Genomic DNA, 57,671 nt, shown 5'->3' with positions numbered 1-57,671 from the left:
TCACCGACGATGCCGACCAGGGCGAAGACAAGCTTGAAAAACAGGCGGCTATCGAAAAGCTGGAACCCATGGAAATTGCCGAAAAGTATACCTATAACTATTTCCGGGATATGGATGCTTTAGGGGTACAGCGTCCCGATATTTCTCCCCGGGCAACAGGGCATATTATCGAACAGATAGAGATGGTCAAAAAGCTGCTCGAAAATGGGCATGCCTATGAAACCGACGGCAATGTCTATTTTGATGTCTCTTCTGATGAAGACTATGGTAAGCTCAGCGGCCGTGATATTGATGAGCAGGAAAGCGGCAGCCGTATTGAAACGGCCAGTGATAAACGTTCACCCGAAGATTTTGCCCTCTGGAAAAAGGCCGATGACGGACACATTATGAAATGGCCCTCACCATGGGGCATGGGATATCCCGGATGGCACGTAGAGTGCTCGGCTATGTCGACGAAGTATCTGGGCGAGCATTTTGATATTCACGGCGGTGGCATGGATAACCAGTTTCCACACCATGAGTGCGAGATCGCCCAAAGCAAAGGGGCCCATAATAAACCTTTTGCCAACTATTGGATGCATAACAATATGGTAACGCTAGAAGGACAAAAGATGGGGAAATCGCTGGGGAATGCAATTTCACTCCACCAGTTTTTCTCAGGCGACCATGAGCTTCTTTCTCGTGCCTGGGATCCGCAAATTATTCGTTTCTTTTTGCTCCAAAGTCATTATCGCAGTACTACGGACTTTTCTGAAGATGCACTCTCCGGGGCTGAAAATGGCCTCCGAAGCCTACAAGAGATGGTACAAACAATTGACCAGGCAGATCCTGAAAATGCCGGAGATACTTCCTACGATCTTGAGTCATTACGCTCTTCCCTGGAAAGCAAGTTAAATGACGACTTCAATACTGCACAGGCTATTGCTGTGCTTTTTGAGGAACTCAAGGCAATCCGAAAAGATATCAACAGTGGCAAGATCCCGGCTAATATCGAAGAGATCAGCCTATTTTTGCATGATTTCGTAGATGGAGTATTAGGATTATGGCCACAAGAAGAACAATCTTTGGGTGCGGATGATAAAACGGAACAGCTTATTGAACTGCTGATTGATTTCCGTAATAAAGCACGTCATGAGAAAAACTTTGAGCTCTCTGATGCAATTCGTGACCGCCTTGAAGAGATGGGCATAAAACTGATGGACGGCCCGGAAGGCACAGACTTCAAAATTGAGAACTAAAGCAGTAAAAGCATTCTCTTATCGCTATAACCTGCCAACGAAAGTGCAGGAAGGGAATAATCAGGGACGGCATACATTATCAATGCCCTACCAATAGCGCGAGCGTCCCGCTCGTGCTTTGCTGACCAACACCTGCTATCAATTTTCCATTTGGGGAAATTGATAATGACAAGCAACAAATACACCAAAGGGCATCCCTCATGCATCAGCCCATTGCTTCTGGAGATTGCCGCGTCGTCCCGCCAACCCACGGCACTCCTCGCAATGACAGCCGTTGGTTTAAAAATTAAAAGCAGTGTCACTGCGAGGGATTCCGGCGATTATTCGGAAGACCGCGGTAGTCTCCCTTTCTTAGCTTACGTAATATCTAAAGAGATCTGTCAGATAACTGAATTGATAGCAGATCGAGATGACATCTCGAACAACATCTGTTTTTTAATATTCCCAAGCTTTCGCCCCGAAGCCTAAGGCGTAGGTGTGCGTAGATCCTAAAGAATTCCACCGACTGTATTAAATAAACTATATTACAAAGGTCGGCATGCTATTTGTTACTCCCCGTCATAGTAACAAACTCTCCAGATATCCCTAAAATGACCAAATCATTAGCTGTTTTTAAAAAGAAAGGAAATTTGTTTACCAATCTATTCAGAAGCTATATATTTCTGCCTCTTTAGATAGAACTTCAAAGGATTATTAACTTTAATAAATGGAGCGAACAACTAGTATTGTTCACTCCTCATTATTTATTTAGCCAATGCAAAATTCTGATTACTTGGTTTGGAATGCTGATCCTGTAGCTATTGACTTAGGCACATTTCATCTCCCCTTTCCTATTTATTTATATGGAATTTTCGCTGCACTCGTATTCATTTATTTCGGCTATCAATGGCTCGCTCCTGATGAAAAAGGATCGCAGGAAAAATCAGAAATGCCTCCCCTTAAATTCACTGGGCTCGTTGCCGGATCTTTTGTACTGGGCCAATTGCTGTTTCTGATATTACCATCACCCGCGATCAGTGAAATCGGCCCCATACAACTACGTTGGTACAGCATGCTCTTTGCAGGTTCATTTATTGTAGGCATATGGCTCACGCGAAAGATGTTTCTCCATGCCGATCGTGATCCCCTGGAAGTAGATCAGCTGTTTATGTATGTGATTATTGCTACGGTAGTAGGAGCCAGACTTGGGCACGTTCTCTTTTATGACCCCTCATTTTACTTTCGATATCCCTTCCAGATTCTGGCGGTATGGAATGGCGGATTAGCCAGCCACGGTGCTGCCATTGGTATTCTGCTTGCCCTGTACCTCTTCGCCAACAAAAAACGGGATATGAGTTTCCTTTGGCTTGCTGATCGCGTAGTCGTTGTGGTAGCTATTGCAGGTGCTTTTATTCGAACAGGAAACTTTATGAATTCCGAAATTATTGGAGAACCAACAGAAATGGCCTGGGGTATTGTCTTCCAAAGACTTGATATGCTACCCCGCCACCCCACTATGCTCTATGAAGCGCTGTTGTGTATTGTAGTCTTTGCTATACTGTGGAAAGTCTACAAGAACTACAGTAACAATCCCCCTGAAGGATCTTTGTTTGGTCTATTTTTAACCATCCTGTTTAGTGGACGTTTTCTGCTCGAATTCACAAAGATGGAGCAAGCTGCTTTTGCCGCCGACTGGATATTCAATATGGGACAATGGTTGAGCGTTCCCCTTATTATTGGTGGAATTTGGCTCATTGTTAAAAAAGTTGACTGGAAAGAAACTCCACAAGTAAACGCATAATTTTTAGAATCATATCAGTATCACATGCAAGCATTAGACTCTGACATCAAAAAAAAGATTGACCAGTGGTTAAACGGAAATTATGATGAAGCCACAAAAGAACAAATCCGCAAGCAACTGGATCAAGAGAACTATGAAGAGCTAACCGATGCCTTCTATAAAGATCTTGAGTTCGGTACCGGCGGCCTGCGCGGCATCATGGGGGTAGGATCCAACAGAGTCAACAAATATACTTTTGGGATGGCAACCCAGGGACTCAGTAACTACCTAAAAAAGCAATATTCTAACACTGATATTAAAGTCGCCATTGCTTACGACTGCCGTAATAATTCAGAATCTCTGGCCAAAGTTGTTGCTGATATTTTCTCTGCCAATGGCATCTATGTATATCTTTTTGATGGCTTACGGCCAACGCCCGAACTCTCTTTTGCCATCCGTGAGCTAAACTGCCAGGCTGGAGTAGTGTTAACGGCCTCTCACAATCCCAAAGAATATAATGGGTACAAGGCCTATAATTCGGAAGGATGCCAGTTGGTTTCCCCCGAAGACAAAGCCGTGATGAAAGAAGTCCAAAAGATTGATACCGTTGATAAAATCAACTTTGGGGGCAATGATGAGCTCATTGAGATGATAGGTGCAGATATTGACAAAAAATATCTTGAAACCATTACGGAACTTTCTATTTCACGAGATGCTATTGCCCGACAGAAAGATCTAAGCATTGTTTTTTCTCCTATTCACGGAACTTCCGGTGTGATGGTACCCCCAGCCCTTAAGCGGTATGGGTTCGAAAACGTTACGCTCGTTGAAGAACAGATGAGTTTCGACGGAGATTTTCCAACGGTAGAATATCCTAACCCAGAGGAAGAAGAAGCCCTTTCAATGGCCCTGGACAAAGCCAAACAGATTGATGCTGATCTGGTAATGGGGACCGACCCTGATGCCGACCGCGTAGGTATTGCCGTAAAAGACAATCACGAAGAATGGGTGCTTCTAAATGGAAACCAGACGGGTACACTCATTATAAACTATATGCTTAACGCCTGGAAAGAGGCAGGCAAACTCTCCGGTAATGAATATGTAGTTAAAACTATTGTAACCTCATACCTGATCGATAGCATTGCAGAACAATACGGTGTTGATTGCTACAACACCTTAACAGGATTCAAGTATATCGGTGAACTTATTACCGAGCTCGAAGATGAAAAGCAATTTATCGCCGGGGGCGAAGAAAGTTATGGATACCTCATCGGCGAACACGTACGCGATAAAGATGCTGTAGTCTCGGCCGCTATCATTGCCGAAATGACTGCTTATTATAAAGATCAGGGCAGCAGCTTGTTTGAAGCGTTAATCGACATGTATATCCAACACGGCTACTATCGTGAGCGACTGGTTTCGATTTATAAACGAGGCCGTAAAGGAGCCGAAGAGATCCAGCAGATGTTAAAAAACTATCGTGAAAATCCTCCAAACACTCTTGATGAATCAGAAGTTGTAACCATTAAGGACTATAAGACACAGCAAGCGACTGACCTTAGATCAGGTGAAACCAGTGCAATAGACCTCCCAACCTCAAATGTTCTTCAATTTATAACTGAAGACGAAACCATAGTGTCGGTCCGACCTTCGGGTACAGAACCCAAGATTAAATTTTACTGCAGTGTTAACTCAGATCTAAAAAACAGGTCAGAGTTTGACCAAATTACCCAGGCGCTTGAAGATAAAATGGATCGGGTTATTGCTCATTTAACGGAGTAACTTTTTAGCACTACTCATCTTCTTGTAATCATTCTAAATATTTCTGAGAAGCTGGATATACCATTTCCACTCATTATATTCACCCTCTCAAACAGAGGATGATGATGAGTGAACTCCTACAACAACCGGCAACAGACGTATTTCTATATGCCCTTATCACTGCGGTGGCAACCGGGTTAGGGGCTATTCCCTTTTTCTTCTTCAAGAAGCTGACACGCAGCTGGCTGGGCATCTCTAATGCTATCGCATCGGGATTAATGCTGGCAGCAAGCTTTGGGCTTATCTATGAGGGGCTCAATTACGATCTCTGGTTTACCTTTTACGGCATACTCATTGGACTGGCCTTTATTGTTATCAGTCAAAAAATCCTGAACGGTTATGAGGATCAGTTTGGAATCAAAAATATAAGCCAGGCCGACAGCACCAAAATGCTGCTCATTGTCGGCATCATGACCCTTCATTCTTTCACAGAAGGCGTTAGCGTGGGTGTTTCTTTCAGTGGGGGCCTCGACCTTGGCTTATTTATTACCACTGCTATTGCCGTTCATAACATTCCTGAGGGATTAGCCATATGCCTGGTGCTGATACCACGGAGTACCACTCCCCTAAAAGCGATGTGGTGGAGCATCTTTTCGAGCCTCCCCCAACCCTTGATGGCTGTACCGGCCTTCTTATTTGTTGAGATTTTTCGTACCTACCTACCCATGGGACTGGGATTTGCCGGAGGGGCTATGATCTGGATGGTCTTTGCCGAACTTATCCCCGATGCGCTCGAAGATACCGATAGCTCAACCGTAGCAACAACTATTACCATTTCAGTAGCCCTGATGATCGTATTTCAAGTACTTATCGGTTAAAAATAATTTGCCCCCCCGTCTATAATTTGATTACTTCAACCTTTCTAAAGAATTACCTTCAACAGATATTTATAATATATGAAGACATTTAAATCGATATACAAACTTTTGATCCTTGGTCTGGTAATTGGTGGATTTTTCCAGCAGCAGGCTATTGCTCAAGAGAAGAATGAGTATTCCAGTGTTAAAGAAGCTCTATCAAAGAGTAGAAAACTTAGCGGCTCTAACGGACCCCGTAATGTCAATTGGATTGATAACGGCAACCGGTACTCCTATATGCAGTACAACCAGGATACCGAGAACATGGAGATTCGGGCTTACGATCCGGCTGCTAAAGAAGATGAACTGATTTTTAATAATGCAGAGCATACCTTTCCCGATTCTGAAGAGACCTTTGAGTATTCGTCATTTCAATGGTCAAAAGATTCCAAGTATCTTGTTTTTAAATCCAATTTTCGACCGGTTTACCGCCACTCCGGTATTTCAGATTTTTACCTGTATTCTATTGAAGATGGGTCGCTGAAGCTATTGGTTGAGGATGCACGTACGGCCGAGCTATCTCCCGACGGACAAAAAATCGGATATGAACGAGAGGGAGATCTGTTTGTTTATGATTTAAACTCACAAAAAGAGACCCAGCTTACCGATAGCGCCGAAGAGTATTTTTACAATGGACGTTTCGGATGGGTCTATGAAGAAGAGTTTGGCCTGGCCCAAGCCTGGGAATGGTCTCCCGACAGTAAACATATTGCTTACTGGCAAACCGATGAACGGCATGTTAACATTTTCCAGATGACCAACTATTCGGGACAACATCCGGAATATGAAAAAATCCCATACCCTAAAGTGGGCGATGAAAATCCCAAAGTAAAAATCGGTGTTGTAAATGTTGAAACAGCCGATCAACAGTGGATGGATACCCCTGAAGGCGGATACATTCCACGGATATATTGGACCGCTAAAGATGATAAATTAGCTATTGTGCATCTTAATAGGGCACAAACAAATCTAAAATTATCATTCAATGACATTAACTCAGGTAATAGCCGTTTGGTTATGGAAGAGACTTCTGACACCTGGATTGATGTTTTTGATTTCTTTGCAGGCATCAACCATCTGTTTTTCTTCCCAAAAGACAGCGAAGAGTTTTTCTGGATATCTGACCGGGACGGGTGGAGCCACATCTATCGGTATGGCTACGACGGCAAAGTCAAAAATCAAGTTACGAAAGGTGATTGGGAGGTGACCTATGTACACACCGTAGATTACCGAAATAACCGAATCTACTATAACTCAACAGAAGAATCACCCCTGCAGCGCCATCTCTACTCTGTGAACTTTAGTGGACGCAATAAGATGAAGCACACAGAAGCCGAAGGACGCCACAACATAAGCATGGGATCTAATGGCAAATATTTTATTAATCGCTACTCCAATACGTCTACACCTACGCAGGTAGAACTATGGGATACGATGAACGGTAAAATTGAAGTGCTGGAAAACAATGCTTCTGTAGAAGAGTTTATTACATCGCATGCCTATTCACCGCGAGAACTGTTCTCTTTTACCACCTCTGACGGACAACAGCTTGATGGTTATATGATTAAACCATTTAACTTTGATCCTTCTAAGAGTTACCCACTGTTGGTTAATATTTATGGCGGCCCCGGCGCACAGGGAGTTTATAACGCGTGGGAATCAAGCGGATGGAACCAATATCTTGCTCAAAAAGGCTTCGTGGTTGTTAATGTAAACAATCGCGGCAGCGGCGGCTATGGTTCTGACTTTGAAAAAATTGTCTACAAACAACTTGGCAAATGGGAAGCCAATGATTTTGCGGAAACAGCACAGTATATGGCCCAAAAAGAGTGGGTTGATGGCGACCGAATGGCCATTCGAGGTCACAGCTACGGAGGATATATGACTACGTATACCCTGTTCACGCATCCTGATGTGTTTGCTGCCGGTATTTCTACAGCACCCGTAACCGATTGGCGACTGTATGACAGCATCTATACGGAGCGCTATATGGGACTCTTGGAAAACAACAAGGAAGGCTATAAAAAGAGTGCTTCTGTAACCCACGCCAGCGATCTGAAAGGAAACCTGTTGCTCTCTCATTCTACGATGGATGAAAACGTGCATGTCCAGAATACAATGCAATTAATGACCGCTCTTACCAGCAATGGTAAAGATGTAGATCTGCGGATCTATCCTCCGGGAGCTCACGGGGTTGCCTTTAATACAGCCAGTTATTATTTGCTCTACAAAACGTACACTGATTATTTGAATGAACATCTCAAATAATCTCTTAAGGTATAAAGGAAAATCAGACCTATCCTCTGTTTGGAAACATATCCAGACAGGGGATTTTTATTTTGCGGCACTTGTAACGTCTTTTAATATCTACCCACTTCTTTTTAAATACTTTTGCACAAAAACGTTGGCTCCTAAGTTTAAAAAATCTTAATTATATATCAGTGCTTTAGTCCACTTCTCATATAATTAATAGATTTTAGACCTGATAATGAGTCATAGTAAAGTCAGCTTTATCATATTATTCTTTTTTTTTCTTTTGTCCACCGAAAGCTATGGGCAAGAAAAGAATGTAACCAATGGAACTATTAATGTCTTTTTAGATTGTAATCGATGTGACCGTTCCTACATCCGTGATAAAATTAGCTTTATCAATTATGTGCGAGACAAGGAGGATTCCCAACTACATCTCCTGATTACTAAACAACGAACAGGCAGTGGGGGTACCGAATATACGTTACGTTATATCGGACGTGGTAATCTCAGCTCTCAGAACCTTACCTATACTTCGCCAAAATCAGACACCCAAGATGAAGAACGAAAAGGATTAGTAAAAAAAATAAAAATCGGGCTTCTACCTTATTTATCAAATAGTCCTGTTTTAAGTGATCTCGATATCACCTATGAAGCCGATGAAGAGTCTGCAGCCCAAGCATCTGCCCAATCTGATAAATGGAATTACTGGGTATTTGAACTGGATGGTAGAAGCTATTTTAATGGCGAAGAAAGCCGCAAAAACCTATTCCTTTCCCTCGGTGCATCAGCAGATCACGTTACGAAAGATTGGAAGGTGAACATTGAGTATGACTACGATTATAACCGTAGACAATTTACTTCTACTGATTCATTGGGCAATGAAGATACTGATACCTTTATAACACGTGGCCAGCGTTTTGAAAGCTCAGTTGTTAAAAGCTTATCAGACCACTGGTCGTTAGGTATCCTCGCAGAGTCATTCTCTTCTAGCCGCAATAACATTGCATTTAATATTTCCGGCAGCCCCGCAATAGAATATAATATATTCCCATATGAAGAATATGCCGAACGAAGGATTAGCTTTATGTATGTAATGTCGGCCGGTTACTTCGACTATGAAGAAGAAACGATCTTCGATAAGAAATCTGACTTTCTTATTCGTCCCCAGCTACGAGGCCAGATGGAATTTACCCAGCCATGGGGAGAAATTGAAGGACGAGTTAATGCCTCTACCTATCTTCACGATATCACCAAAAACAGGTTGGACCTTAACCTGGAACTTGATTTTCGCATTTTCCGAGGCCTCTCCCTCAATCTCTCAGGCCGGTATTCACTAATTAACGATCAGCTTTCTATTCCCAAAGGGGATATATCTGACGCAGAACAGCTGCTGGACCTGCGCCAACAGAGTACCTCTTATTCCTATCGGGGATCCATCGGCATTGAATATTCGTTCGGATCGATCTATAACAATATCGTCAATCCCCGTTTCTAATTTATAGTATTAAAAAGATTAACTGTCTTCTTGGGTTGGTGCGTTTCCATTGCCCAACATAGCATTCAACTTCTCTCCCCCACGAACTCCAAAATCGAGCGTACGAATGGGGAATGGAATCATAATATCAGTTTCTTCAAATGCTTTCATAATGGCAATTATAGCATCACTGCGGGCTGATAAAAAATCAGAATTTGATTCAAAATTCACCCAAAAACGAGTTTCAAAGTTAATTGAGCTTCCTCCAAATTCCTCGTAATAAAATTCGATTTCTTTGTCATCATTATAATTATCCAGCGTTTCGATCGCTTCAATGACCACTTCCTTCGCCTTCTCAAGATCATCACCGTAAGATACTCCACATTCCAGATCAATGCGTCGTTCTCCACTGCTCGTATAGTTTTTTAATGGACTTTCAAAAACTTTTTTATTTGGGATATAAACAATTTGGCCCTGTGGAGTGCGAATAATTGTATTACGAAGATTCATCTTTTGCACCGTCCCAAAAATATCATTGGTCTCAATAATATCTCCAATACCAAACGGATGACGAATCGATAAAATAATACCCGAAATGAAATTAGAGGCGATGTCCTGAAATGCAAAACCTAATGCCAAACCAACTATACCAGCACCGGCAAGGAGTGATGTTACTGCCCCATCAAGATCCAAAATGCTTAAGGCTATGAAAAATCCAATCCCTATAACTAAAATACCAACAATGGTCTCAAGAAGATTGATAATAGATTTATTATCTGTTGCCTTTTTCAATAATCTCTTAACCGTCTTGCGGACTATCCGGCCGGCCACAAAGAAAAATATCAGCACCAGTAGTGCCATCACCATGTTGGGAAGCATTGCTATGGTTGTCTCTAACCAAGCAATCAGTTTCTCTGTTAACGTACTATACACATCTACAAATTCCGTTCCCATTTCTTGATTCATCAAAAATAAATTTTTTATCATATTTTATTGATTAACATATCATTTAATAGATTACGGCTGCGAAACGTTCATTTGCCCAACAGGGCCTTGTTTTTTATATGAGACTTAAAAGGATATCAAAAAACTTTTATTTCGGAATGTCTCATAAACTAAGCATGTTATCAAATCTGACTTGAAATTTTACAACCAAACATTATTTAATTATGCCAAAAAGAAAAGCAAATGCTCGTTGGAACGGAGATCTCAATAACGGAAATGGTGAAATGGCTTTCGGGAGCGGTGCCTATAAGGGTAACTACTCCTTTAAATCCCGGTTCGAAAATGGGTCAGGTACTAATCCCGAAGAATTGATTGGCGCTGCGCACGCCGGCTGCTATTCTATGGCACTTTCGGGCGTTCTGGCAGAAGCCGGCTTTAATCCTGAGTCAGTTTCTACCGAAGCGACTGTCTCTCTTGAGATAGTAGATGGAGATCCCGCAATTACCACTATTACACTTGATGTGACAGCTAATATTCCCGGTATCGATGCCGATACGTTCCAGGAACATGCCGAAGGTGCTAAAAAAGGTTGCCCGGTATCCAAGGCACTGGCCGGGGTTAATATTGAGCTGAATGCCACGCTCAACAACTAATAACGTTATTATACTTCTCGTTTTTGGGATGTCCTGCAAGGGGCATCCTTTTTTAGTAAGAAATTACAAGCATACCCGTTCTCTACTATTGAACCCCTAGTACATATTCTCTGATGAAATTACTTATTAAAGCTTTTTTATTCTGCTCAATACTTTTTTTACTCGCCTCTTCGACCTATGCACAGAAATCGTATGCCCAAAAAGCCACTGAAGTGAACCCGGTACTTACGGGCACAACAATACCAAACAGCTCTGTAAAAACAGTGGACGGTAATACTGTAAAGCTCAAAAAATTAGTAAGCCAGAAACCTACTGTACTTATTTTTTATCGGGGAGGCTGGTGCCCTTATTGTAATAGACACCTTGCCGAGCTCCAGCGTATAGAACAACAACTGGTTGATATGGGATACCAAATATTAGCCGTTAGCCCCGACCGCCCCGAAATACTAAAAAAGAGCATCAGTAAGCACGACCTTGACTACACTCTTCTGTCAGACAGTCCCATGAACCTTACCAAAGCTTTTGGTTTGGCTTTTAAAGTGGATAACAAAACCGTAAAACGCTATAAAGAAGTGGGAATTGACCTCGAGAAAAATTCTGGCCATAATCATCACTTGCTTCCAGCACCTGCAGTATATCTTATTAACCCTGACGGCCTGATCACCTTTCAGTATGTGAATCCAAATTATAAAACGCGTATCAATTCTAAGGTCCTTTTAACTGCCGCCGAAGCCTATTATCCTGAAAGCAATAACTAATATATCACCACAACTGTCTCTTTTCGCAGCTAACTTGTGGTCACAACCTTGGGGATGGAAATTTCATCCCCAATCAGTTAACAACCTTGCAATACTATTTGTATCTTTGGGGTTATGACTACAGAAACCGACACTACCGAAAAAGTAAATCTCAAAGACCTCACCAAAGCCGAGTTACAGGAGTTCTGTGACGATCTGGGGCTGCAATCTTTTCGCAGTGACCAAATTTTTCAATGGCTTTACCAAAAAGGCGTGCACAGCTTTGACGAGATGACAAACCTTTCCAAGGATCTCCGCGCTCGCCTAAAGGAAGTAGCCAAGGTGCCTACTATTGAACATGTTCGGCAACAAGAATCTGAAGATGGAACGATCAAATTCCTGTTCAGGCTCCAGGGCGAAGAGGGGCACCGGGTAGAATCAGTGCTTATTCCTGACTTTTATGATGACGGCGTTGCCAATCGTTTAACGGTATGTGTGTCTTCACAGGTAGGATGTGTTTTTGGATGTTCTTTCTGTGCTACCGGTAAAATGGGCTTTTTCCGTAGTCTCACTCACGGCGAAATAGTAGATCAAGTGCAATATATCGATGCCCTTTGTGAAGAAAAGTTTGGCAAAGGAATCACCAATATCGTGTATATGGGGATGGGCGAACCACTTCACAACTACAAGTCAGTGGTCAATTCAGCCAATATAATCACCGACGAACTAAGCATTGGCCTTTCGCCCAAGAGAATAACAGTTTCTACCGTAGGGCTTACCAAACAAATTAAACAACTGGCAGACGAACGACAGCCTTTTAACCTGGCTATTTCACTACATGCTGCTAACGATGAGAAGCGTGACGAAATCATGCCGATTAATAGCTCAATGAATCTTGAGCAGCTAAAAGAGGCCGTTCAGTATTATTATACCAAGCTTCACCGCCCTATCACTTACGAATACCTGCTTTTTGATGAGTTCAACGACAGCCCGGAAGATGCTCGTCAGTTGGCTGAAATCGTGCAATGGGTCCCCAGCAAAGTAAATATCATCATGTATAACAATGTGGCCGGTGTAGCACTTAAACGAGCACGAGAAAACCGGTTAGACAAATTCATGCAAGAGCTTGTTAAGCGCGATATTACGGCTACGGTACGCCGAAGTCGCGGTGACGATATCGATGCCGGTTGTGGACAACTGGCTATTAAAGACGGTCAACCGATGGGTAAATCAATACGGAAAAATTGAATCCCTTTCTAAATTGATATTCAAAAGTCCTGGAAGGGACCACTATCTGGTCGTTCTCAGTCGGTGACAGATCAGAAATCATGTGCAAATATTGTCATACAAATCAAGACCGTAAACCCAAGAGTTAGAAAGAGAGCAAATCAGGTTTCATAAAGCCTCTTCAAAGCATCTCCGTTATTGTATTGGCAAAACTGTGACCCAACCTACTACCAATCTTCTTCCTTGATCTTTGCGCACAATCTTATACTTTAGAGACAATCCAATCCTAACCCCAATCTATTCGTTATGAAAAAGGTTGTACTCTTAATTATCTGCTTTGTACTGTCAAGCTTGTGCCTGCAAGCCCAGACAACTTACCTGCATTGCGGCAATCTAATTGACGGAAATAGCGATGATGTTCTTTCAGAAACTACAATCATCATCAAAAACAAAAATATTCAATCGATTAAAGATGGATACCGTACTCCATCGAGTGGGTCTAATGTTGTTGACCTGAAAACACAGACCTGTCTTCCCGGTCTTATTGACATGCATGTTCACTTAGAGGGAGAAACGAGCCCCGACAATTATATAAAACGTTTTACCCTCAACGAAGCTGATATTGCTTTCAATGCTGTTAGTTATGCAAAAACAACGCTAATGAGCGGTTTTACCACAGTTCGGGATGTAGGCGGAACCGGCGTCAACATTGCACTTCGTGACGCTATCAATACCGGTAAAGTTGTTGGACCGCGCATTTTCACGGCCGGTAAAACCCTCGCTTCTACCGGGGGCCATGCCGATCCTACTAACGGCTACAAGGATGCTTTGCAAGGAGATCCAGGCCCCAAAGAAGGAGTACTAAACAGCCCTTATGAGGCCCGCAAAGCCGTTCGCCAACGTTATAAAAATGGTGCTAACCTAATAAAAATTACGGCCACCGGCGGAGTGCTCAGTCTTGCTAAAAGCGGCACCGCCCCACAGTTTAAAGAAGATGAATTGAAAGCCATTGTAGAGACAGCCAATGATTATGGATTTCATGTAGCCGTACATGCCCATGGTGCTGAAGGTATGAAACGGGCTATAAAGGCGGGTATCAAGACTATTGAACACGGAACATATATGGACCAGGAAGCAATGGAACTGATGAAAAAGCATAATGCCTACCTGGTACCTACTATTACAGCCGGCAAATCCGTTGCTGACTCTGCAAAAATTCCAGGTTATTATCCGGAAGTCGTCCAGCCCAAGGCAAAGGCTATCGGTCCCCAGATACAGGATAAATTTGCTGAAGCTTATAAAAACGGTGTCAATATTGCATTCGGTACAGATGCCGGTGTTTTTGCTCATGGCAAAAATGCTATAGAATTTGTCTATATGACGGAAGCGGGCATGCCTGCCATAGAAGCTATTCAAACTGCAACCAAAATACCTGCACAAATTCTAAACATCGACGACAAAACAGGAACAGTTGAGGAAGGCAAATATGCCGATATTATTGCCGTGCCAAATAATCCGGTTGATAATATTGCTACGCTCCAAAATGTATCATTTGTAATGAAAGAAGGAGTTATTCACAAGAATAACTAACCTCTGCTCACATTTTAAATCATTAATACAAAAACTAGTGGCTTATCAATTTAGCTAATTAATAAGCCACTAGTATATAATTAGTCTCTACTACTTCTCTACTCTTACCGGATGCATCAATGAATCACACCCTATTTAGGATATTTACCACTCTACTCATTTTGTTTGATTAATCATGAATTACATCCAATAGGCGACCAAACCGCGGTAACCAGCGTTCACTATCCCAAGAAAAGTAGATCATTCCTGCTTTTCCTACAATGTGTGACTGTGGCACAAAACCCCAGAAACGACTATCCTCACTGTTATCACGGTTATCACCCATCATAAAATAATAGTCCTGCTGAATGGTGTAAGTATTGGTCTCTTCTCCATTAATGATGAACTGCTCCCCATTCCGCTCAACATCATTCCGCTCGTACCGGGTTATGATGTTTTCATAGATATGATAGTTTTCAGGAGTAAGTGTCACAGTATCACCGGCCGAGGGCACCTGCAAAGAGGGAAGATGGTGATGATTGGTAAAACCAGAAGAGAAACTAAAAGTACTCTGTCGAAATTCGTTAAAGTCATCAGGTAAAACAAATGGCTCTACATTTTTCACTTCCGGCCATTGGCTCATTTTTTGGGCCACCTGCTTTGTCATATTTACTCGGTATCCGTTATTCCCCTGTTGACGATAAAGCTGAGCACCAGCCGCTTTAACTTTTGCCGGACTTAAACGAACCCGGTCCCGAACTTTTACCGTATAGGTCTGCTGAATACCCGGGAACGGTTCTGCTTTTTCACCATTTACATATAAATCAGTATCATCTATCATGAGAGAATCACCGGGCATACCAACAGCACGCTTAATATAATTTGTTTTGGCGGCAATAGGTGCTAAATCAATCGGATAATTAAACACCACAATATCATTGCGCTCAACCTCTTCAAAACCGGGCAAACGTGTCCAAGGCAGTACAACGCCCGGTAAGTGAATGTTGGTAAACGGCACCCCCAGCACCATCGGCGTACGAGGACCATAGTTTATTTTAGAGACAATCAAGAAGTCACCGGTGAGTAACGTCTTTTCCATCGATGGAGTGGGAATACGATAAGCCTCAAAGAAAAAAGTACGGATAATAAGTGCCGCAACAGCCGCAAACATTAACGCATCAAGCCATTCACGCAACCAGCTTTTTGCCTTTTCATTTTGGGCGTTGCGTTTATTGTTTCTTTTTTCGCGCCGTTTCTTTCGCTCTTCTTTTGATAGTTGGTCTGCCAATGTTACTCCTTTAAATCATTAAAAGCTGTAATTAAAAAATCTTTTTTCAATAGTCGAAATCAATCGTCATTCCATCGGGTGATGAAATTTCTTTTGTCTTATACTTTCCGTTCTTATAGGCCACCTTAAACCATTGCTCACGTTCCGGTGAGTAGAAATAATCTTGAAAAGGATCAAGGGCTTCTACCTCTAATAGTTTACGGGCAAACGTTCGCTTAATCTGGGGCATTAAATCTATATATTTACTTGCCCCTCCGAAAACCAACCCATCTGTAAAAGGTCCGTCAACATCCAATACCATCAAAGGAATGCTGTCATTTACCGTAAACCAATACTCAAACTGTATTGCCTGTCCCGGTCGGAAGCTGTCAGTATTGATCAAATCTTCCAGGGTTTTTGTGGGAGCGCCAAACACCGTTTGAAGCCGTGCGCGAATCTCATTGGTCTGTGTATCATCCAGATCTGTTTTTCGGTACAAACCGCGACCGGTCCAGCTAACATCTTCAAACTTGTTCATAAACCATTCAGCACGCTCAGTATCTATTTTTTTAAACTCCGGCTCCTCAAACTGGGCAAAAGCCGATGTCGTAATAACAAGAGCGAAAAGAATGACCGGTAAGACTATTCGTAGCTTTTTATTCAAAAAGCTCTTACACAAAGTAAAGGTAGTAGTTGAAACCATCCGATTTATTAAACCTAATTGTTACCGTTGAAATTTATTGATCATCATTCATAGAAAGTACGGCAAGGAATGCATCTTGAGGTACCTCAACGGTCCCCACTTGCTTCATACGTTTCTTACCTTCTTTCTGTTTCTCCAGCAATTTTCTTTTTCGAGAAACATCACCACCATAACATTTAGCCGTAACATCTTTTCGGATAGCCGGTATTGTTTCACGGGCAATAACATTTGATCCTATGGCAGCCTGAATGGGTACTTCAAACTGATGTCGATCAATCAGCTCTTTAAGCTTCTTACATAGCTTACGACCCAACTCGTAGGCTTTATCACGATGCACAATACTTGATAACGCATCTACCGGCTCTTTATTAAGTAAAATATCTAATCTTACAAGATCACCTTCCCGATACTCTAAAAAATCATAGTCAAGCGATGCATATCCCCGAGTTCCGCTTTTTAATCGATCATAAAAGTCAAAAACAACCTCGGCCATGGGCAGCTCATACTTAATTTCTACCCGCTGACTCTGCATATGAATTTGATTCACATACTGCCCCCTCTTTTCCTGGCATAAGGTCATCACCGGACCAATATAATCAGAAGGGGTTAAAATACTAGCCTTGATATAGGGTTCATAAACCACATCCACATCCCCCGGATCCGGCATATCACTGGGATTATCAACCAGGATCTTCTCCTGCTCGCCCTTTTTGGTTACCATCACTTCGTACTCAACATTGGGCACCGTAGTTATGATATCAATGTTAAACTCTCGGTCGAGCCGCTCCTGTACAATCTCCATGTGCAACATCCCAAGGAAACCCGCACGAAATCCAAAGCCGAGCGCTTCGGAAGTTTCCGGTTGGTAAGTTAAAGAAGCATCATTGAGCTGTAATTTTTCCAGTGCCGAGCGCAGATCCTCAAAATCATCAGATTGGGTAGGGAAAAGCCCACTAAATACCATTGGTTTAGGTTCTTGATAACCGGGGATAGGCTCATCAGCGGGATTATCGGTTCTAGTCACCGTATCACCCACGCGGGCATCCTCCAGCGACTTTACACTCCCCACAATATATCCTACATCACCGGCCTCCAGCTTATCGGTCTTTTCTTTCTTAAGCTTTAGGAATCCGATCTCTTCGGCCTCATACTCTTTATCGGTAGCCATAAAACGGATACCGTCGCCCTTGTTCAGAGTCCCCTCCATCACTCGTACATACACAATAGACCCGCGGTAGCTGTCGTGGATAGAATCAAAAATAAGTGCCCGTAACGGTTTTTCATCCTCTCGTCCCGGTGGCGGAATACGTTCTACGATGGCCTCCAACAGCTCATCCACCCCTTCGCCGGTTTTACCAGACACTTCTAAAATCTCATCATGATCACAGCCAATGAGATCTACAATCTGCTGCCCTACTCCTTCCGGATCGGCGCCGGGCAGGTCGATCTTATTGAGCACCGGCACAATTTCCAGGTCCTGTTCAATAGCTTGATAGAGCGTTGAAATCGTTTGCGCTTCTATTCCCTGTGCGGCATCAACCACAAGCAGGGCACCCTCACAGGCTTTAAGAGCCCGCGACACCTCATAGGCGAAGTCAACGTGCCCGGGCGTATCAATAAGATTAAAGATAACCCGCTCACCGCTGGGGCGTTCGTAGTCCATCTTAATAGCATGACTCTTGATGGTAATACCACGCTCACGCTCCAGATCCATGTCATCGAGAATCTGCTCCTGCATTTCGCGCTCGGTTATAGCACCGGTACGCTCTAGCAGACGATCTGCGAGTGTGGATTTACCGTGATCGATATGGGCGATAATACTAAAATTGCGAATCTGAGTCATAAAGGTGTGCCGTCAACAGCATTTTGGCTTTCTCAAAAGAACGCTAAAGATACAAAAATGGTAGTGGCTTTGCATAACGAAAGTTTTTGGATAAGCTCAAATTTTACCTCGTTGATCTTCGCTCCCGCAAAAACACTAAACTAGTGTATTTAAATTAATAATTTTGTTAATCTGTACTCGGGATCATTTTTAATATTTCAGCTGAACTTTTAACATAAGAATCGTCATCGCCCCTGTACTTTCTGATGTGAGGGATATTTTGTTTTAACAATTGACGGCTCTCAGAATAATTCTCTTGATGGTATAACACTTTGCCTAACAGGAGTCTGGATTCTGCAAGCTTCCAATGGGTATCCGGCAGTTTCTGTTCAAATACTTCTATCGACTTGTTTAAGTACGCACGAGCTTTTTGAAGACTGTCCTGGGCTATTTTTAATCTCCCGAGGCTTTTCATTAATCCACCATAATAGGGATGAGTTTTATCGTAATTTTTAATTAAAATGGCTTTCGTCTCCCGGAATTCATCTTGTGCCTCAGAAAGTTTCTCTTGCTTAAGAAAGAGCTTACCCAGTAAGTGTTTGGGAATAGCCACATATGCTCCTTCCGGTCCAAGCGCTCGTTCTAAAATATCTTTTGACTTGCGAAATAATCGCTTAGCTTTTAAAAAGTTCCCATCTTGCAGGTAACTCGCGCCCAAACTAAACGAGAGGATACCGGCATACATGCTCGAATCTCCATGCGTGTTGGAAACGATATCCATGGTTTTCTCAAAAGTAGAAATAGCATTTTCTATTTGTCCGGTTTCCCGATAAAGATGCCCCAAACCGGCTAAACTGGACACAACGACAATGTGCTCATTGCCATATATCGCTTTTTTCATTTTTAATGCTTCTTTTATCAATGGTATAGCTTTGTCGATCCTCCCAAGACTGCGATACAAAATTGCGAGGTTATGAGTTGTTATAGCTGTTCTCTTATGCCCCTTCCCCAGTTTATCGTTAAAAATCTCAAGGCTCTTTTTATGATTTTTGAGTGCTTTTTGAAAAGCTCCATTTTTCTCCTGAGCTACTGCTAGGTGGTTTAAACTTATACCGATCTCTTTATGCCCCTCAGGGTAGCGCTTTTTGTCTAATGCTACAGCTTTCTTGTGGATCGGAATCGCTTTTGGGTGTTTACCTATCTCCTCGTATAAAAGCGCAAGATTACTTAATGAACCTGAATAAAGGCTATCAGGGCGATTTTCAAGTTTTTCCAGAATATTAATACCCTTTTTATAGAGCGACTCTGCAGCAGCAAAATTGTCCAATTCTTTTTCATTCGCCGCCTTCATTACGTATGAATTGGCCAGGTCTTCATGTGGGTCCTCATATACTTCCTTGCTGAGTTTCAGGGCTTCTTGAAGAAGTGTATCTGATTTTTCATACTCCCCCAGATTGCTATACACTCTCCCCATGGTTGTCAAAAGAGCTGCCTTCACCTCTGACTGCCCCTCCATTTCATTTATTCGGTTTACACCTCTTTCCAAAAAATTCCTGATGGGAATACTATCAGCTTTTGCAACTGTTGGATTACTCCCTTCAAAAATGCGGGTAAGAAAATCGGTCACTTCTTCAGCCTTTTGGGCTTCCAATTTTGCCTGATTTCGTTCTTCGGTAATACGCCAGCTGTAAAAAACCACAAAGCCAACCACGAGCAGAAGAATACCTGCCGCTATTGCAACACCCTGTTTATGTCGGCTAATAAATTTCTGGCTTCGGTATTTGAAAGAATCTTGGTGAGCAGAGATTGGGATACCCGTTTGGTAACTCTTCAGATCGTCCAGAAACTCATTGGCCACACGGTAGCGCCGGTCGGGTTCTTTGCGGATTGCCTTCAGTGCAATTGCATCAAGATCACCCTTTAATTTCTTATGGGATGCAGCTGAACTAACCTTGGCGCTTGGTTTGACCGGTTCCTGCCTGAGAATAATCTGCTTCGCTTCGAAGCTAGTGGCTTCTTCCAGATCATAGGGCCCAGTGCCAGCTAACAATTCATAAAATACGACACCCAGTGCATACAGATCCGTAGCCGTAGTGATATTTTCCTGACGTATCTGTTCCGGAGCGGCATATCGGGGGGTCAAAAGCTGGGTACCGGTCTTGGTAAGAGAGGGATCGCTATCCTCTTCCAGCAGCTTGGAAATTCCAAAGTCGAGAATTTTGATGGTACCGGCTTCATCTACCAAAATATTGTCGGGTTTCAGATCCCGGTGAATAATCAGGTTCTCGTGGGCATACCGAATCGCTTCCAGCACTTGTTCAAATAGCGCTATTTCCTCGGTAATACTACAATCGTTTTCCCGACAGTATTCATCGATTGGTATACCCGAAACATGCTCCATAATAATATAAGGGAAGCCCTCCTCCGTTATGCCCCCATCGTAAAGTCGAGCAATGCCGGGATGGTTCAACCCGGCCAGGATGCGCTGTTCCCGACGAAAGCGGCGTATATTCACTTCACTGGCCCTACCACGGCGAATAATCTTGATAGCAACCTGGTGATCAAACTCACCGCCGCGGCGTTCGGCCCGGTATACCGTACCCATCCCCCCTTCACCAATTTTTTCGCGGATTGTATAAGACCCCACCTGACTACCAACAAAAGCATGATCTGTTGAAAGGTACTCCACATCGTCAGAAATCTCATCGTAAAATTCCTTTTTATAATCCTCGGGATTTTCGAGCCATCCCTCAGAATCATAAATAGATTCCAGCAAGAGCGTAACTTCATTTTTAAGCCGTTTATTATCACCGCACTGACTTTCAATAAATGTTTTACGTTCCTCCTTAGGTAAGTCCAGTGCCTGGTCAACGATGGTATCAACCTTTTTCCGGTTTACATCACTCATAACATATATTTTTTCTCAGCTTGTGATTGACTAGAATGGATATCCATAATTCAAAATTTCTGATGTATAGTCTGATAATTGCTTTATAAAAACAGTTATACCATAATCAATACTGATCAACAGCACCTAATTTATACATAGCGAAAAAAGAGAGATAAAAATCACTCCACATCAAACCGCCCCTTAAGTTCTTTATGCAGCCAGCCGCGCGCCTTCACCCAATCACGTTCAACCGTACTTTCGGATACACCGAGCGCCTCAGCCGTCTCCCTGATCGTCATCTCTCCAAAAAAGCGCATTTCAACTACTTTACTATACCGTTCATTTATTTCGGCCAGACCCTCAATCGCTGCATCAATCTCAATCAGTTCTTCTGCTTTCTCTTTTTGGTTATTGTAGAGCTCATCAATGTAGGTTAAATCCTTTTCCTTGCCACCCCGTTTTTCAGCTTGCTTCTTACGTGCATAGTCTATCAGTATCTGCCGCATACAGTGAGAGGCAACTGCCAAAAAATGACTTTTATCGTTATAATTTACTTGTGACTGATTAATCATTTTCAGGTAAGCTTCATGAACCAGCTCCGTTTTTGATAAGGTATGGTCGGAAGCTTGTCGGCGCATTTGAGCATATGCCAACCTCCTTAATTCCTCGTAAACAATCGGATAGAGCTGATCGTATATCCCTTGCTCGCCCTCACCAAGGCGAAGAAGTAACTTGGTGGTATCGGCTTTAGTACTGTTTGATGATATTTCTTTACCCACTATATCCCCGTCTGTTCATCTCTTAAAACGAAAGGTAAGTTAAATCCTAAAGACCTATTCTTCAAATTTCATTCTTGCACCGCTTGTTCCTATCTCGTAGTTGTTTTCCAACCACTAACGGTACCCGGCAACCCATAACCTTAATCTATTATCAAAAAATGAGAGAATTCCCACATGGTTTATGTATTAAAAAAGTATGGGAGGGGGTGACCTCAAACCGTTGATGAACTATGGTAAGGGGCCAAACCTCCATAAACATCGATAATAAAAGTCTGAAATCGAGATATTTATTATGCAGAAGATCACTCATATATTCTATATCTCATTCCTTAAAAGTCGAATATTATGAGACATCTTATCCCTTTAGTTATTTTGTTCCTCTTAACCACGCTCCCAACTCTTGTGATGGGCCACCGAGCAAACACCTATTGATGGCGGACTCGGCATCCTGGCAACTTTAGGTAGAATCTATGCCATCAAAAAATTACGCGATGAAAAACAGATTTAGCACGTACTACTTCATTTTGCCTTCCAATCTTCATTAAGTAGAGCTACAGGTTCCTTAACTCCTTGCACTACTCCGCTACGCATAGATGAGCTGCGAGCACGGGCTTGCTGTAATTGAGTGCTGATAATTCTAAAATTACAAAGCAAAATCATAAAGAGGGGGCTTATAACAGCATTTCACCTTTCTCCAAACAACACCAAAGGTACAAAATCAACGTTCATATTTTGTCTAGCAATTCCACGGGCATCTTAAAAAGTAAGATCTATGCTAATCTGATCCTTTTCTGGTTCTAATTTCGCATTACAAAGTGGAAAAGTCATTTAAGAAGAGAAATAACTTAATATCGGGATTATGAATGCTATGTATCTAAAACTTTCTGCGTTGTTTGTTATAGTCCTAACATTTGGAATAGCCGGCCAGAGCCCGGGGCAAACGACCACCATTAACAGCGACACCACTGACTATGATATTCTATATCGATCAAATGGCCAACAAAACTCATTTCATGGTGCTTCAGAATCACTGCTTGTTTCTATCGAGGACAAGAGCCTTGTAACAGAGTACTATCGTGCTATCTTGGAGTTTGATATTAGCGAGCTTACCGCCCCGGTTGACCAAGCTGTCTTTCATGTCTACAAAGAGATCAACTCTTCGGGTAACGACTTTGATATTGACCTATATGGTTCTACTGAAAACCGAAGTGATTTTATCTCTTCCACGGTATCATCGTCCAAAGACGAATTCTTTGGCTCAACTCATCCGTATACCTTGTTGGGCAGTTCGCCATTTATAACTCCCAGTGATCCCAACCAAGAATGGTATTCCATCGATATTACAAATTTCATTAATAATCGGATTTCAGATTACCAAGCCAACGCCTCCGATAATATTGTGATACTAAAAATAAGACCCGATGGCAGCTACAGCGGCAATGGATTTAGCACCTCTTACTACTTTGGTTCGGGTGACAATACCAGCGGCAAGGAACCCTATCTTGAGATCACCCCGGGAGATATTACGCAAACCGTTTCCGGCAATGAGGGATGGCGCATCTTATCTGCTCCCGAACTCAATAACAGTTTTGGTGCCCTTACAAATGATATTTGGACGCAGGGATTTACCGGGGCCGATAACAGTGCGGGTACTTCTAATGTATATATCTGGAACGAGGGCAACGGAAGCCAAGATACCACAGCACGCGGTTTTACATCTATTAATAACGCTTCTGAAACACTGGACAATGGAAAAGGGTTTTTAGTTTATGTTTATGAGGATGACGACCCATCTACTACTGCTGTTGACGGAGGGTTCCCCAAAACGCTGGATATTACCGGTTTTGCTCCCTCAAATACGGTCTCTCCGAATATCAGTCTCACAAAACAAGGAGGCACCTACGTTACCAACCGCGACGGATGGAACTTAGTAGGTAACCCTTTTGGGGCAAAAATTGACTGGGATGACAATGCTAACTGGACTAAAACCAATATCGACAACACAATTTATGTTTGGGATTCAAGTGCCAATGAAGGATCCGGGAGCTATTTAACCTGGAATGGCAGCGCCGGTAGTTTAGCAGGGGGAGAAATCGGGGTTTGGCAAGGGTTCTGGGTTAAAGCAAATAATAATGGCAGTCCCAGCCTGGCTATTTCTCCCGAAGCCATTGTCAGCTCTGATGGAGGGGCATTGTACAAGAACAATAAATCTATCTCACAAATAGAATTGAAGCTCACCAGCAACAATCAAACCCAGTCAAGCGCTTTCCTTAGCTTCAACTCCGAATCATCCCTGAAAAAGGATATTTACGACGCCTATAAACTTCGCCCCCTAAATGGTAAAAACAATTATTTATATTTCACCGGCCCCGAAAAAACAGCCCTAGAAATAAATGCTATTCCTGAACAAATTGAAGATATCATTTCCTTTCCCCTGAGATACGAAATAAATAATAGCACCAGCGAACCATTACTGTTGGAATGGGAGGGCCAAAATATACCTGGCGAAATTGATCTTTTTCTTGTTGATCAAAAAACCGGTGAGCATTATAACCTAAAAGAGCATGATCGTATTCATATCCAACCGGTCCAGCAGAAAAAGATTAGCAATAAAAAAGTAACCACTGCATCACCTGATAATCCCCCAGTCACTCCCTATCCAACCGTTATACATGCTAAACAAAAAGATCCTCGTTTTATAGTTACGGCAGCTCCTGTTACGGAAACCAACACTAAGGTTCCTGATCAAATTAGGTTACAACAAAACTACCCTAACCCTTTTAACCCCGAAACAGTTATCAAATATAGTGTACCTTCACAATCAAAGGTAACTTTACGGGTTTATGATATGTTGGGACGAGAGGTTCGAACATTAATTGACCAACAAAAATCGGCAGGAAGTTATAAGGCAAATTTTAATGGCAGAAATTTAGCATCAGGACTTTATTTCTACCAATTAAAGGTAGGAACCAAAGTGCTTACCAAGAAAATGAGCCTTGTTAAATAATTGATATGATCAAAAATCTGCTATCAGGCAAAGACTTTATTCTTTGTTACAAAACTATCAATACAGCTATTATTATGAAAATAACGACTATACTCCTTCTTACCCTTGTAATTATCTTTATTACAGTTACCCTAACCCTTGCTCAACCCGGACTACCCGGCAGTCCCGAGCAAACCCCCATTGACGGGGGACTGGGGATTTTGGCAGCCCTGGGCGGCTCCTATGCCATTAAAAAGCTACGCGATAAAAAACAGGATTAACTCCCTGATCTTAAAAGAAGAGTACTCATTTAATTCTAATCTTCTTTGGGCAGGTCAATAGGATCTTTTTCCTCAGCTACCGGGCTCAGTAGCTCTACATGGAAACGGAACTCTTCCTTTTCTATCGTCATCGTATCATACATCTCTTGGATGAGCTCAAAAACCACTTCTGTTTCCCCTCGCACACTTGTTGACATATAATTCACATCAACTTCAACATCGTGTTGTGCCACCAATTCTAACAAAAAGTCTACACTTTCACGGGGATCGGATGCTTTTAGTGGGATATAGGTAAATTGAGCAGTTGTAATCATAATAAAACGTTCAATATCAGTTTCGGTTGTTTGGCTCTAAGAATAAATGTTTAACCGTAATAGTTCAATCATTAAATGATAATAGTTTGGCAATATGTATTTCTTAAGATGGGATAATCCGACTCCACATAAAAAGTTTGGAACAATTTATTATCTGTCCGGTTTAATGTTCTAAAAATAGTACTTCTAACTTGGAATAGGCAGTATTTACATGCATAAAAAGATTATTTTCAATCCCATCATTCAACTTACTCTTTTTACGCTCTTCCTTATTGTTGTGGTAGTTGCAGTAAATGCCTAAATGAACACACTTCTGTATTAATAAACCAATCCGGTACCCATACCCTGATTTTAAGGTGACAGCCCCCACAATGAAGTGAAGCATTTTGCCCCAATGTCGATTTGAATAGATAAGATGGAAATACGAACAAATTGACTAACTATTATGAAAAATATTACGCTACTTATTACCCTATCATTAGCACTTATTTTTGGATTCATCTCATGTGACACCACTAACGAAACTGGTGGAACAGGCACTATGTCTGTGGCCATGACCGACGCCCCGGCTAATTATGATTCCGTTAATGTTACGATAAACAGTGTCCGTGTTAATAAAGATGAGAATGCAGAAACCGACTCTACGAAATCTGATAATGAGGCTGAAGAAGAAGGCTGGGTTACAATTACCGACCAGTCTATGAAAGTTAACCTTCTTGAGTTAACTAACGGTAACACCATTATGCTGGGTACCGAAGAGTTAGAAGCAGGTACTTATGAACAAATTCGATTTATCCTGGGCGACGACAATACCGTTACGGTTGATGGTCAAACTCATGACCTCCAGACACCCGGATCACAACAATCTGGTCTTAAACTCAATGTTGAGGCCGAAGTAGAGGAAGGTTCCAACTACACACTTTTAATCGACTTTGATGCCGCACGCTCTATTGTAAAGAAAGGAAATGGCGGATACTCGCTTAAACCGGTACTTCGTGCAGTAAGTCTTTCTGAAACGGGATCTATCTCAGGTACGGTACAACCTTCTGATTTTAATACCAATGTGATGGCAATAACCGGTGAAGATACCGTAACCTCCACTATTACAGCTGACAACGGTGAATTCCTGCTTATTGGCCTTCAAGCAGCTACCTATGATGTGGTCTTTGATCCCAGCAGCGACCAATATACCGATTCTACTCAAACCGGAATTGAAGTTACCAAAGGAGAAGAAACACAGCTTGGAACTATTGAATTAAATTCGAACTAACTACTTCCCTTTAACCCCTCAAGGTTAAATCATACGTAAAAGGCTCTTGTCGGAAGACAAGGGTCTTTTGTTTTTTATAGCTTTATCAGCGTTGTAGGCCGATAAAAATTAAATAATTGTAAATACAGATAATTTCTCTGGATGGTTTCTGAAAAGTTTGTATATTTGGCCTGATGCTAAAAGAACAACTCCATATCCATTCTCACCTCCATCACGGCGGTTCCTACCGTCGATAGCATCTTTATATGTAGCTTAGGCTACCCCGTCTCTTATTATTCCTAGCACTTTTTCCCAACAACAAATTACTATATCTCATTGTTATGCAACGCACTGCAGACTCTAATACTTCTCTACGTATTGCTATTCAAAAATCTGGACGTCTAACCGATAAAACTATTGACCTGCTCAAAGGTATAGGACTCCGATTTGATGACTATAAACGTAACCTCTTGGTTAAATGCCGAAATTTTGATGTTGAACTGCTCCTTATTCGAGATGATGACATTCCCGAATATGTACAAGATGGGGTTTGTGACCTCGGATTTGTAGGTGCTAATGAGACACAAGAAAAAGGTGCGGATGTTACCGTACTCCGGGGACTCGATTATGGGGTATGTCGTCTGTCTTTAGCCGCTCGCAAAGATGGCGATATTCAATCAGTAAATGATTTTGAAGGCAAAACTATTGCTACAAGCTATCCTAAACTGACCCGTGATTTCTTTGAAGAGAAAGACATTAACACAGATGTGGTAACGATTTCGGGTGCCGTTGAAATAGCACCCAGGCTCGAAGTTGCCGATGCTATCTGTGATATCGTATCAACTGGCAATACCCTTAAAGCCAACGGCTTGCAAGAGCTGGTAACAATACTGGAGTCAGAAACGGAACTCATCCAAACCAATAAAAAATTATCGCCTGGTAAGAAAAAGCTGATTGACAAATTCCTGCAACGCATGGACGGGCACCAGCAGGCCGAACGCAGCCGGTATATTATGATGAATGCTCCGCAAGATTCAGTACAAAAAATCAAGGAGATCATTCCTTCGCTTAAAAGTCCTACGGTAATGCCTCTTGCCGATAACGGTATGGTAGCCATCCACACGGTCATCCCTATTGATGAATTTTGGGTTGTTATGGAAAGGCTCAAAGCAGAGGGAGCCAGTGGAATTGTAATTCTACCTATTGAAAGTATGATATTGTAATCTCATGAGTAAAAAGCGAGAAGTGAAAAGCATATCGCTACCTCTTGCTCTTCACTTCTTACCCATAATAATGACCGGACAATAAAGACCATGAAATCTTACATATATAATAAATTAGCTACGGATGACCTGAAGCAACTCTGTCAGCGTCCTAAAATGGATTTTACATCTGTCTTTGGACAGGTAGAGCCGATCATCCAAGGTATTGCAGAGGAAGGGGACAATGGGATCAATCATTTCTCTGCGAAGTTCGATGGCGTTACACCCGATCCCTTGGTCATCGACCCACAGAATCAGGATATTCGTTTGAACGATGATATCAGAAAAGCCATAGATACTGCTTTCAATAATATCTATGAGTTTCATAAAGCCCAACTCCCCTCGCAGCTGGAGGTAGAAACCATGCCCGGCGTGCAGTGCAAACGTATAGCACGACCAATCGAAAGAGTTGGTCTCTATATTCCCGGAGGTACCGCTATCCTCCCCTCTACCCTGATGATGTTGGGCATTCCGGCAATGCTGGCCGGTTGTTCAACCATAGTGGTAGCTACCCCGCCTCAACAAGATGGCACAGTAGCTGATGAGATCATCTATATTGCACAGAAAATCGGGGCAACACACCTACTCAAAGCCGGTGGAGCCCAAGCCGTGGCAGGAATGGCCTTGGGTACAGAATCGGTTCCAAAAGTGGATAAAATATTCGGCCCCGGTAACCAGTATGTAACGGCAGCTAAAATGATTCTGCAAAACAGTGAGGCACAAATAGCCATCGACATGCCGGCCGGTCCGTCAGAGGTACTGGTTATTGCTGATGAAACAACGAATCCGGTGTTTGTTGCTGCCGATCTGTTATCGCAGGCCGAACACGGGGCAGACAGCCAAGTGGTGTTGGCAGCAACAAAGGGTTTTGACCTGGAAACTTGTCAACGGCAATTGGACCAACAACTTGCGGAACTGCCGCGTAAAGAAGTTGCCCGGAAAGCAATAGAAAAGAGCTTCAGCATAGTCACTGAATCTCTGGGTGAGGCTGTATCATTTTCCAATGCATATGCCCCAGAACACCTGATTATTCAGGCTAAGCAACCAAATCAGCTGGTAGAAGATATTATGAATGCCGGATCAATATTTCTGGGCCCCTGGACGCCTGAAAGTGCCGGTGATTACGCCTCAGGTACCAACCATACGTTACCAACATATGGTTATGCCCGTATGTACAGCGGAGTTTCTGTGGATTCATTTATCAAACAGATCACGGTACAACAAATTTCGAAAGAAGGTTTGCAGAATGTGGGACCCACTGTCGAAAAACTTGCTGATCTGGAACAGTTACAGGCTCATAAAAATGCAGTATCTATCCGTCTTGCCGATATCAACAAATAAATTAACTATTACTTCTTTTAGACAATGAATAGTTCATTCAATATTGAAAGCTTTGTTCGTCCTAATATTCAACAGCTTACCCCCTACCACAGTGCCCGCGAAGATTTTGAAGAGGGACTACTGTTAGATGCCAATGAGAATAGCCTGGGTGCTCCTTTTACTGATGAAAGCGACTTGCATCGCTACCCGGATCCATCCCAAAAAAAGCTGAGACAACTGATTGCAGAATGGCGCGGTGTTCGAAAGGAGAACACCTTTGTAGGGGTTGGCAGTGATGAAGGGATTGACCTGCTGTTCCGGATCTTCTGCAGACCCGGCAAAGATCGCGTATTGACCGTACCTCCGACCTATGGCATGTACACGGTATCTGCTAATATCCATGATATTGCCATTGACGAAGTACTGCTGGATGAAGAAACATTCCAACCTCGGGTAGAAGCCATCTTGGATACCGTAACCCCGGAAACAAAGATCTTGTTTCTCTGCTCCCCCAATAATCCTACCGGTAACACCTTTGAAGCCGATAAGATTGAACAGCTGGTTAAAAAGTTTCCCGGTATTGTAGTAGTTGATGAGGCGTATATCGACTTTAGTGATCAAGAAAGCTGGGCATCGCATGTGGCAACATATCCCAACCTTGTAGTACTGCAAACGATGTCGAAATCTCTGGGACTGGCAGGAATCAGGCTGGGTATAAGTTATGCCCAAGAAGAGATCATCAACTATATGATGAAGGTAAAGGCCCCCTACAATATTAATAAACCAACCGCGGAACTGGCCATTGAAGGATTAGAAAACTGGAGAACAGTAGAATTTCATATTGAGGCCATTAAAAAGGAACGAAAGCAGCTGCGTAATAAGTTGGAAGAGCTCAACCACGTAGAACATATCTATCCCAGTGATGCAAACTTCCTGCTGGTGAAAATAGATAATGCCCGTACCATCTACCAACAACTGGCTAAACGGGATATCATTGTTAGATATCGTGGCAACGAACCACATTGCGATAGCTGCCTGCGCATCACAGTAGGAACTCCGGATGAAAATGAACGGTTAATTACAGCTTTAAAGGAGATAGCATAATGAACATTCGAATATCAACAGAAGCGTTAACAGGTTCCGATACAGAACTATTATGGCCCGGGGCTTTATATGGCCTAAAACGTCTACAGCAGCTAGACCATACACTCTTTTTTATTACTGATACACTCTCACCATTAGAAGTGGACCTGCTGGATAATGAGAAAATATCGGCAGCCGGTATTAGTTCTGATGAAGTTGATTTACAAATTATTGCTGACGATAGTCAGTTGAAAGCTATTGATGCAGAGGGGATTGAAATGGAATCTGCTAAGAACTGGATTTCACTAAGCAATAAAATATGCTTTCCTACGCGTAAGGCTACCGTTAAGCGCACTACCTCCGAAACCGATATCTCCATCAGTGTTAATCTCGATGGAACGAGTGAGAGCTCAATCGATACAGGCTTAGGTTTTTTTGATCACATGCTGGAACAGATCGCCAAACATGGATTGGTAGATCTGGAAATTTCGTGTGATGGTGACCTTGAAATCGATGAACACCATACCATTGAGGATGTTGCTATTACGCTGGGAGAAACCATTAGCAAGGCTTTAGGAAATAAAGTGGGAATACAACGCTATGGATTCGCCTTGCCTATGGATGAAACATTGGCAACGGTAGCACTGGATTTTTCCGGACGCCCCTATCTCGTCTTTGACGGCACCTTGAACCGTGAATATGTTGGAGATTTCCCAACCGAAATGACGGAACACTTTTTTTACTCCCTGGCTATGAATCTCAAAGCAACTCTGAACATTTCAGTTGAGGGTGAAAATGATCACCACAAAATTGAGGCCTGCTTTAAAGCTTTTGCCCGGTGCCTGCGTGCAGCCATAAGCCGTAACGAACGTAATGCTAACATTTTACCCAGTACTAAAGACTTACTATAATAATGATCGCAATTATCAATTATGAAGCCGGTAATTTAGCTTCGGTATCGAATGCACTCAAGCGCCTCAATGAGCCTCATATCATTACGAATAATCCGGATGAACTCAACGATTCTGATGGCATTATTTTTCCGGGCGTTGGTCATGCAGAACCGGCAATGGCATCACTCAAAAAAAACAGCCTGGACCAGTGGTTGAAAAAGACCAACAAGCCGGTGCTGGGCATCTGCCTGGGGATGCAACTGCTGTATGAATCATCGGAAGAAGGTGATTCCGAGGGATTGGGTATTATTCCCGGTCGATTACGAAAGTTTGATTCCTCAAAGGAAAAAGTCCCGCATATGGGATGGAATACTTTTACCGATGTTGATGACAGCCATCCCCTGGTGAGCAGCTTTAACACATCAGAATATTTCTATTATGTGCACAGCTACTTTGCACCAGTTAATAAATATACTCTGGCCAGCTGTTGCTATATACAGGATTTTACGGCCGTAGTCTCTAAAGACAATTATATGGGAGCACAGTTTCACCCGGAAAAATCGGGAAAGGCCGGGGCATTGCTATTACAAAACTTCCTATCCTATGTGCATTCTGGAAGTGAATAGCTCGATCTGTTTTGGGTGACTTGTAAACAAAGTTTCCCTCCCTGCGAGCAGGAGGAACTAAGGGTGAGTCAGCATAACAGGTACGAGACACTCGCGCTATTGGCAGATTATTGATAATGTTCACTGGGATCATCTTCCTACACCTCCTTCAGCTCCCATTCTCCGCTCCTTCACTAATAGCGCCAAAAGGAGGACTTTTCCTCACCCTATCAACGCTTGTACATCGCAAGAGGAATGAAACGGAACGTAGCGATCTCCCTGTAATAACTGGCTGATGTATGAGGGATACTACACATGCCCACGCTTAATTTTTGGTCCATTATGGGAACCTCTTTTAGGAGATCCTGAACTAAATTCAAGATGACACGTGTTTTATATTCTTAAAATGGATGAGCTTTGGGAAGTAAGGAGAGGATTTAAAAAATATGTTGATCGAGATGATATCTCGATCTGCTATCAATACAATTATCTGACAGTTCCCTTTAGATCCTACGCACACCTACGCCGAGGTGAACTCTGTCGAAGTTTTTAAGTGAAGGTATGGCTTCAGTGCACTTCGCGAACTAATAAAGGGAGACTGCTTTTAATTCTTAAACCAACATTAACATCAGGGGGGCAAAAGGGAGCCAAACCATGTGAATGAGATTTATCGCCATCTTGCGGCGGCTCGAAATGACCTGTGGCTTATTTGCTGCTCGCAATTATTAACTACAGCATAGCACGAGCGGGATGCTTGCACTATAAGTAAAAGGACAAAGTGATCATCCTGTTGCGCCTCCTTCGGTTTCCGTGCCCTCTACATTACTACTGTAAGCAGGTGCTTGCCTTTTAGAGCCTACGCGGCCTTATTCACTGAGATCCTGAAATAAATTCAGGATGACATTGCTTTTATTTGATGAAGTAAAAAATAGTTCAGCCTTCGAATTGGCAGCATCGACCTACCGTCCCTGGTCACCCGCCACAAAAAAAACTCATCAAGAGATAACCAAGTCTACAGATTGACTTTAAAGTCCCCAGTGGATACTATTTGCTGCGGACTCATTCGAATCAAGAGTTTTTAAAAAAATATTGAACCTTCCTACTTCTCATTCGACTATATAGATGAATGATGGATACTACGGATAAACAACAATCATATGAAGAGATGATTCAACGTTTTCAAAACGGGGAAGAAAAAGCATTGAAAACGCTTATTAGGAGCTTCCATCCGATTATGAAGAAAACAATATATCATCAAATCCGGGAACAAGATCCTGTTGACGATATTGCCCAAAATTGTTGGTATATCATTATCAAGAAGCTCTCTGAATTAGAGCTGAAAGTGAGTTTTAAGGCTTGGGCACTAAGTATCGCTCGAAGAAAAGCTATCGACTGGATAAGAAAACAGCAGCAATGTGCCAAACATGCCCAAACTCTTAAAAGTGAAACTGAATCAGAACAGAAGCAGGCAGCAACTGATTATTCCGATGAAAAGTTAAAGAAGGTACAAGAAGGTATCCAACAGTTGCCGGCCACACAACAGATCGTGCTTGAGCTGTTTTACCTTGATAACTTGAGTTTAAAGGAAATCAGTAACCTGCTTGAAATATCGAAGGGAACCGTTAAGTCTCGCTTGTTTTATGCCCGTGAAAAATTAAAGCAGATTATCTCATAACTAAAAGAAACTAACCATGACGATGAAAGAGGAAGAAATCGATAAGTTAATTACAGAATCACTGGATAAGGAAGAGGCTGAGTTCTATAATAACCTCGAAGAAAAAAGCCTTTTCAAAATGTGGGGAGATCTCTATACCGGCAAATTGGGCTGGGTTGCCATCTTGATGTCCATAGTCCATACCATCGTAGTAGTATTATGCTTCTATTGTGGCTATAAACTATTTGTAGTGGAAGGTATAACAGAAATAATACGATATGGAGTGGTCCTATTTATTGCCTTGGCTTTTGGCTCTATGATTAAGCTCTGGCACTGGATGCAGATGGATAAAAATTCTATACTGCGAGAAGTTAAGAGACTGGAATTTCAAATTGCTATGCTGACAGAAAGAATAACAAATGAATAATAAAACGGGTGCTCCATTATGCAGTTCATACAAAAGTATTGTTTTGTAATAAGTGTACTATTATTCAGTGGCGTAACGATGCTACAGGCCCAAGATGCTACTGATATTGTCCAAAAAGCGGACAAGAAAATGCGGGGAGAAAGTTCACGCGCTAAAATAACTATGAAGATTGTACGCCCAAGTTGGCAGCGCGAAGTAACAATGAAGGCCTGGAGCCTGGGTACCGATTACAGCCTCATCCTTGTGACGGCCCCGGCCCGCGACGAGGGTACAGCTTATTTAAAACGAGAGAATGAGATCTGGAACTGGCTGCCTAATATCAATCGAACGATCAAAATGCCCCCCTCGATGATGAGTCAATCCTGGATGGGATCGGATTTCTCCAATAACGACCTGGTGGAAGAATCTTCCATTGTTACTGACTATAACCATACAATGGCCGGTGACAGTACTATAAGTGATTATAAGTGCTATAAAATTGAAATGACGCCCAAACCCCAGGCCCCCGTCGTGTGGGGAAAACTAATCAGCTTTATATCCAAACAAGAGTATCTGCAGCTGCGTACCGAATTTTATAATGAGGATGGAAAATTGATTAAGGTAATGGAGGGCTCAAGAATTAAGAACATGAATGGACGAACCATCCCAACAAAAATGGAGATGATTCCTATGAATAAAAAAGACCAAAAGACGGTATTGCTTTACGAGGATATCGCCTTCAATACTGATATTGATGAGCGATTCTTTAGCATTCAAAATATGAAACGTGTTGATTAAAACAGTGAACAGTTATCAGTTTACAGTAACAAAATCGTTAAGTTACTTCGGATCAATACGGGTTTTCTTCAAAATGGAAAATAGAATTCTTGCCAGTTCATCGGCATCATTAAATATACTATCATGTGTTTCTTCATCGATAAAGTTAGTACCCCCAGGAGGATTAACCAATACTTTGTTTCTAAACACTCTTTATATGAAATTGAAATTTTAGCTGAAAAATCAGCTTTTGAAATAGCACCATTTGCCTCTGCAATATTTGTTCCAATACTAGTACCACTTGGTAGAAGCTGCTTTGATAAGACGAACTCACGCTTTTTATCCTTTAAAAGTTGATATGCCTTGACAATCCTAATAGCAAATGCCTGTGACTTCTCGTAAAGATTATTATCCACAAATATTCTCTCTTAACTAAATCCCTTACTTAGATAGTATGACCTTTTAAAAGAGTACATCCTTACAAATAAATTTTCACTTCAATGACCACTGTGTACGGGTCACTGATAACTGTCCACTAGAAAAAATGCTTTCAATAAAATTAGCATGGCGAAATATCTGGAGGAATAAGCGTAGAACCATCATCACAACGCTCTCTATTGTTGTTGCCGTCTTTTTATCAGCCATTACACGCTCCTCTCAGGAAGGACAGTACGATAATATGCTCGAAAATACGGTAGGGACTTTCTCCGGCTATATTCAAATCCACAAAAAGGGTTACCAGGATACCCCTACTCTGAATAACAGTCTGGGTGTTAGCGATTCGTTGTATCAAATTATTAAATCGGAAGATAATATTAGCTCAATCATTCCCCGCATCGAATCGTATTCGCTGGCAGCAACCGGGCAACAAAGTCGACCGGCTATGATTATGGGAATTGATGTAGAGGCAGAAAAAGAGCTCAGCCAGCCACAGATAAATTTGCAGCAGGGAAGTTATTTTTCCTCAAATAACGAACAAGCAGCTATTATCGGTCAAGAGTTATTGAATCGACTGAATGCCCAAGTTGGTGACAGCCTGGTTCTTATTGGCCAAGGCTACCACGGGATGAATGCTACAGGCCTCTATCCTATTAAAGGAACGGTCTCATTTTCCAATCCCGATATGAACAGCAGTTTGGTGTATCTACCCCTGGAAACCGCCCAATACCTATTTTCAGCCCAAGGTCGACTCACTTCTATTGCGCTCAACTTGGAAGATCCCACAGGAATAGATGTAACGGCCGATTACCTTAAGAGCAAGTTACCGGCCAGTGAATATGAAGTATTAACCTGGCAAAAAATGATGCCGGAACTAGAACAGGCTATTAAAGTGGATCGGGCCAGTGGAATCATCATTCTTCTCGTACTCTACATGGTGGTAGGCTTCGGCATTTTAGGCACCGTGCTGATGATGATTGCTGAACGTAGCTATGAATTTGGTGTCATGCTCTCGGTAGGTACGCCGCGCAGCACCATCGCCAAAATACTATCTCTCGAAGTACTCATCATGAGTCTAATGGGAGCAGGATTTGGCATCTTTCTGAGCATCCCCGTTGCCTGGTACTTCAATGTAAATCCCATCGATCTTTCGGGAGCTATGGCTTCGGCTGTTGAGCAGTATAACATGACGCCCGTACTACAGTTCTCTACCGATCCCGAAATATTTACCAGCCAGGCACTTATCGTCTTTGGAATCACCCTGCTGTTCAGCATCATCCCTATTCTTAAAGCCGCCAAGTTGAACCCTGTTGATGCTATGAGGTCCTGATATGATTCGAAAAATTATCACACTCGGATGGAAGAACATTTGGCGTAATCCAACACGCAGTGGAGTCGTAATCATTGCCGTACTGCTGGGAATCTGGGCCGGTGTTTTTATCTCCGCCTTTTTTAACAGCATGGCGCAGGGGTACTTGCAAAACCAGCTCGATCTAACAGTCGGTCATATCCAGATAACAAATCCCCAGTTCGGGGATCAATTTAATCCCAAGTACAATATTGAAGAGGTACAAAGTCTGTTAGATACTCTGGCCGAGCAAAAGCATATCCAGCAAATTGAGTATGAAAGTCAATCAACGGGCCTGGCACAAAGTGCGGCCAATAGCTACGGTGTTACTATCCATGGAGTCGATACAACTCATACAAGCCCACCACCTGTCATCCAATATCTCAAACAGGGCGATTTCCTTCAAAGCATAGACCGCAATCCCATTCTTATTGGAAAAGCCCTGGCCGAACGTTTGAAGCTGGACCTTCGATCAAAATTGGTCCTCAGCTTCCAAGATGTAGATGGAAATATTACCGCAGGTGCTTTCCGCGTGGCGGGGATCTTCGATTCCTTTAATTCAAAATATGACAAAAGAAATGTGTTTGTACTACGAAGTGACCTAAACCGCCTGCTGGGCAAAAAGGATCTTATTCATAAGATAACACTAAAGCTTGGAAATTTTACCAATGCCCCCCAACAGGCCGAACAGCTTTCAGGCTCTTATCCGGATCTCAAAATCGCCAGCTGGGCTGCTATCGCTCCGGAACTTGAATATGTCTTTAGTATGACGGACGTATCGATGTACGTTGTTATGGTCATCATCATTATTGCATTGGTATTCAGTATTATCAATACCATGCTGATGGCCGTAATGGAGCGCACACGCGAGCTCGGCATGCTTATGGCTATTGGGATGAACAAACGCCGCCTGTTTGGGATGGTACTTTCTGAAACCTTCTTTCTGACGATGGTCGGAACTCCGCTGGGCTTACTGTTTAGTTGGATCACCGTCTCGATCTTGGGAACAACGGGCATCGACCTCAGCGCATTTGCCCAGGGACTTAACGCCTATGGCATGGAAACCGTAATCTATCCCAAATTAAATGCCAGTTACTATTGGCATATCACCCTGCTTATCAGTGTAGCGGCTATTTTATCAGCCCTATACCCCGCTTGGAAAACACTAAAACTAAAACCCGTAGAAGCAATACGAAAGATTTAAAGCGTTTCACGCAAACCCGCAACCCGCAACACAACCCGAAACCCGCAACACGCAACCCAAAACCCGTAACACGCAACCCGTAACCCATAACCCGCAACCCGAAACAAAAAAACAACCATCATGAAGAGCCATACAGATTTAGAGATATATAACATGGCATATGATTACGCCTTAGAGGTTCACAAAATGAGCATGGATTTGCCGAAGTATGAATTATATGAACAGGGAAGTCAGATCCGGCGATCATCAAAAAGTATCAAAGATAACATTGCCGAAGGATTTGGAAGAAGAAGATATAAAAAGGAATTCATTAGGTTTCTTATTTTTGCTCACGCCTCCTGTGATGAAACCATCAGCCAATTACAGATGATCAGTGATATTCATTTTTCGGATGATCCATTAACAGAACTGTTGGATAAATACGACAAACTGGGTCGCAAGATCAATCATTTCATCCAATACGTCGAAACAAGCTGGAAAACATAACACCTCACCCTAACCCACAACCCGAAACTCGCAACTCACAACCCATAACCCGCAACACGAAACACACAACCCGCAACACATAACACACAACCCGAAACCCGTAAATTATGGCTGTAATAGAAACCAAAGGCTTAACCAAAGTTTATAATAAAGACCAAGTCCCGGTTCATGCCCTCAACGGTGTTGACCTCAAAATTGAAAAAAGAGAATTTACCGCTATAGTAGGTCCATCGGGCTCAGGTAAAACCACACTTTTGAATATTATTGGAGGACTCGACTCCCCAACCGATGGCACCGCTATTGTACAGGGTACTGATTTGAGCACCCTTTCTGATAGCGAACTTATTAACTTTCGGCTGCAACATATCGGCTTTGTTTTCCAGGCCTATAACCTTATTCCCGTCCTTACTGCTATTGAAAATGTGGCTTTCGTGATGCAGATGCAGGGACGTCCCCAGAAAGAGTGCAATAAAAAAAGCCGGACTTTATTAGAAGAAGTTGGGCTCGCTGATAAAATTAATAAACGTCCCTCCGCACTTTCCGGCGGGCAACAGCAGCGGGTAGCCGTAGCGCGGGCTCTTTCCTCGAACCCCGATTTTGTACTGGCTGATGAACCTACCGCAAACCTTGATTCCGTATCTACAGCCGACCTGCTGGACATGATGGCTGACCTCAACGAAAAAGAAAATATGACCTTTGTATTCTCTACCCACGACCAACGCGTTATTGACCGCGCACGCCGTGTTGTTACCCTTGTGGATGGTAAAATTGCCAAAGATGACGTTCGGGAAGAGCATCCAAATGCTTAAAAGATAAGATGAACGAAAATATGATTTCCCCTATAAAATATATTCATTTACTATTTGGTATTTGTCTACTTCTTTTGGGATTTCAATCCGTGAAAGCCCAACAATCCTCCTTCGATCTGGATATAAACGGATACGTAAAAGAACTGGGCCAAATATCCACAAATAATGCTTTTTCGGACATTCGCTATGATAATATCCTCCATCACCGCTTAGAAACAGAGTGGGATTTATCAACACATTTTGAATTCCGAGCCGACCTGCGAAGCCGCCTGCTCAATGGCTATACTGTTAATAACACGCCCGGACTGGAGCAGTTCTACGAAAATGATGCCAACTATTTTGACTTATCATGGGTATGGTTTGCTACGGATCAATCCCTGATGCACTCCAATATCGACCGACTGCATCTTAGCTATATCAACGGCCCATGGGAGATCCATGCCGGCCGCCAGCGCATAAATTGGGGACGTACCTATGTCTGGAATCCCAACGATCTGTTTAACAATTACGCCTTCCTGGATTTTGATTACGAAGAACGTCCCGGTGTTGATGCCCTTTCTCTTCAATATAACTGGAGCTATGCTTCAAGTATAGAAGTGGGCTACCGCCTTGGTGATAGCTGGGAAGAATCCATAGTAAGCGGTATCATACGCACCAACTGGGAAAATTATGATATACAGTTTACCGCTGGACATTATCTCGACAAAACGACTTTGGGAACCGGCTGGGCCGGTTACATCGGAGATGCCGGATTCAAAGGAGAGATCTCCTATTTCCACCCTGAAGATCAGTTCTTTGAAGATACCGGACATTTTACGGCCACTACCGGCTTCGATTATATGTTATCTAACGGTTTATACCTACAAGGTGAACTACTCTATAATGGTGGATATAATTCAAAAGGCAGGCCGTTGAGTACTCTTGTACGTCCCCCAAGTGCTGACAATCTGTTTATAGCCAAAACCGGTTTTTTCCTTAATGGATCATATCAACTGCACCCTCTTGTCAGTGGTAACCTTGGATTTATGGGCAGTTTCGATCGCTCCATTTTTATTACTATTCCTCAAGTATCCATCTCAGTAACCGATGATATAGACCTTCTGCTCTTATCTCAACTACTTAAAGGATCGGTTTTCAAGAACGCAACTGATGCGGCCAATCTTTTTTACTTCCGCCTGAAATGGTCGTATTAATAAAAGTTTTAAGACAATTTACTGTGAACTCTATTCTGCTATTTGTACTTTCCGATTCCGATAAAAAAGACAATATAAAATGTTCCAAAAATGAAAGTTATTCCCGCTATTGATCTACTAGATGGGCAGGTAGTCCGCCTGCACAAAGGTAACTATGATGAAGTAACCGTATATAATAACAGCCCACTTGACGAAGCGCGAAAGTTTCAAGAAGCAGGCTTTGATCACATTCATATAGTAGACCTGAATGGTGCCAAAGAGGGAGCGTTTATAAACCTTGAACATATTCAGGAAATCATTAACGAGCTGGGTATCTCCGTTCAAACCGGAGGCGGTATTCGCAGCTATGATGATGCTTCAATGCTGCTTGAAAAAGGCTTAGCAAATATTATTTGCAGTTCCATGGCCGTTAAAAGCAAAGAGGCATGGCTCTCGGTACTAGACAGCTATGGAGAAAGAGCAATATTGGGAATGGATTTGAAAGATGGAAAGGTAGCATACGGCGGCTGGCTGGAAACCCTTGACCAAACATTAGTAGAATTTCTACAACCGATGATTGATCGTGGATTGCGAACCGTTCTCAGCACTGATATATCAAAAGACGGTACCCTCGAGGGGCCAAACCTGGAACTATATAAAAAACTCAAATCCCAGTTCCCGGACCTAAACTTTATCGCTTCCGGAGGGGTCTCCAATGCTACAGATCTGGAGGCTTTAGAAAAACAAAATATGTATGGGGTTGTAGTCGGCCGCGCCTATTACGAAGAGAAGTTAACACTAGACGAAATGCTTGAATATCACACTCCCATTTAGCTCCTGAGAACTCCCCTTTAGTTCCCAGGGAGTTATACTCCCGACGTGACAAAAGCTACACCGCACACCAATATTACTGTACCAACTCGGTTGAGTATTCTTACATTTCTTCAGTAGGCTTTAAAAAACTTTCCTTTATATGCTTCGGCGGACGACAATCCCAGTCGCCCAGGGAGGAAAAACGTCTTAATTTAGAGCAGTATATATTCGACAATACTCTATTCTGAATTCTGAGTCCTGAATTCTTAATCCGCACTAGCTCCAAGAGAGTTGCACTCCCGCTATCATGCTAAATTTAACTTCTGAACAAGTAGCTATTTGACACTTCGCAATCCTCTCTAAAGAACATTTCATCAATAGATAACGGAAAATTCCAAATCCCATTTCCTCCATTTTAACGGCCAAAATCATCCTGCACGCGCACAATGTCCTCCTCATCAGAAGGATTTTGGGGATCAGTATGTTGCCAAATTTCTGCTAACACCGCCCAGTCATTGAGCCCGACCAAGCGGTGACGTTCTCCTTGTTTAATCTTAATAACATCACCCAACTCATATTCTTCTACCGTACCCTGCTCATCAGTATCACTGGTAACAACTCCCACCGGTCCCGCTATCACTTTCCAGATCTCGGCACGGCGATGATGATACTGCCAAGACAAGCGTTTATCCGGCTGTACGACAAGAATCTTGGGACTCAATTTGCCCGAAATTTTAAGCTCATCAGCGGTATTATTGAAATACGTTTTAGCAAACGCAGGAGCCTCTTCTTCATCAATCACAAAAAAACCGCCCCACGGTCGTTCTTGATCTCTGTCCACAATGCCAAAACCCTGCTTCTGAATTTTTTGCTCAATCTCTTTAAATAACTGCTGTTTCGTCTCTACCGAACTCATTGAGTCGTTTAATTTTTTTAAGTGTATAACTAAGCTTATGCGAAAGTTGCTGAAGATACAAATTATATGAATAATATTTATATCTTCCTCCAAACATCAAATATAATACTCTACTTCAATTCGACTGAAAATTTTGGTAATATAACTGCCTTCATCAGACAGGATACTATTCTGTCTAAATCAAATAAATATAACGAGTTAACCAAATTATTAAATGCTCGCAAAACGAATTATACCCTGTCTCGATATTAAAGACGGCCGTACAGTTAAAGGCGTCAACTTTGAAGGACTTCGTGATGCCGGTGATCCCGTAGAACTTGCTAAACGCTATTCTGATGAGGGGGCTGACGAGCTGGTTTTTCTTGATATTACAGCGACTAAAGAAAAACGAAAAACCCTAGTTGAACTTGTTAAAAAGATAGCGCTTAAAATTGATATTCCCTTTACAGTAGGCGGTGGTATAAGCAGCGTTGAACAGATCGGCGACCTGCTACATGCCGGAGCTGACAAAGTATCCTTAAACAGTGCTATTGTGCGAAATCCTGAGCTTATTAATAAAGCTTCCCAGCAGTTTGGAGCACAATGTATTGTAGCGGCCGTAGATGCCAAACAAACGGGCGATCAATGGAATGTATATATATCCGGGGGCTCTATTGATACCGGAAAGGATGCCTTGGAATGGATTAAAGAAGCAGAAGAACGTGGCGCCGGTGAAATATTACTAACCAGTATGGATAAAGATGGCACCAAGTCGGGATACGATCTCGATTTACTAAATGCGGTCAACTCTTTCCTTACTATTCCCGTTATCGCGAGTGGGGGCGCCGGAACTAAAAATCACTGTATCGAAGCAGTTAAAAAAGGTAGCGCCGATGCCGTTTTAGCGGCAAGTATATTCCATTTCCAAAAGATCGAAATTGATGAACTAAAGAGATCTATGGAAAATGAAGGTATCGCTGTTCGGCATGCCGTAAATAATAATTAGCCCGGTTTCCAGATTCTGAATAACCTCTTATTTACAACATTTACTCTAGTTACATATAAATGAAAACCGAAGATTTAGATTTTAAAAAAGGAAACGGCCTGATACCTGCAATCATCCAAGACGCCGAAACGTTTCAGGTACTGATGTTGGGCTATATGAATAAAGAAGCCCTTGAAGTTACTCTCGAAAAAGAGCGCGTCACTTTTTATAGCCGCAGTAAAGAACGACTGTGGACCAAAGGCGAGACCTCAGGCAATTTTCTAGATCTTGTTGATATCCAAAAAGATTGCGACAACGATACCCTGTTGATCTTAGCAAAACCTCACGGGCCTACATGCCATACCGGAGAACAATCCTGTTTCTATGAACAAGATTTTAAACCGGATCAGGATCTTTCATTTATTGGTAATTTAGAGCAACTGATACAGAACCGTAAAAAGGAGATGCCCGAAAACTCCTACACTACCCACCTATTCACCGAAGGACTGGATGAAATTACACAAAAAGTTGGTGAAGAGGCGGTCGAAACCGTCATTGAATCCAAGAATAACAACAAAAGTGCATTTATTGGAGAAGTAGCAGATCTCATATATCACCTGTTGGTACTGCTAACAGAAAAAGGCATCCCACTGAAAAAAATTATCGGTCGCCTTAAAGAACGTCACCAATAAGAGGCCCTTGCCTTATTTAATTCCCAGGACCTCTTTCGGCATATGCATGGTCACTAACATGTGAGGGACATCGACCACCTCGGCAATTTTCAAATCTCCGGCCAGAGAACACAGTGCATAAGCATCGTTCCGATTCATATTGTGTTCCTCAACCAAATAATCGATCATATAACGAGTGGCCTTTTTCGCAGCCTCATCAATGGTGGTTCCAAAACCCGTAACTGCATAATAATCATCGGTTTCATACTGTGGTTCTTGAATAGACCGGCCATTTTTAATTAACTCTATTTCATATACTATCCGCATAGGAGCCTCAATAGCTGTTCCGCAGACCTCGCCAAGCCCCTGTGTAGCATGGGCATCTCCTATTGAAAAAAGTGCTCCCTCCACAAAGACGGGAAAGTATACAGTAGTTCCCTCGGTTATATGAGGATCATCCATATTTCCCCCATTGGCTCTTGGCGGAATGGTGGAAAGCATGGAATCTGTTGCCGGGGCCACACCCATTACACCCGGAAAAGGATTTAAGGGCACTGAAATATCATCAGAAAAATTAACCTCACGACTCCCTTTATTGAATTCAAAAGTTTTCAAATAGGGCTCATTAAAATCATCAGCAAGGAAACCAAATCCGGGAACAATAGCTGTCCATCCCCAGTCGCCCAACTCAATTTTGTGCAGCTTCACCTTTATCAGATCGCCCGGTTCGGCCCCCTCCACATAGACCGGCCCGGTTAATGGGTGAATGGGATCAAAATCGAGGTTTTTAAGATCTTCAATAGTTGATTCAGGACTAAGCTGCTGATCAGATGCATCCTCAGTAGCAACTTCAATTACTGACCCCGATTCAACTTTTATGAGTGGTTCAATCGTACTGCTCCAACGATTGTGTGTTTGATCCGCATTAAGTGAATAATCCGCTTCCGGGACCACTGTTGTATCGCCCTCCACTTGCTGCTTCTCACATCCCAAAAGAAGCAGCACTATCAGTAAAATAGAAAAATTGATTTCAGATATTTTCATAATATATCCCTTTGATGTTATTTAGAATTCAACAGAGCTATCGAAGTTATTTTTTTACGGCTACTTTATATAACCAGATACAGAAAAAGACTGCGGCAGCCGCACCCAGCCAATCCGCATAAGGAGCAAATGACTGCGGTACCATCCGAAGCGCATCTGTACTTTCCTGTATTGCAAAAGGAATTGCTAAAATAATACCAATTAAAGCCTCCCCCGTTATAAGTCCAGATGAAAACAGCAATCCTTTACGCTCGGCTTCCACCTTGGCCTCGTCCGGATCTTCACTATTTTTCTTCGCTCGCTTGGCAACCACCTTTGCAGCGCCCCATGCAATCATTCCCCCTATAAAAATTGGCACTGTAAGCTCTAACGGCAGATAGATTCCAACCGCCACTGCTAATACCGGGGTTCTGAACTCAGTACCTTTTGCTTCCAGTACTTTATCCAGGATAATAATGGCTACTGCAATAACAGCCCCGATCCAGATCATATTCCATTCCAGGTTCTGGGCAAAAACCCCTTCTGCTACCGATTGCATCAGGGTAGCTTGCGGGGCACTCAGCATCTCTTCGGTACTCATCCCTTCTCGTGGTAACACCCCGCCCAATCCGTAGGCATTAAATAACAAACTCAAAATAGGCGCAATAACCACGGCCGCCGATACCACCCCGACAATCTGCATAATCTGCTGCTTATACGGGGTAGCCCCTACCAGCTGGCCGGCCTTCAAATCCTGCATGTTATCACCTGCAATTGCCGCAGCACAAGCAACCATAGCCCCAACTACAATAGCTGCTGCAGCTGCCGCCTGGGCCCGATTGCTGTCTACAGAAAAATCTAACTGCGATCCCAATAGGACTAACAAAATTAATGAGGTCGCTAAAATCGTTGCAATAGTAACGCCCGATATAGGATTATTGGATGACCCTACCAGACCAGCCATATAACCTGCCACCGAAGCAAATAGAAACCCAGCTACCAATGAAAATAAGACACCGATACCCATGGTGGTCCAATATAAACCTCTGCTTACCGGCAAGTGGGAGGTATCAATTACCTGTGTAAATATGATAAATATTGGGATTGCCAATGCTACTATACCCCATAGCACATAATTTATGGGCATATCTTTTTCGGTGCGCAGCACTTCTGGTCCATCCTCGGACTTTGCCTGTTTTACCGCTTCCCAGGAAGATGCAATACCATCTTTGAGTGGTTTTGCCAAAGAGACAAGAGCCCAAACACCTCCTACTACCATGGCCCCAACCCCCATATAGCGAATTTTCTGGCTCCATATTTCCAGGGCTGCATTATAGCCTTCCATATTTCCCACGACTTCCGCGACCTCTCCCGGGTTGGCAAAGGCCATATACAACGGGATCCCAAAAAGCCATGAAATTAATCCCCCAGCAAAAACCAGCACCGCGATATTCAGTCCCACTATATAACCAACTCCAAGAAGGGCCACGGATAGCTCGGTCCCCATCCCAAAAACAGAGCGGCCTGTGGTTACCGAACCACTTACTGAACCTGAGAAAAGTTTCAAGCCCGTTTGGCCCAATTTGTATAGAGCAGCAGCAAGTCCTGCCCAGGCAATTTGCATAATACCTTTTCCACCCTCGGTTCCGGCTTTAAGAACCTCGCCTGTGGCAACCCCTTCCGGGAATTTGAGCTTCTTTTCAATAATCAGCGCACGACGCAAGGGGATCGTAAAAAGTACCCCCAGCACTCCTCCAAACATGGCAATAGCCATCGTATCGAGGAAAGGGAAATCAGCCCAATACCGAAGCAATATAAGGGCAGGCAGTGTAAAGATAACACCTGCGGCCAATGATTCGCCGGCAGAAGCTGCTGTCTGCACAATATTATTCTCCAGGATATTAGAATGTTTAAACATTCGCAGCAGAGCCATTGATATTACAGCTGCCGGGATAGAAGCTGAAACGGTCATTCCCACCTTCAGTCCCAAATAGGCGTTAGCACCGGCAAGAATTGCTGAGAGTAAAACACCCAATACCACCGCTTTAACTGTAATCTGCGGCATATCATCATCAGCCTGCACGTATGGAATAAAGTCTTTTTTACTATTGCTCAAAGTATCCCCATCTTTAATTCTAATTTTCCACCAATTTAAGAGAACTCATCAAGAATACAAGATTTTAACGTTTTTCTTCCTTTCCTTAGCCCTCACCATTTCTTAGCTTTGACGATCTAATTTCATTTAACATAAAGTTTCAAAAGGTATGAAGATCACAATTGACCAGCTCAAGAGCACCCACATGGAAGCAGCAAATGAAGAAGGGGGATTAATCCGTATGGATGGGTCTACGAGTATTGGTGGACTGGAGGGTGGTTTTAGTCCAATGCAATTACTCTTGGCCGGTGTAGGCGGATGCAGTGCTATTGATATTATTGGTATTCTCGAAAAACAGCGCCAAGACCTTGAAGATCTCACGGTAGAAGTCGAAGGAGACCGTCAATCTGTAGATGAATATTCTGAATTCACGGAAATTCACGTTAAATATATCTTTACCGGAGATCTGGATGAATCAAAGGTGGAACGAGCCATCAATCTATCCCTTGATAAATACTGTTCTGTTTCTAAAACTCTCGAGAAAACTTCTGAAATTACCCATAGCTACGAAATTAAATAACAACCGTCATGAGTGATCAACAGCCAGAAACCAAAGCGATACGAAACCAAACCGAGCGTACGGACCAACGAGAACACTCTACGCCTCTTTTTCTAACTTCCAGTTTTGTCTTTGATTCGGCCGAGCATGCCCGAGCCCTTTTTGCAAGAGAGGTTGATGGCAATGTATACAGTCGGTACTCCAATCCGAATATTGATGAGTTTGTAACAAAAATGTGCGACATGGAAGAAGCCGAGGCTGGCGTTGCTACTGCTTCGGGCATGTCATCTATATTTTCCACTTTGGCCGGTCTGCTGGAACAGGGCGATCATGTGTTGGCCTGCCGATCACTTTTTGGCTCTTCGCATCAAATACTAAGCGGGATCTTACCTAAATGGGGCATCGATTTTAGCTATGGCAGTATCGATGATACCGAGAGCTGGGAATCACTTATTCAGGATAATACCAGGGTTTTATTTTTGGAAACCCCTTCCAACCCCGGCCTGGACCTTATTGATCTGGAATGGGCCGGCAAACTTGCTGATGCCCATAATCTAATCCTGATCGTTGATAACTGCTTTGCTACGCCTTATCTACAGCAGCCTATGAAGTATGGAGCAGACCTGGTATTACATTCGGCTACCAAGTTTATTGATGGACAAGGTCGTGGATTGGGGGGTATTGCTGTCGGAAAAGAACGCTATATCGATGAGATAAGTTTTTTCTGTCGCCACTCCGGACCGGCCCTTTCCCCTTTTAATGCATGGATGTTCTCAAAAAGTTTGGAAACGCTACCTATGCGTATGGATCGGCATTGTGATAATGCCCTTGCTCTTGCTGAGGAACTGCAGGAACATGTAAATGTTGAATGGGTCAAGTATCCGTATTTGCCTAGTCATCCACAATATGAACTGGCAAAAAAACAGATGAAGAAGGGAGGGGGAGTTGTGTCTTTCAATATCAAAGGCGGGTATGAAGCTGCTAAAAACTTCCTGGATAAGCTGAATACCATTTCGCTCTCTGCTAATTTAGGGGATTCCCGCTCTATCGCTACGCACCCGGCATCGACCACGCATTCCAAACTAACAGAAGAAGAACGGCTGGCAGTTAATATTACGCCGGGTATGGTTCGAATTGCTGTTGGGCTCGAAGCTGTTGAGGATATTATTGCCGATGTGAATCAAGCCTTGGCTTGATCAATATCTCTCACAAATAGTTTTATTTAAATGCTGTGTTCAAGTGATTAATGCAACAGCTCGGTGTGTTAAGGTTTGTGGGGCGGGGGAAAGATAATCAAGTTTAAGAATCAGTCGAAAATTTAGCTATTGCGCGACGGTTTCGATGCTGGAAGCTGATTGCTGGTTGTGGGGTATGGGCAGGCTGTCGGCAGACAGGATGACAGTGTTGTTAAAAGGTGTTTTCCCTCGAAATCGTTAGGGAGGGAGCAAACACACCGAAACTTTCGTAATCTACGAAGTCATACCTTGACGAAGTTGATAGTGCAGGTGTGGGTGGGCCAAAAAGGGCGTTCAAAATTTCCCTTTAGATAGTTGTGAAGCGGTAGGAGTTGTCCTGAGTTTGCTTCCCCGTGCTTTACCCAGCCTTTGTATATATCTATTACCTATTGATCAGCGATGCCATCACTTGATGGCATCGCTTTTTATTCATTTTCTTTCTCCTCTATATCTGCCACTCCAATTACCATGGGCTCTCTGGGGAAAGAATTTTTTTGATGTTACGTGCACCTGTGCCTTACGGCTTTGCGGCACTTGGCGAGCTTATTCCAAGAGATGACTTCATTGGCAGGTCTTCTCATTATGACAGTGCTTTTGCCAAGCCGGCCAATGAGGCCATTCTTAGCTTGCTTTATGCGTTATATTCACCGGACGCCAACACCAGTCGCCCGACGAAGGATAGTGCTAACCCATCAGATGTTATATTTTTCTTACTTTTGGGAGTGGTGCACAACCGTGAGTATGTCATGCCCACGCTGAAGCACGGCCTACATAGGTTGGCAAAATGGTCACCGGTCGTCCATCAACCACCAAAAAAACAGACTACAGATGGGAGCTCATTCAACATCTGACATTCAGTATTATCCTCTGCTACTTAAGCACCCAACCTAATCACCCAATTCCCCACCCTAAATCGCTAGAAAGAAACCAAGGGTGGGGCACAGCAGCAAAGGAGCCGATATGAACTCACTGCATTTATTCTATAGATATAACGTTCATCGGCAATTACATTCTCTCAAACGCTGCAAATGCGAATTAATCCGACTTTTCTACCAGCTGCAGAGAAGCAGAGTTGACGCAATAGCGAAGACCGGTGGGTTGAGGTCCGTCAGGAAAAACATGGCCAAGGTGTGCATCACAAACATTACAAAGTACTTCTATACGATGCATACCATGGCTTAAATCCTCTACATAACGAATTGCATTGCCCTGTACCGGCTTTGCAAAGCTAGGCCACCCAGAGCCAGACTTAAACTTCCCTGAAGAATCAAACAGTTCTGTTCCACAACATACGCAGGCATATAAACCGGGCTGCTGAGCCTCACAATACTCTCCCGTACCGGCACGCTCTGTACCATGTTTTCTGGTTACCCGAAACTGTGTAGGAGTAAGTTCTTCCTTCCACTCTTCTTCTGATTTTTCTACTCGCCTCGGCGGTTCCGGGTTTTGCTTTCCTGCATACTCATTAACCTGCTTCCAATCTATCATATCATCTGAGACCAAGGTTAAAATGAAAAAGGCCAGACCTGCCTGCCTGACCTCATGATGTCGGGGAGACAGGATTTGAACCTGCGACCCTTCGCTCCCAAAGCGAATGCGCTACCGGACTGCGCTACTCCCCGTATTATTAACTGATGGAATCGCTTTGAGCGATTCCATCAGTTGAAACTTCTTAACCAATACGGGTAATCAAGTCCGCAGTACGAGCAGAGTATCCTGCCTCGTTATCGTACCAAGCAAGAATCTTAACCAGCTTGCCATCCGTTTTGGTAAAGCCACTGTCATAAATGCAAGAGTGGGGATTGCTGAGAATATCCGTAGAAACAAATTCTTCTTCAGAATATTCCAGCACACCTTTCATTGCGCCATTGGCTGCCTTTTTGAAAGCCTCATGTACTTCTTCTTCAGAAACTTCACGATCAACAACAGCCGTTAGGTCAGTAAGCGAACCATCAGGTACAGGAACGCGAACAGCACTTCCGTCAAGCTTACCATCCAAGTGTGGAAGTACTAATCCAACTGCCTTGGCAGCGCCGGTTGTGGTAGGCACGATGTTGTGAGCAGCTGTACGTCCACGTCGAAGATCGCCGTGGGGGCCGTCAAGGATATTTTGGTTTCCGGTGTAAGCGTGGGTAGTTGTCATAAACCCTTTCTCCAGACCGAAAGCATCGTCCAGTACTTTTACCATCGGTGCCAGACAGTTGGTTGTACAACTGGCATTAGAGTAGATCTCTGTTTCTTCATCGATCTTCTCATCATTAACGCCAAGAACAATCGTCTTGACGTCTTTATCACCTTTGGCCGGTGCAGAAATAATTACTTTTTTTGCTCCAGCTTCAAGATGCTTCGCAGCGGCATCGCGCGTACGGAAAAGTCCGGTAGATTCAACAATGATGTCTGCTCCACGTTCATCCCACTTTAAATTTGCAGGATCTCTTTCGGCAGAAATATCAATTTCCATACCGTCTATGATAATACTGCTTTCCGTAGCACTTACTTCTCCATCAAAAGTGCCATGTACCGAATCGCGCTTAAATAAATATGCGAGCGTTTCTGCATCCGTTAAATCGTTAATACCTACAATGTTAATTTCATCTTCATGGTAGGCCAATATTGAGCGAGTTACCAGGCGACCAATACGTCCGAATCCATTAATACCGACATTAATTTTAGCCATAAATGTTTTCCTTTATTTGCCTCTGTTGTAAATTAAATCCTTATAACGAATTTCGCTGATGTTGCTTTAAAGCGCTCAAAAATAATAGTTAATCGATCATTTGTAAATTATTTAATGCAAATAATATTGCATTCCTGCACTAATGCCAATCATTAATGAAGAAAACCGCTTCCATTATACCCATTTATAAAATCTTTCCCGCTCATTCGACGCTTTCCCTGCAATTGAACCTCTTTTAGGATAACCGTTCCATCATCGCATCCAACCAATAGATCATCCCCTTCCATCTGTAATTCCCCTGTCCCAAGATTCTTATCAGGGCCTATAGCCGACCGGTACATATTAAATTTCAGATCATCGATCTTAGCCCAGGCCGTGGGGAAAGGGCTTAGCCCACGAATTTTATTATGAACTTGTTGTGCTGGACTATTGAAATCTATCTTACAATCATCCGTAAACAATTTGGGAGCAGGTGTTGCTTGTGCATGAGCTTGGGCAACTGTTTCATATGTTTCCTGATCAATCTCTTCTACCGCCTCTAACAGGGTATCACTTCCCAGCTCCTTAAGGCGCTCATAAAGGTCACCCGTTGTTTCATTGGGCCCTATTGGGGTTGTATCTTGTTTGATGATCTTCCCGGCATCCACATTTTCATCCAAAAAGAAAATAGTGCAGCCCGTTTCATCCTCCCCGTTGATAATAGCCCAGTGGATGGGAGCAGCCCCTCTATACTTCGGTAACAGGGAAGCATGCAGGTTTACAGAACCTTTTTGGGGAAGTTCCAATACCTTCGTTGGCAGAATGCGAAAAGCTACAACTACAAAAAGGTCAGCGTTTAAGGCATCTAGCTTATTATAAAAGTCAGGGGCATCGAGCTCTTCTACTTCAATAACCGGCAAATCAAGCTCCAAGGCCCTCTTTTTAACTACTGTAGGACTTGGCTTAGAACCGCGACCGCGCCGTTTATCAACATTACTGACTACCGATACAATCTCGTGATCTGAATTATGGATTTTTTCCAGACTGGGGATCGCAAAATCAGGAGAGCCCATAAATACAATACGCATAAAATCCTCTACTGAGTCTGTGCTTTTTTAGAAACTACGGGATAATCTATCTCTTTTTCCCCTTTAGCAATCTCTTTTAGTTTTGATGACAAAAGCTTTCGCTTAAATAAAGAAAGGTGATCCAAAAACAAGATTCCATCCAGGTGATCGGCCTCATGTTGTATGACCCGCGACCACCAACCGCCAACCTCAAATTCCTGCTCTTTAAAATTATTATCCAGATAATTCACCACAATTTTTTCAGGACGACTTACCGTAGCATTTACACCTGGGATGCTAAGACAACCTTCATCCATATCTATCTCCCGGTCACTTTCAAATGTAATTTCCGGATTAATCATAGCAATAGGACCATATGTAGGTCCATCTTCATCTGTCATAGGATCGGCATCTGCAACAAAAATCCGCAACAGCTTGCCTATCTGGGGAGCAGCTAATCCAACACCATCCGAGTTATACATGGTATCAAACATATCCTCGATAAGTGCTTGCAGCTCTTCACTATTTTCTTCAACGGGTTTCGCTTCTTTGCGAAGTACCTCGTCATCATACGTAACGATCGGTAATACGGACATTATCTGTTTTTCTCGATTCAATATATTTTTGAAGAATAATTGCGGCAGCAGCCTGGTTCACACGATCCGAATCTCGCTGCTTCATCTTTGGAACACCGGCTTCAACCATGGCACGAACCGCTTCTTTCGTGGTATAACGCTCATCAATTTTATCAATCTCCATATCCGGTAATGCTTTCGTTAGGCGAGCCACAAATTCTTCTACCATCTTAATAGCTTTGCCTTCTTGCCCGGCCGGAGTCAGGGGCCAACCTACCACGATTTTTTCTACCCGTTCACCATCAACAAGCTTTTTGATCTCATCAATAGCATTTTCGGTGTGATACGTACCAATGGGATTCGCCACTGTTTTAAGAAGATCGGTACGGGCTACACCAATCCACTTGGTACCAATATCAAGCCCTATAATTCTGCCATACTTTGCCACGTTAATTGTCCATTTCTTCTAACTCCCCTTCTTCAAGAGGTTGTTTTAAAAATTGTTTCAGTAATTTACTGGGTTTAAAATGCGTTTTACGGTGCGGGGGCACATAAATCTCTTCATTCGTTCTGGGATTACGAGCCCGCGGCTTTGCTTTTGTTTTCTTAACCTCAAAAACACCAAAATCTCGCAATTCGATCCGGCATTCGGGATCAGCACTCATCATCGTCTCACGCAAAGCATTTAATACAGCCTCTACCCACGGTTCAGTATGCACCATAGGCTCATCCATCTGCTCGGCCACATGACGTACAATATCTCGTTTCGTATATGTTATCATAGTCTATCGCAAAAATCTTAAATTCAGTAGTGCATTAATTGCTCTATCTCCTGTAAAAACAACCAAATAATAGCCGTCAAATAAGTCTGGTTGATGATATTACTTTTATCAGGAATATGAAAGTAATTTGTGGGCCCAAATTACGAGGTGCCGATCAGCTTATTCGTAACGGAATACGCTTTTTACTCCTTGTACTTTTTCCAGCTTTCTGATAATACGACCGAGGTGATTAATATCATCAACATAGACGGTAAGAATGCCTTCAAACATGCCGCTGTCACTGTTTACATTAATACTTTTCATATTTGTCTCCAATGATTTTGACAGTACGTCTGTAATATCATTAATCATACCCACACGGTCTTCACCGATGACTTTAACAGCACCAAGAAATTTCGAATTAATATTCTTGGCCCACGAGACATCTACAATGCGCTCACCATCGGTCTGTATAAGATGATGAATGTTTTTACAGTTCGATCGGTGGATTTTAACATTACCGGTACGGCTGATGAATCCCATTACATCATCACCGGGAATAGGGTTACAACAGTTTGCATAATCGTACTTTACATTGGTAACCTCACCATTAATCACCAGTGCCTTTTCATCACTAACCGAGCGCGCCGCATTAATATAGGTTTCCTGTATCTCTTCTTCGGTAACCGGCGGTGGGGTATCGTCGTTATCTTGTTTTTCCTCAATCCGTCCCTTACTGGTAAACTGTTTCACCATATCGTAGAGCTCATTCACATCGAATGTGCCCGTACCAATATCATAAAACAGATCCTGAATGGAATCGAATTTTAGCTTGTGAGCAATACGCATCAAGTCTTGATCAGATATCTCAACATTGCCGCGACTCGCTCTTTTCTCCCATATTTCGCGGCCTTCGTCTGCTTTCTCACGCTCTTTCTGTTTGATATACTGACGAATCCGCGACTTTGCCTTATGTGTAACTACATCATTAATCCAGTCGGGATTCAAGTTTATCTTATTGCCGGTGATAATCTCTACTTGATCGCCAATGTCGAGCTTCTGTCGAAGAGGCGCCATTTTCCCATTGATCTTAGAAGCAATAGCCCGTTCCCCGATTTCGCTATGAATATCGAAAGCAAAATCGATAGGGGTAGCCCCTTGGGGCAGAGTCCGCAATTCTCCGTCCGGAGTAAACACATAGATCTCATCCTGGTACAAATTCAGCTGGAAATCTTTGACAAACTCCGTAGCGGCATCAGGCCGCGGATTGTCAAGGATATCTCGAACCCAGTGTACAAACTTGTCGAGGGTTTCTGACCCTCCCTTCCCTTCTTTGTATTTCCAGTGGGCCGCCAACCCTTTCTCTGCAATATCATCCATCTGGCGGGTACGTATCTGTACCTCTACCTTCCGCCCTTTTTTTGTAATAACTGTGGTATGGAGCGACTGGTAGCCATTGGCTTTGGGCACCGATATAAAATCTCGAAATCGTTTAGGGATGGGCGTATACCAATCCGTGATAATAGAATAAACGCGCCAGCAATCTTCTTTAGAATGAGGATCTTCAAGAATAATCCGGATAGCAAAGAGATCATAGATCTCTTCAAACGGCTTTTGCTGCCGCTGCATTTTCCGAAAAATAGAATAAATATGTTTGGGGCGCCCCTTGATTTCAAAAGTAAAGCCTTGTTCATTCAGCTCTTCTCGAATAGGCTTCATAAATTTTTCAATAAACGCCTCTCGCGATTCGCGCTTCTCACGAAGCTTACGAGAGATAAACTTATAGGAGTTTGGATCGATAACTTTAAAGCAGAGATCTTCAAGCTCACTTTTGATATTAAAAAGCCCAAACCGATGTGCCAGGGGAGCATAAAGCTCCATTGTTTCTGTAGCCTTTTGCATCTGTTTCTCGCGCGGCAGGTGCTGAATCGTTCGCATATTGTGAAGGCGATCAGCAAACTTGATTAATACCACCCGGATATCTTCTGCCATTGAAAGCAGAAGCTTCATAAATGTTTCTGCCTGCTTGGTATTACGACTCTTGAAAACTCCCGATATCTTTGTTACCCCATCAATAAGGTGCGATACCGTTTCGCCAAACATATTCTCCGTATCTTCCAGGGTAACTTCCGTATCCTCTACGGTATCATGTAGCAGAGCCGCAGCAACAGAAACATCATCAATATTAATTTCTTCAGCTACTATCTTTGCTACCGTTACCGGATGATAATAGTAGGGTTCCCCGGAGGCCCGTTCAACCCCTTCATGAGATACGTAACAAAGCTTGAAAGCACGAGAAACCATCTTCTCATCAACACTTTCAAGGTGCTCTCGACATACTTTTAGCAGCTGATCCAAATCCTTTTGTTGAGGAGGATCAAGGGTATAGTCATCCAGGTTAATATTTTCTATCGCTTTTGTATCGGCCATAAATCTGTTTAATAATAAAAATAGTTTGCACTGCTGACCTAAATGTACCAAACAATGCAAACAGCTATTACATTCAAATAAAGGAACTCACCGCAGTTTAACAATCAGTAAGTCCCTTTGCTTTAAGGGTTTTATAATAAAAAAGGCAGACGTTAGATATAACGCCCGCCTTTTGAGAAAAGCCTGTTCATTAGAAAGACAGAGAAACGCCAAACATTAAGCGCCCATTGCTTTGATCAATATCATTTAATTCATCTTCATAATTAGAAACATCTTCCAATCGATACTCCACAAAAGGTTTTAAGGCTGGAATAATGCTCACTTTAGCTCCAACAAATCCATTCCAATAGATTGCATTATCGTTACTCTCTTGAGGTTTCTGTACGTTGCCTAAATTTTCTCTGGTCACATCTAAAGTAGAAGCACCTAACCCTAATCCGACATAAGGATCTATTGGACCAACACTCACACCACCAACAGCAGCTACGCCATAATCATAGTTGGTAATATCTGTTGAGTATGTTTGGTTTTCATATGAAATATTCTCATTGAAATAACTAAAATGAGCACGTATACCCAGGTTTATAACGGGGAGTTTACTCAGGATTTCCCGTTCTACCCGAACTCCAAAACCATTTTTCGGTTCGGCATCGCGAATTTCATAAGAAGCTCCCAAGCTCCACTGGGCATTTGCTGTTTGAGGTACTAAACTCAACGACAAGGCAAAAAAAGCGAGTGGTAATAATATTTTTTTAAGTTTCATAACAAACTCCATCTGTTTATACTTTTTTATTTTGTTTGTAAGCCTTAGGGTAAGGGTGTAAATAAATTTATGCAAATACCTTATACATAAAAATTCTGGATTAACTCATATAAAACAGTTTTAAAATAAAAAAGCAATCCTCCAAGCGGTGTCTTCATTTTTTTTCTTTATCTCGAAGTATTTTTTTTATCTGCCACTTCGACCAATTCCCAGATTTTTCTAATCCGTCCATCCGGGTTATTTCTGATATCAAAACTTTTATTGAACGTCCTTTCTGTATTTTTTGGTCCTCCTCCGGATCTGCCCTGAGATAGCCCAAGATATCAAAGCTTTGTGTTTTACCTCTTATAATATTAGGGGTAGCCGGCCCGTATCCTATTACTTCTTGAACGCTGCCAACCAGTTTGGCGACAGTATCGTCCTGATATTCTAGGGAATCAACTTTAAGGAGCACCAATGCCATACCCGGAGCAATATCTTCTTTTACAGGCTCAAGAGTTGGTGTAGTATCCGTAGCTGCTTCAAAAGAAGGGCGCGAACTCACTAACACTGTATCAGTAGTCAATTGGCCTTCTGTCTTTTCATCATTTTTCTCTACTAAAAAGAAATACGTACTCGTTGCTATTATTAAGAACAGTATTACGTATGTAATTTCACTTTTTCCCAAAAGAATCCAATTTCTATTAAAATTTTATCTTCTTATGTGAAAAACTAATATCCAAGTAGGTATTCAACGAAGAATCAACAACAAAATTCTATTAACTAAATCGGCTTAAAGAGGTAGATAGCAAAATAAAAAACCCCTGTCAATCAGTAGATATCCTATTATTAACGCGTTTACCGATTAAGTTAGGCTGCTAAG

Annotated in this window: 52 protein-coding genes, 1 tRNA gene and 1 pseudogene (1 of these 54 running past the window's edge); 33 read left to right on the top strand and 21 right to left on the bottom strand. The window is 42.7% G+C overall.

Annotated features, from left to right (window positions below; genetic code table 11):
• The 6 genes from cysS to G3569_RS14075 form a co-directional block, all read left to right on the top strand.
• On the top strand, positions 1–1,238 hold the 3' portion of the coding sequence (gene cysS / locus G3569_RS14100; protein WP_165270276.1) for a cysteine--tRNA ligase. 223 nt of this gene lie to the left of the window's left edge; 1,238 of the gene's 1,461 nt are visible here — the last part of the coding sequence; its start codon lies beyond the left edge, outside the window; the stop codon is at positions 1,236–1,238.
• A gap of 754 nt (positions 1,239–1,992) precedes the next feature.
• The gene (lgt, locus tag G3569_RS14095) at positions 1,993–3,018 is read left to right on the top strand and encodes a prolipoprotein diacylglyceryl transferase (protein ID WP_205720216.1); all 1,026 of its coding nucleotides are present in this window, start codon (positions 1,993–1,995) and stop codon (positions 3,016–3,018) included.
• A 24-nt stretch (positions 3,019–3,042) separates the two neighbouring features.
• A complete protein-coding gene (locus tag G3569_RS14090; protein WP_165270274.1) occupies positions 3,043–4,779 on the top strand; it encodes a phospho-sugar mutase in 1,737 nt (578 codons plus the stop codon).
• Positions 4,780–4,883: 104 nt separating this feature from the next.
• Positions 4,884–5,636 carry a ZIP family metal transporter gene (locus G3569_RS14085; protein WP_165270272.1) on the top strand — a complete coding sequence of 251 codons (753 nt, stop codon included), beginning with the start codon at positions 4,884–4,886 and terminating at the stop codon, positions 5,634–5,636.
• 78 nt (positions 5,637–5,714) lie between these two features.
• Complete coding sequence (locus tag G3569_RS14080; protein WP_165270270.1) at positions 5,715–7,943, top strand: S9 family peptidase; 2,229 nt, start codon at positions 5,715–5,717, stop codon at positions 7,941–7,943.
• 220 nt (positions 7,944–8,163) lie between these two features.
• Positions 8,164–9,423 carry a hypothetical protein gene (locus tag G3569_RS14075; protein ID WP_165270268.1) on the top strand — a complete coding sequence of 420 codons (1,260 nt, stop codon included), beginning with the start codon at positions 8,164–8,166 and terminating at the stop codon, positions 9,421–9,423.
• 18 nt (positions 9,424–9,441) lie between these two features.
• Here G3569_RS14075 and G3569_RS14070 read toward each other — a convergent pair whose 3' ends face one another.
• Positions 9,442–10,368 (bottom strand): mechanosensitive ion channel family protein, encoded by a 927-nt coding sequence (locus tag G3569_RS14070; protein WP_240894728.1) that lies wholly within the window; start codon positions 10,366–10,368, stop codon positions 9,442–9,444.
• 203 nt (positions 10,369–10,571) lie between these two features.
• Here G3569_RS14070 and G3569_RS14065 point away from each other — a divergent pair, with 203 nt between their 5' ends.
• The 4 genes from G3569_RS14065 to G3569_RS14050 all read left to right on the top strand — a co-directional run bounded on the left by G3569_RS14065 (position 10,572) and on the right by G3569_RS14050 (position 14,554).
• Complete coding sequence (locus G3569_RS14065; protein ID WP_165270266.1) at positions 10,572–11,000, top strand: OsmC family protein; 429 nt, start codon at positions 10,572–10,574, stop codon at positions 10,998–11,000.
• A 113-nt stretch (positions 11,001–11,113) separates the two neighbouring features.
• The gene (locus tag G3569_RS14060) at positions 11,114–11,758 is read left to right on the top strand and encodes a peroxiredoxin-like family protein (RefSeq protein ID WP_165270264.1); all 645 of its coding nucleotides are present in this window, start codon (positions 11,114–11,116) and stop codon (positions 11,756–11,758) included.
• 114 nt (positions 11,759–11,872) lie between these two features.
• On the top strand, positions 11,873–12,985 hold the full coding sequence (rlmN, locus tag G3569_RS14055; protein ID WP_165270262.1) for a dual-specificity RNA methyltransferase RlmN: 1,113 nt from the start codon (positions 11,873–11,875) through the stop codon (positions 12,983–12,985).
• Positions 12,986–13,270: 285 nt separating this feature from the next.
• Positions 13,271–14,554, top strand: coding sequence for a metal-dependent hydrolase family protein (locus G3569_RS14050; protein WP_165270260.1), 1,284 nt, complete (start codon positions 13,271–13,273; stop codon positions 14,552–14,554).
• Between the two features lie 169 nt (positions 14,555–14,723).
• On the opposite strand, the gene lepB is transcribed toward G3569_RS14050, so the two are convergent.
• From lepB to G3569_RS14025, 5 genes are all read right to left on the bottom strand, one after another.
• On the bottom strand, positions 14,724–15,821 hold the full coding sequence (gene lepB / locus G3569_RS14045; protein ID WP_240894727.1) for a signal peptidase I: 1,098 nt from the start codon (positions 15,819–15,821) through the stop codon (positions 14,724–14,726).
• A gap of 46 nt (positions 15,822–15,867) precedes the next feature.
• Entirely contained in the window at positions 15,868–16,464 is a 597-nt protein-coding gene (locus G3569_RS14040) for a hypothetical protein (RefSeq protein WP_165270334.1), read from the bottom strand.
• A 73-nt stretch (positions 16,465–16,537) separates the two neighbouring features.
• Entirely contained in the window at positions 16,538–18,346 is a 1,809-nt protein-coding gene (lepA, locus tag G3569_RS14035) for a translation elongation factor 4 (protein ID WP_165270258.1), read from the bottom strand.
• Between the two features lie 166 nt (positions 18,347–18,512).
• On the bottom strand, positions 18,513–21,233 hold the full coding sequence (locus tag G3569_RS14030; RefSeq protein WP_165270256.1) for a serine/threonine-protein kinase: 2,721 nt from the start codon (positions 21,231–21,233) through the stop codon (positions 18,513–18,515).
• 161 nt (positions 21,234–21,394) lie between these two features.
• Positions 21,395–21,994 carry a sigma-70 family RNA polymerase sigma factor gene (locus tag G3569_RS14025; protein ID WP_165270254.1) on the bottom strand — a complete coding sequence of 200 codons (600 nt, stop codon included), beginning with the start codon at positions 21,992–21,994 and terminating at the stop codon, positions 21,395–21,397.
• A gap of 427 nt (positions 21,995–22,421) precedes the next feature.
• Between G3569_RS14025 and G3569_RS19025 the strand changes: the two genes are divergently transcribed.
• From G3569_RS19025 to G3569_RS14015, 3 genes are all read left to right on the top strand, one after another.
• Positions 22,422–22,502 (top strand): hypothetical protein, encoded by an 81-nt coding sequence (locus tag G3569_RS19025; protein WP_434084078.1) that lies wholly within the window; start codon positions 22,422–22,424, stop codon positions 22,500–22,502.
• Positions 22,503–22,853: 351 nt separating this feature from the next.
• Positions 22,854–25,001, top strand: a complete 2,148-nt coding sequence (locus G3569_RS14020; RefSeq protein WP_165270252.1) for a DUF8693 domain-containing protein — start codon at positions 22,854–22,856, stop codon at positions 24,999–25,001.
• A gap of 74 nt (positions 25,002–25,075) precedes the next feature.
• Positions 25,076–25,261: a PID-CTERM protein-sorting domain-containing protein gene (locus tag G3569_RS14015; protein WP_165270332.1), complete on the top strand. Its 186-nt coding sequence runs from the start codon at positions 25,076–25,078 to the stop codon at positions 25,259–25,261.
• Positions 25,262–25,296: 35 nt separating this feature from the next.
• On the opposite strand, the gene G3569_RS14010 is transcribed toward G3569_RS14015, so the two are convergent.
• Entirely contained in the window at positions 25,297–25,575 is a 279-nt protein-coding gene (locus G3569_RS14010; RefSeq protein WP_165270250.1) for a thiamine-binding protein, read from the bottom strand.
• 445 nt (positions 25,576–26,020) lie between these two features.
• Between G3569_RS14010 and G3569_RS14005 the strand changes: the two genes are divergently transcribed.
• The 9 genes from G3569_RS14005 to G3569_RS13965 all read left to right on the top strand — a co-directional run bounded on the left by G3569_RS14005 (position 26,021) and on the right by G3569_RS13965 (position 34,845).
• On the top strand, positions 26,021–26,845 hold the full coding sequence (locus tag G3569_RS14005; RefSeq protein WP_165270248.1) for a DUF4382 domain-containing protein: 825 nt from the start codon (positions 26,021–26,023) through the stop codon (positions 26,843–26,845).
• A 320-nt stretch (positions 26,846–27,165) separates the two neighbouring features.
• The gene (gene hisG, locus G3569_RS14000) at positions 27,166–28,047 is read left to right on the top strand and encodes an ATP phosphoribosyltransferase (RefSeq protein WP_165270246.1); all 882 of its coding nucleotides are present in this window, start codon (positions 27,166–27,168) and stop codon (positions 28,045–28,047) included.
• 90 nt (positions 28,048–28,137) lie between these two features.
• Entirely contained in the window at positions 28,138–29,427 is a 1,290-nt protein-coding gene (hisD, locus tag G3569_RS13995) for a histidinol dehydrogenase (protein WP_165270244.1), read from the top strand.
• 24 nt (positions 29,428–29,451) lie between these two features.
• The gene (hisC, locus tag G3569_RS13990; protein WP_165270242.1) at positions 29,452–30,510 is read left to right on the top strand and encodes a histidinol-phosphate transaminase; all 1,059 of its coding nucleotides are present in this window, start codon (positions 29,452–29,454) and stop codon (positions 30,508–30,510) included.
• Positions 30,510–31,400, top strand: coding sequence for an imidazoleglycerol-phosphate dehydratase HisB (gene hisB, locus G3569_RS13985; protein ID WP_165270240.1), 891 nt, complete (start codon positions 30,510–30,512; stop codon positions 31,398–31,400). The genes hisC and hisB overlap by 1 nt, the downstream gene beginning before the upstream one ends.
• A gap of 2 nt (positions 31,401–31,402) precedes the next feature.
• Positions 31,403–32,008, top strand: a complete 606-nt coding sequence (gene hisH / locus G3569_RS13980) for an imidazole glycerol phosphate synthase subunit HisH (protein ID WP_205720215.1) — start codon at positions 31,403–31,405, stop codon at positions 32,006–32,008.
• 1,105 nt (positions 32,009–33,113) lie between these two features.
• Complete coding sequence (locus G3569_RS13975) at positions 33,114–33,662, top strand: RNA polymerase sigma factor (protein WP_165270238.1); 549 nt, start codon at positions 33,114–33,116, stop codon at positions 33,660–33,662.
• Between the two features lie 16 nt (positions 33,663–33,678).
• Positions 33,679–34,068 (top strand): DUF6768 family protein, encoded by a 390-nt coding sequence (locus G3569_RS13970; protein WP_205720214.1) that lies wholly within the window; start codon positions 33,679–33,681, stop codon positions 34,066–34,068.
• Between the two features lie 18 nt (positions 34,069–34,086).
• Positions 34,087–34,845, top strand: a complete 759-nt coding sequence (locus G3569_RS13965) for an outer membrane lipoprotein-sorting protein (protein WP_165270234.1) — start codon at positions 34,087–34,089, stop codon at positions 34,843–34,845.
• Positions 34,846–34,887: 42 nt separating this feature from the next.
• Here the strand turns inward: G3569_RS13965 and G3569_RS13960 are convergent.
• Positions 34,888–35,240, bottom strand: a pseudogene (locus G3569_RS13960) (four helix bundle protein).
• A 128-nt stretch (positions 35,241–35,368) separates the two neighbouring features.
• On the opposite strand from G3569_RS13960, the gene G3569_RS13955 reads away from it, so the two are divergent.
• The 6 genes from G3569_RS13955 (at position 35,369) to hisA (ending at position 41,115) form a co-directional block, all read left to right on the top strand.
• Positions 35,369–36,592, top strand: a complete 1,224-nt coding sequence (locus G3569_RS13955; protein ID WP_165270232.1) for an ABC transporter permease — start codon at positions 35,369–35,371, stop codon at positions 36,590–36,592.
• 1 nt (position 36,593) lies between these two features.
• Positions 36,594–37,814: an ABC transporter permease gene (locus G3569_RS13950; protein ID WP_165270229.1), complete on the top strand. Its 1,221-nt coding sequence runs from the start codon at positions 36,594–36,596 to the stop codon at positions 37,812–37,814.
• A gap of 120 nt (positions 37,815–37,934) precedes the next feature.
• Entirely contained in the window at positions 37,935–38,300 is a 366-nt protein-coding gene (locus tag G3569_RS13945; RefSeq protein ID WP_165270226.1) for a four helix bundle protein, read from the top strand.
• A 107-nt stretch (positions 38,301–38,407) separates the two neighbouring features.
• Positions 38,408–39,109: an ABC transporter ATP-binding protein gene (locus G3569_RS13940; protein WP_165270224.1), complete on the top strand. Its 702-nt coding sequence runs from the start codon at positions 38,408–38,410 to the stop codon at positions 39,107–39,109.
• Positions 39,110–39,198: 89 nt separating this feature from the next.
• Entirely contained in the window at positions 39,199–40,302 is a 1,104-nt protein-coding gene (locus tag G3569_RS13935) for a hypothetical protein (RefSeq protein WP_205720212.1), read from the top strand.
• Positions 40,303–40,392: 90 nt separating this feature from the next.
• Positions 40,393–41,115: a 1-(5-phosphoribosyl)-5-[(5-phosphoribosylamino)methylideneamino]imidazole-4-carboxamide isomerase gene (gene hisA / locus G3569_RS13930; protein WP_165270219.1), complete on the top strand. Its 723-nt coding sequence runs from the start codon at positions 40,393–40,395 to the stop codon at positions 41,113–41,115.
• 394 nt (positions 41,116–41,509) lie between these two features.
• Here the strand turns inward: hisA and G3569_RS13925 are convergent, their stop codons facing one another.
• Positions 41,510–42,010 carry a cupin domain-containing protein gene (locus tag G3569_RS13925; RefSeq protein WP_165270216.1) on the bottom strand — a complete coding sequence of 167 codons (501 nt, stop codon included), beginning with the start codon at positions 42,008–42,010 and terminating at the stop codon, positions 41,510–41,512.
• A 214-nt stretch (positions 42,011–42,224) separates the two neighbouring features.
• On the opposite strand from G3569_RS13925, the gene hisF reads away from it, so the two are divergent.
• Positions 42,225–42,995 (top strand): imidazole glycerol phosphate synthase subunit HisF, encoded by a 771-nt coding sequence (gene hisF / locus G3569_RS13920; protein ID WP_165270214.1) that lies wholly within the window; start codon positions 42,225–42,227, stop codon positions 42,993–42,995.
• A gap of 59 nt (positions 42,996–43,054) precedes the next feature.
• A complete protein-coding gene (gene hisIE, locus G3569_RS13915) occupies positions 43,055–43,666 on the top strand; it encodes a bifunctional phosphoribosyl-AMP cyclohydrolase/phosphoribosyl-ATP diphosphatase HisIE (RefSeq protein WP_165270212.1) in 612 nt (203 codons plus the stop codon).
• Between the two features lie 12 nt (positions 43,667–43,678).
• On the opposite strand, the gene G3569_RS13910 is transcribed toward hisIE, so the two are convergent.
• Entirely contained in the window at positions 43,679–44,689 is a 1,011-nt protein-coding gene (locus G3569_RS13910) for an acetamidase/formamidase family protein (RefSeq protein ID WP_165270210.1), read from the bottom strand.
• 46 nt (positions 44,690–44,735) lie between these two features.
• Positions 44,736–46,733 carry an OPT family oligopeptide transporter gene (locus G3569_RS13905; RefSeq protein ID WP_165270328.1) on the bottom strand — a complete coding sequence of 666 codons (1,998 nt, stop codon included), beginning with the start codon at positions 46,731–46,733 and terminating at the stop codon, positions 44,736–44,738.
• 199 nt (positions 46,734–46,932) lie between these two features.
• Between G3569_RS13905 and G3569_RS13900 the strand changes: the two genes are divergently transcribed.
• The 3 genes from G3569_RS13900 to G3569_RS13890 all read left to right on the top strand — a co-directional run bounded on the left by G3569_RS13900 (position 46,933) and on the right by G3569_RS13890 (position 49,408).
• Positions 46,933–47,343 carry an OsmC family protein gene (locus G3569_RS13900; protein ID WP_165270208.1) on the top strand — a complete coding sequence of 137 codons (411 nt, stop codon included), beginning with the start codon at positions 46,933–46,935 and terminating at the stop codon, positions 47,341–47,343.
• A gap of 8 nt (positions 47,344–47,351) precedes the next feature.
• Positions 47,352–48,518: a trans-sulfuration enzyme family protein gene (locus G3569_RS13895; protein WP_165270206.1), complete on the top strand. Its 1,167-nt coding sequence runs from the start codon at positions 47,352–47,354 to the stop codon at positions 48,516–48,518.
• A 533-nt stretch (positions 48,519–49,051) separates the two neighbouring features.
• On the top strand, positions 49,052–49,408 hold the full coding sequence (locus G3569_RS13890; protein WP_165270204.1) for a hypothetical protein: 357 nt from the start codon (positions 49,052–49,054) through the stop codon (positions 49,406–49,408).
• A gap of 184 nt (positions 49,409–49,592) precedes the next feature.
• Here the strand turns inward: G3569_RS13890 and msrB are convergent, their stop codons facing one another.
• From msrB to G3569_RS13840, 10 genes are all read right to left on the bottom strand, one after another.
• The gene (gene msrB, locus G3569_RS13885) at positions 49,593–50,045 is read right to left on the bottom strand and encodes a peptide-methionine (R)-S-oxide reductase MsrB (protein ID WP_165270202.1); all 453 of its coding nucleotides are present in this window, start codon (positions 50,043–50,045) and stop codon (positions 49,593–49,595) included.
• A 60-nt stretch (positions 50,046–50,105) separates the two neighbouring features.
• A tRNA-Pro gene (locus tag G3569_RS13880) sits at positions 50,106–50,179 on the bottom strand.
• Between the two features lie 50 nt (positions 50,180–50,229).
• Positions 50,230–51,234 (bottom strand): type I glyceraldehyde-3-phosphate dehydrogenase, encoded by a 1,005-nt coding sequence (gap, locus tag G3569_RS13875; RefSeq protein WP_165270200.1) that lies wholly within the window; start codon positions 51,232–51,234, stop codon positions 50,230–50,232.
• A gap of 152 nt (positions 51,235–51,386) precedes the next feature.
• Positions 51,387–52,301, bottom strand: a complete 915-nt coding sequence (fmt, locus tag G3569_RS13870; RefSeq protein WP_165270198.1) for a methionyl-tRNA formyltransferase — start codon at positions 52,299–52,301, stop codon at positions 51,387–51,389.
• Positions 52,302–52,309: 8 nt separating this feature from the next.
• Positions 52,310–52,876 (bottom strand): peptide deformylase, encoded by a 567-nt coding sequence (def, locus tag G3569_RS13865; RefSeq protein ID WP_165270196.1) that lies wholly within the window; start codon positions 52,874–52,876, stop codon positions 52,310–52,312.
• Complete coding sequence (gene ruvX / locus G3569_RS13860; protein WP_165270194.1) at positions 52,848–53,303, bottom strand: Holliday junction resolvase RuvX; 456 nt, start codon at positions 53,301–53,303, stop codon at positions 52,848–52,850. Before ruvX ends, def begins: the two co-directional genes overlap by 29 nt.
• A 1-nt stretch (position 53,304) precedes the next feature.
• Positions 53,305–53,637 (bottom strand): HU family DNA-binding protein, encoded by a 333-nt coding sequence (locus tag G3569_RS13855; RefSeq protein ID WP_165270192.1) that lies wholly within the window; start codon positions 53,635–53,637, stop codon positions 53,305–53,307.
• Between the two features lie 159 nt (positions 53,638–53,796).
• On the bottom strand, positions 53,797–56,046 hold the full coding sequence (locus G3569_RS13850; protein ID WP_165270190.1) for a RelA/SpoT family protein: 2,250 nt from the start codon (positions 56,044–56,046) through the stop codon (positions 53,797–53,799).
• Positions 56,047–56,236: 190 nt separating this feature from the next.
• Positions 56,237–56,809 carry an outer membrane protein gene (locus tag G3569_RS13845; protein ID WP_165270188.1) on the bottom strand — a complete coding sequence of 191 codons (573 nt, stop codon included), beginning with the start codon at positions 56,807–56,809 and terminating at the stop codon, positions 56,237–56,239.
• 154 nt (positions 56,810–56,963) lie between these two features.
• Positions 56,964–57,476, bottom strand: coding sequence for a hypothetical protein (locus G3569_RS13840; protein ID WP_165270186.1), 513 nt, complete (start codon positions 57,474–57,476; stop codon positions 56,964–56,966).
• Positions 57,477–57,671 lie beyond the last annotated feature (195 nt).

The sequence above is a fragment of the Fodinibius halophilus genome (assembly GCF_011059105.1).
GTDB classification, from domain to species: Bacteria; Bacteroidota; Rhodothermia; order Balneolales; family Balneolaceae; genus Fodinibius; species Fodinibius halophilus.
This window is presented reverse-complemented; position numbering and strand designations above follow the sequence as displayed.

Excerpts from the sequence above, each read along its gene's own strand:
- G3569_RS13950 (WP_165270229.1), top strand. The coding sequence starts at position 36,594 with ATGATTCGAAAAATTATCACACTCGGATGGAAGAACATTTGGCGTAAT.
- G3569_RS13975 (WP_165270238.1), top strand. The coding sequence starts at position 33,114 with ATGATGGATACTACGGATAAACAACAATCATATGAAGAGATGATTCAA.
- lepA (WP_165270258.1), bottom strand. The coding sequence starts at position 18,346 with ATGACTCAGATTCGCAATTTTAGTATTATCGCCCATATCGATCACGGT.
- G3569_RS14075 (WP_165270268.1), top strand. The coding sequence starts at position 8,164 with ATGAGTCATAGTAAAGTCAGCTTTATCATATTATTCTTTTTTTTTCTT.
- lgt (WP_205720216.1), top strand. The coding sequence starts at position 1,993 with ATGCAAAATTCTGATTACTTGGTTTGGAATGCTGATCCTGTAGCTATT.
- G3569_RS14005 (WP_165270248.1), top strand. The coding sequence starts at position 26,021 with ATGAAAAATATTACGCTACTTATTACCCTATCATTAGCACTTATTTTT.
- def (WP_165270196.1), bottom strand. The coding sequence starts at position 52,876 with ATGTCCGTATTACCGATCGTTACGTATGATGACGAGGTACTTCGCAAA.
- G3569_RS14030 (WP_165270256.1), bottom strand. The coding sequence starts at position 21,233 with ATGAGTGATGTAAACCGGAAAAAGGTTGATACCATCGTTGACCAGGCA.
- hisB (WP_165270240.1), top strand. The coding sequence starts at position 30,510 with ATGAACATTCGAATATCAACAGAAGCGTTAACAGGTTCCGATACAGAA.
- G3569_RS13905 (WP_165270328.1), bottom strand. The coding sequence starts at position 46,733 with ATGCCGCAGATTACAGTTAAAGCGGTGGTATTGGGTGTTTTACTCTCA.
- hisD (WP_165270244.1), top strand. The coding sequence starts at position 28,138 with ATGAAATCTTACATATATAATAAATTAGCTACGGATGACCTGAAGCAA.
- G3569_RS13940 (WP_165270224.1), top strand. The coding sequence starts at position 38,408 with ATGGCTGTAATAGAAACCAAAGGCTTAACCAAAGTTTATAATAAAGAC.
- G3569_RS14060 (WP_165270264.1), top strand. The coding sequence starts at position 11,114 with ATGAAATTACTTATTAAAGCTTTTTTATTCTGCTCAATACTTTTTTTA.
- G3569_RS13855 (WP_165270192.1), bottom strand. The coding sequence starts at position 53,637 with ATGATAACATATACGAAACGAGATATTGTACGTCATGTGGCCGAGCAG.
- G3569_RS13845 (WP_165270188.1), bottom strand. The coding sequence starts at position 56,809 with ATGAAACTTAAAAAAATATTATTACCACTCGCTTTTTTTGCCTTGTCG.
- hisC (WP_165270242.1), top strand. The coding sequence starts at position 29,452 with ATGAATAGTTCATTCAATATTGAAAGCTTTGTTCGTCCTAATATTCAA.
- G3569_RS13910 (WP_165270210.1), bottom strand. The coding sequence starts at position 44,689 with ATGAAAATATCTGAAATCAATTTTTCTATTTTACTGATAGTGCTGCTT.
- G3569_RS13970 (WP_205720214.1), top strand. The coding sequence starts at position 33,679 with ATGACGATGAAAGAGGAAGAAATCGATAAGTTAATTACAGAATCACTG.
- G3569_RS13955 (WP_165270232.1), top strand. The coding sequence starts at position 35,369 with ATGCTTTCAATAAAATTAGCATGGCGAAATATCTGGAGGAATAAGCGT.
- G3569_RS14085 (WP_165270272.1), top strand. The coding sequence starts at position 4,884 with ATGAGTGAACTCCTACAACAACCGGCAACAGACGTATTTCTATATGCC.
- G3569_RS14070 (WP_240894728.1), bottom strand. The coding sequence starts at position 10,368 with ATGAATCAAGAAATGGGAACGGAATTTGTAGATGTGTATAGTACGTTA.
- G3569_RS14080 (WP_165270270.1), top strand. The coding sequence starts at position 5,715 with ATGAAGACATTTAAATCGATATACAAACTTTTGATCCTTGGTCTGGTA.
- G3569_RS13965 (WP_165270234.1), top strand. The coding sequence starts at position 34,087 with ATGCAGTTCATACAAAAGTATTGTTTTGTAATAAGTGTACTATTATTC.
- hisF (WP_165270214.1), top strand. The coding sequence starts at position 42,225 with ATGCTCGCAAAACGAATTATACCCTGTCTCGATATTAAAGACGGCCGT.
- G3569_RS14090 (WP_165270274.1), top strand. The coding sequence starts at position 3,043 with ATGCAAGCATTAGACTCTGACATCAAAAAAAAGATTGACCAGTGGTTA.
- fmt (WP_165270198.1), bottom strand. The coding sequence starts at position 52,301 with ATGCGTATTGTATTTATGGGCTCTCCTGATTTTGCGATCCCCAGTCTG.
- G3569_RS13925 (WP_165270216.1), bottom strand. The coding sequence starts at position 42,010 with ATGAGTTCGGTAGAGACGAAACAGCAGTTATTTAAAGAGATTGAGCAA.
- G3569_RS13900 (WP_165270208.1), top strand. The coding sequence starts at position 46,933 with ATGAAGATCACAATTGACCAGCTCAAGAGCACCCACATGGAAGCAGCA.
- G3569_RS13945 (WP_165270226.1), top strand. The coding sequence starts at position 37,935 with ATGAAGAGCCATACAGATTTAGAGATATATAACATGGCATATGATTAC.
- G3569_RS14015 (WP_165270332.1), top strand. The coding sequence starts at position 25,076 with ATGAAAATAACGACTATACTCCTTCTTACCCTTGTAATTATCTTTATT.
- hisH (WP_205720215.1), top strand. The coding sequence starts at position 31,403 with ATGATCGCAATTATCAATTATGAAGCCGGTAATTTAGCTTCGGTATCG.
- rlmN (WP_165270262.1), top strand. The coding sequence starts at position 11,873 with ATGACTACAGAAACCGACACTACCGAAAAAGTAAATCTCAAAGACCTC.
- hisA (WP_165270219.1), top strand. The coding sequence starts at position 40,393 with ATGAAAGTTATTCCCGCTATTGATCTACTAGATGGGCAGGTAGTCCGC.
- G3569_RS14010 (WP_165270250.1), bottom strand. The coding sequence starts at position 25,575 with ATGATTACAACTGCTCAATTTACCTATATCCCACTAAAAGCATCCGAT.
- G3569_RS14050 (WP_165270260.1), top strand. The coding sequence starts at position 13,271 with ATGAAAAAGGTTGTACTCTTAATTATCTGCTTTGTACTGTCAAGCTTG.
- G3569_RS14065 (WP_165270266.1), top strand. The coding sequence starts at position 10,572 with ATGCCAAAAAGAAAAGCAAATGCTCGTTGGAACGGAGATCTCAATAAC.
- G3569_RS13850 (WP_165270190.1), bottom strand. The coding sequence starts at position 56,046 with ATGGCCGATACAAAAGCGATAGAAAATATTAACCTGGATGACTATACC.
- msrB (WP_165270202.1), bottom strand. The coding sequence starts at position 50,045 with ATGATAGATTGGAAGCAGGTTAATGAGTATGCAGGAAAGCAAAACCCG.
- G3569_RS13895 (WP_165270206.1), top strand. The coding sequence starts at position 47,352 with ATGAGTGATCAACAGCCAGAAACCAAAGCGATACGAAACCAAACCGAG.
- gap (WP_165270200.1), bottom strand. The coding sequence starts at position 51,234 with ATGGCTAAAATTAATGTCGGTATTAATGGATTCGGACGTATTGGTCGC.
- G3569_RS14020 (WP_165270252.1), top strand. The coding sequence starts at position 22,854 with ATGAATGCTATGTATCTAAAACTTTCTGCGTTGTTTGTTATAGTCCTA.
- hisIE (WP_165270212.1), top strand. The coding sequence starts at position 43,055 with ATGAAAACCGAAGATTTAGATTTTAAAAAAGGAAACGGCCTGATACCT.
- hisG (WP_165270246.1), top strand. The coding sequence starts at position 27,166 with ATGCAACGCACTGCAGACTCTAATACTTCTCTACGTATTGCTATTCAA.